Raw genomic sequence first — 56,220 nt, 5'->3', positions numbered from 1 at the left:
TAGCCGTTTCCGGTGTTGATGCTCCAGTTGCCACCACTTTCGCACTGTGCGACGCCGTCCCAGTTGTGGGTGGCTGCGCTGGCGGTTCCGGCAGAGAGGCCGAGGGGGATTGCTACGGCGGCACCTGCGATGGCGGCCAATCCGAGTGCACGCTTGCCGAAATTGTTCTGTGTGGTCATTCGGGGTGAATCCTCTCCGCGCTCGACTGGCGCGACTGGCCTGCAATCGTTTCGCCGGCTTTATGGCGAGAATGACCAGGCACTTCGTATCGTCGCGGCTCTGCCCCCGTACGTCTTGGGGACCACACCCGCGGGGCAGAGCGAAGGGAGCGGCGGGGTGGTGCAGGCCCAGCGGTTTAGGGCCGTCCGTGAAGGTAGTCGAGGATTCACTCAGCGTCACGGAGCGAAAATGGGACGACGCATGACCACATGGTGGGACGGGTGGGGGTCTTTTACCAGCTCAGCTGGGCTCGTGGCGCTAATGTTTCCCCTTCGTAACCCGACTGTTATGTGACGTGAAACACGCATGAAAAGAGACGCGGAGCACTATTTTCTATGCGCTTCGACGTGATAAACGCGGAGAAGGACTGCCTCGAGTGCATGCGTCCGGCGGGCGTGGAGGCACGCGATCGTCACGTGATTTGCATTGGCCGTACGCGCGGGAGTAACTTCGTAGATGCATCGCGGGGTGGAGCAGCTCGGTAGCTCGCTGGGCTCATAACCCAGAGGTCGCAGGTTCAAATCCTGTCCCCGCTACCACTACGAAAGAGGCCCGAGACTATTGTCTCGGGCCTCTTTCGTGTTCTCATCGACGCATGATTCTCCCGGCCGTCAGAGATCCACGGCTGATCACGGTGCACCGCGGCGGCTTGTTGTCCGACGCCGACCATCGAAGTCTCGCGCTGTGGGCCGCCGAGTGTGCGGAACACGTGCTCGGATTGTTCGAGGGGGCCGAGCCGTCCGATTCGCGGCCGCGTGAGGCAATCGAGGGCATTCGGGCGTGGACACGCGGTGAACTCGCGATGATGGCGACCCGCGCCCTCGGCGGCCACAGCATGGGTGCGGCACGGCCCCAGAGCGGCGCTGCACGCTTCGCCGCCTACGCCGCCGGCCAGGCCGCGTGTGTGGCACACGTACCCGAACACGACCTCGGAGCGGCTGCGTACGCGATCAAGGCGGCCAGGGCCGCCGCACCTACCGGCAGGGAGACAGTTGCCGGGCGAGAGGAACTCCGGTGGCAGCGGGATCGACTGCCGGAGAGCGTGCGTGATTTGGTGCTGGAAGACCAGAAGAAGAGAAACAGTATCTGCTGGTCCGTATTCGACGATTGATCGGTCTTCAGGGGTCAGCGGCGACGCGGGGATCAGAGTCGCGACGGTCGACATGCCGCAGCGGGCATGTCCTTCGGCCACATCGAGGGTTCAGTCCGAGACTTGCTCGCGCCCATCGTCACTGGTGACCGTCTCGGACTCGTCGGTGTCATCGGCGGTGAGGTCTACCGTGTCCACACCCTCGAGTGCCGTCAGTTCTTGCTCTGCCTCTGCGATGAGGCCCTTCGCGTTCTCTTCGATCTTCTTGACCCACTCGGCCATGACGGTCACACCCTTCGCTCGATCGTGTACCACCGGTCTACCAGACTTCTTCCCCTTAGGATCCACGGTGTGCGAACACGAACCTCGCGTCTCGATCTCGACGAGCCGGTCGTCACGGATCTCGATGCGCTGTACGCGATCTGCAGCGATCCGCAGTCGTGGACCCACTTTCCCAGCCTGCGGCACACCGATCTCAGCGCGACCGAACGAATGTTGCTGGGCTGGGTGGACCAGTGGCGGCGGGATGGATTGGCCACGTGGATCATTCGTGAGCGCGGCAGCTGCACGATCAGTGGCTACGGCGGGTGCTCGAAGCGGCAGAACGCGTTCTGGAATCTCGGCTATCGCCTCCATCCCGACGCGCAGGGAAACGGGTACGCCGCGGAGATGTGTGAGATCGCAGTCGAGCGCGCGCACCGAACCGAGCCCGAATTGCCGATCGTGGCGTACCTCCTCGAACACAACGTCGCGTCGGCCCGAGTGGCCCAGCGCGCGGGCCTGGAGTTGATCACCCGTGGACCCGACGTCGGCAATCCCGATGCCGACGCAGTTCGCCTGGTGTACGCCGATCGGCCGTTGAGCTCGATTCAGGTCGATTCTGTTCTGTCTGCCTGAGCGATGCCGTTCACGTCGGCCAAGCGACGCTGGAGCAGTCGCTTCTCCGGTGCTGTTCGTGCACGGTCCAGAGCCTGTCGATACTGCTCTGCCGCCTCGTCGAGCCGGCCGAGTCGGTGCAGCAGATCGGCTTTCGCCATCGGGTACGGGTGGTAGCGGCGCAGCGACGGTTCGTCGGCAAGCAGGTCCAGCTCGCGCAGGCCGGCGGCGGGACCGTCGCGCATGGCAAGAGCAACTGCTCGGTTCAATGCGACGATCGCATTCGGGCCCCGATCCATCAATATGTCGTAGAGGGCAACGATTTGGGTCCAGTCGGTACAGTCGGTGTTCGGCGACTCGTCGTGCAGCGCGGCGATCGCTGCCTGCACCGCATAGGGTCCGCTCGGGCCGCCGCGGAGTGCGTCGACCACGAGTTCCGTCCCTTCCCTGACGAACTCGGCGTTCCACGATCGCCGGTCCTGATCGGCCAGCAGCACAATATCGCCGTGCGCGTCGATTCGTGCGCGGCGTCTGGCGTCGGTCAGCAACATCAACGCCAGCAGGCCGGTCACCTCGGACTCTGTCGGCAGTGCTGCGTGCAACAGGCGTCCCATGCCGATCGCCTCGGTGGTGAGGTCGATGCGCCCCACTCGGTCGCCCGACGTCGCCGAGTAGCCCTCGGTGAAGATCGAATAGACGACTTCGAGCACCATCGGCACTCTGCCGGCCAACTCGTCCGAGCCCGGAACTCGAAAGGGTATGCGGACGACGCGAATCTTGTTCTTGGCTCGCACTATTCGTTGTGCTGCCGTGGCCGGAGGGATGAGTAGTGCACGCGCGACCTCGGCGGTGGTGAGACCGGCCAGACACCGAAGGGTCAACGCGAGGCGGTCGCCGGCCGCAAGCGTCGGATGCGCGCAGGTGAAGAACAACTGCAGTCGGTCGTCGGGTAGATCTTCGTCGAGCGGACCCGGCGGATGCGGTTCGCTGCGATCCGAATCGGCCTGCAGCACTCCGATCTTCGCAGCGAGCGTCTGATCGCGTCGCAGGCGATCGACCGCCTTTCGGCGGGCAGCGGTGAGCAACCAGGCTCCGGGCTTGGACGGTATGCCATCGATCGGCCAATGCTTCAGAGCCGCCTCGATGGCATCCGACGTCACCTCCTCGGCGAGATCGAGATCACGGTAGCGCTGAACCAACGACGCGAGCAGCATCGAGCGCTCGGCACGGAAGACCGAGTCGAGCGCTCGATGAACCTCGGACTCGCTCACCGAACGACCCCGTGGGTCAGAATTCTGCAAGTGGACGAACGATGACGGTGCCGCCGTCTTTCGAACCGGGGCATCGCGTCGCCCATTCGAGTGCGGAATCGAGGTCAGGAACGTCGATGACGTCGTAGCCGCCCAGTACTTCGTGTGACTCGGCGTACGGCCCGTCGGTGACGGTGCGTTCTCCGGTGGTGGCATCGACGCGCACCGCCGTGGCGGTGGTGAGGTCCGCCATCGCATGACCGGAGACGTAGACGCCCGCCTCCTTCATTTCCTTCTCGTAGGTCATCCAGTCCTCCACGCTGCTGCAACCCGGAGCTGCTCCCGGTGCGGTGTTTGCGTTGATCAAGAGGATGTACTTCATGGTGCGCTCCTGGGTTCGATACCTCGGTGTCGCGGCGTGAGTCGCCGTACACGAAGACGACGCTCGAGAAGACACGATATCGACACCGGCGTCCGAAATTTTCTGCAGTGCACGAAAAAGCGGCATCGGACCGATGGTCCGATGCCGCTTTCGTCACCGTGTGGCTCGACGACGAGCCGGATATGTCACTTCAGTTCTGCCGACGACTTTCCGAGTACGCGTCGGGCAACGATGAGTTGCTGGATCTGCTGCGTGCCCTCGAAGATGTCGAGAATCTTGGAGTCGCGGCTCCACTTCTCGAGCAGCGGGCGTTCGGAGTAGCCGTAGGTACCGGCCAACTCGACCGCCTTCAGGGTGATGTCGACTGCCGAGCGGCCGGCCTTGGCCTTGGACATCGAGGCCTGCAAGGAGTTGGGCTCCTTGTTGTCGGCCATCCACGCTGCGCGCAGTGCGAGCAGGTGGGCAGCTTCCCAGTCCGCTTCGAGCCGCAGGAATTCCGCGGCAGCCGCGTGCTGGTTGTAGGCGGGGGTCTCGTAGGAGATCTCCACTCCGGCATCGACGAGGATGGACCGCAGCTCTTCGAGTGCTGCGCGGGCGACGCCGATTGCCATACCTGCGACCAGGGGACGCGTGTTGTCGAACGTCTGCATGACGCCGGCGAAGCCCTTTTCGACGTTCACCTCGGCGGTACCGAGCAGGTTGTCCTTCGGAATGCGGCAGTCCTCGAGCAGCAGCGCCGCGGTATCGGACGCCTTGATGCCCAGCTTGTGCTCGAGGCGAGCGACCGACAGGCCCGGAGCGTCACGCGGGACGACGAACGACTTGATCGCTGCACGACCGAGCGACTTGTCGACCGTTGCCCACACCACGATGTGGGTGGATCGTTCACCGGCGGTCACGTAGATCTTCTCGCCGTTGAGTACCCACTCGTCGCCATCGAGAACAGCGGTGGTGGTGACTGCTGCGGAGTCCGAACCGAAGCCGGGCTCGGTGATGGCCATCGAGGCCCATACCTTGCCGAAGCGCTCGAGCTGCTCGTCGGTGGACACCGCGGCGATCGCCGAGTTGCCGAGTCCCTGGTAGGGGATCGACAGGGTGAGGCCGACGTCGCCCCAGCACGTCTCGATCACATTGACCAGGGCAGACATGTTGCCGCCGTTGGAGTTCGCGGTCTTGCTGGGCTTGGGAGCGGACTCGCTGTCCTTCTCGCGGCCACCGGCAGCGCCGCCGATTTCGCCACCGGCGTCGGACATGCCTTCGACCATCGACGCCATCGTGTCGAGTTCCACCGGATACTCGTGCTCGGCGAGGTCGTATTTGCGGGAAATCGGGCGGAAGATCTCGGCAGCGACCTGGTGAGCCTGATTCGCCTGCGCCCGAAGCTTCTTGGGAAGTTCAAGATTGATCATCGTGTATGTCCTTGGGTGAGTGCCATGGAATTCGGGGCGGCGAGCTAGATGAGAACGATGCCCTCGGCGACGCCGACGGACCGCAGATCGCGGTACCAGCGCTCCACCGGGTGCTCCTTGGTGAAGCCGTGACCGCCGAGCAGCTGCACGCCGTCGGAACCGATCTGCATGCCCTTCTCGGAAGCGAGTCGACGAGCCAGCGCAGACTCACGAGTGAACGACAGTCCCTGCTCGGCGCGAGACGCACCACGCAGCGTGACCAACCGCATGCCGTCGAGCTCGATGGCGATGTTGGCGACCATGAAGGCCACGGCCTGACGGTTGCTGATCGGCTCACCGAAGGCGACACGGTCGTTGACGTACGGAACGACGTAGTCGAGTACGGCCTGGCTGGTACCGACGGCCAGTGATGCCCAGCCGAGTCGCGCGAGGCCGATGGCAGCGCTGTACTCGGCGGCCCGCTGATCTGCGTCACCGTCGCCGAGCAGAGCCGATTCGGGCACTGCGACGTCGGTCAGGATCAGACGGCCCAGACCTGCTGCGCGCAGACCCATGCTCGGGTCGGCTTCGACGACCAGGCCCTTGGAGTCGGACTCGACGATGAAGAATGCCGGGCGGCCCTCGAGCTCTGCGGCGATGACGAACAGCTCGGAGCTTCCAGCAGCAGGCACGAGACTCTTGACGCCGTTGAGCTTGTAGCCGCTGGGGGAGCGGACGGCCTTGGTCTGCAGCGCGTACGGGTCGAACAGGGCGCGGGGCTCGTTGACGACCACCGCGGCGTTCGGCACCTTCTCGCCGACGAATGCGGGAAGGTACGTCTTCTGCTGGGCGTCGGTGCCCCACTGGGTGAGAGCGACGGCGACACCGCTGGGCGCGAGGATGGGCAGTGCCAGGCCCATGTCGCCGTGGGCGAGTGCCTCGGCGACGAGAGAATTGGTGACGGCTCCGCGCTCGCTGGCGGCACCGTCGAGTTCCTCGGGGACGTTGATCAGCGTGATGCCGAGTTCGGCGGATCGGCGAACCAGATCCTCCGGTGAGGAGGCGTTGTGATCTGCGTCGAAGGCGGCCGGCCGGAGGATTTCCTCGGCGAACTCCTTGACCGTCTCGACGATCATGCGCTGTTCGTCGTCGGGCGTCAGGTCGAAGTAGCTCAGGTTCTTGGCTGCGCCGTCGTCGAGACGCTTGGGCTTGCCGCTGCCGGTGACCTTGGCGAACGTGCGATTGGCCGCGCCGAGTGTCTTGAACCCGGTCTTGGTGCTCTCGTACGTCACCCGGTCGATCGTCTGGCGGAGGTTGTACTTCTCCGCCAGTTCAGATCCGGTGATGGCGGTCAGAACGCGCATCGCGGTTCCGATCGCATCTCTCTTGAACGGGTTGAGGCCAACCGCAGAAGTATCGCGGGGCACCTTCGGGCGCTTCGCGTCGACCACACTGTCTTGCTTGCTCATGATCACCAGTTCCTCGGCGTCGGTCACGGACTTCACAGATCTTACTCCCGAGTAAGTTAGCTGTCTACCGTCGAGTAAGTACCGGTGGCCCACGACACCCCAACAGCAGTTCGTATCGTGCGTCGTATCAATGTGACAGGCTGTTTCCGTGCATCTCACCGCTCAGATCTTCGCCGCCCTCGCCGCAGCCCTTCACGTCGTCATCTTCGTGATGGAAAGTGTGGTGTGGACCAAGCCTGCTGTGTGGTCCCGCTTCGGAGTCGCGAGCCAGCACGACGCCGACGTCGTGAAGCCGATGGCCTTCAATCAGGGCTTCTACAACCTGTTTCTCGCCGTCGGAATCGTGGTCGGCCTCCTCGTCGGTGGATCGGCGGGCGACGCGATCGTCTACTTCGCGTGCGCGAGCATCGTCGGAGCCGCTCTGGTTCTGGCCACCGGTGGTGCCAAGTACTTCCGGGCCGCATTCGTCCAGGGGATCACGCCGCTGATTGCGCTGGTTCTCGCTGCGGTTCTGTAGTCGTAATTCAGGCGTCGGGGGACAATCGCTCGAGTACCTCGCTCTGCAGTAGGCCATTGGTGGCCACCGCGCTGCCGCCGTGCGGGCCTTCGGTGCCGTCCAGTGCGGTGAAGTCGCCGCCGGCCTCGCGCACGAGGACATCGAGCGCAGCCAGGTCCCACAGCGAGACCTCGGGTTCGGCCGCGATATCGACCGCGCCCTCTGCGACCAGGCAGTACGAGAAGAAGTCGCCGTAGCCGCGCACCCGCCAGACGGCATCGGTGAGATCGAGGAATCGGTCTCTGATACCGAGATCGGACCAGCCTGAGAGGCTGGAGAAGCTCAGACTCGACGACGCCAACGAATCGACCTTCGAGACCGTGATGTTGCGCGGAGTGCCCCCGTCCGATGCCGTCCAGGCGCCCTGATCGTGTGCGGCCCACCATCGCCTGTTCAATGCAGGGGCGCTGACGACTCCTACTCGCGGTACGCCGTCGTCCAGCAGAGCGATCAACGTTGCCCACACGGGCACGCCGCGCACGAAATTCTTGGTGCCGTCGATGGGATCCACCACCCACTGGCGACCGCTGAAGGTCGCGGTGCCGCCGAACTCCTCGCCCAGCAAGGCATCGCCGGAACGCTCCGAACCGAGCTCGCCGCGAATCATCGTCTCGACGGCCAGGTCTGCGTCGCTCACCGGTGTGAGATCCGGCTTCGAGTCCACCGAGAGATCCATGGCCAGAAATCGTCGACGAGTGATGGCGTCGGCCTCGTCGGCGAGCCTGAGGGCAAGGGCAAGATCGGCGGAGTAGTCGGTCACCGGAGAAGACTATCGCCGCGCACGGGCTTGCTCGTACGCGGCGATATGGGTGGCGGGGTCTATCCGGTGACTTCGTTCAGCTTCCCGGTTGCGACATCGAAGACGAAGCCTCGAATGGATTCGTGCTTCGTGACGAACGGGCTCTGCTCGATGCGGGCGAGCGACTGGCGAACATCGCGGTCCAGTTCGGTGAACGACTCGGCAGCCCAGTTCGGCTTGATGCCCGTCTCGTCCTGCAGATCTTTCTTGAACTCGTCATCGGTGAAGGTGAGCATGCCGCAGTCGGTGTGATGGATCAGGATGATCTCCTTGGTGCCGAGCAGACGCTGACTGATGGCCAGCGACCTGATCTCGTCGTCGGTGATCACACCGCCGGCATTGCGAATCACGTGGGCTTCGCCGTCGGCAAGACCGAGAATGCGGTAGACGTCGAGTCGGGCGTCCATGCACGCGACCACTGCCACGTGCTTCGACGGTGGCAGAGGCAGGGGACCGTCGAACTGGGCGGCGTAGGCCTGGTTGTTGTCGAGGTACTGATCGGTGACGGTCATACGACGCTCCTGTGTACTGCAGGTGTGGCCGACACCGGGCGGTGACAGGCATGTCGACATGCGAATATGTCGATGAGCCGAAAACTAGCAGTCACCCGATGGCCTGACGAGAGTTGAAATCAGCACGGTTCGAACTCTCGACGACGGTGCCCATTCGCCAGGGCGGTCCCGTCCGGGTTCGGGGGCGGTCGGGCGAGGGTTCGGGTGCCGGTAACCTTGACTCTCGTGCATCCCGACGTTTCTGCAGACCTGGCCGAGCTCGACACCACTCTGTCCACTGTCGAGTCGGTACTCGACGTCGAGGAACTGCGGCGACGCATCGACGAGCTGGAACACCAGGCCGCATCACCGGACCTGTGGAACGACCAGGAACACGCGCAGCAGGTGACCAGTCAGCTGTCCCACGCGCAGGCAGAACTGCGCCGCGTGGAGGAGCTTCGTCAGCGCCTGGAGGACATGCCTGTTCTGTACGAGCTCGCCGAGGGCGAAGAAGGTGAAGCGGCCGCGTCGGCCACCGCCGATGCCGACGCCGAACGGGCATCCCTGCGTGAGGACATCGCAGCCATGGAAGTGCGGACCCTGTTGTCCGGGGAATACGACGCGCGTGACGCGTTGGTCAACATCCGTTCCGGTGCCGGCGGAATCGATGCCGCCGACTGGGCGGAGATGCTCATGCGTATGTACATCCGCTGGGCCGAGAAGCACGGCTACGGGGTCGAGGTCTACGACACGTCCTACGCCGAAGAGGCCGGAATCAAGAGTGCGACCTTCGCCGTCAAGGCTCCGTACACGTACGGGACGTTGTCGGTGGAGCAAGGTACGCACCGGCTCGTGCGGATCAGCCCGTTCGACAACCAGGGTCGACGCCAGACCTCGTTCGCCGAGGTCGAGGTACTCCCGGTCGTCGAGACCACCGACCACATCGAGATCCCCGAGAACGACATTCGCGTGGACGTCTACCGCTCGTCCGGACCGGGTGGTCAGTCGGTCAACACCACCGACTCCGCCGTCCGGTTGACGCACATTCCGACGGGGATCGTCGTGACGTGTCAGAACGAGAAGTCGCAGTTGCAGAACAAGGTCTCTGCCATGCGAGTGCTGCAGGCCAAGCTGCTCGAGGTCAAGCGCAAGGAAGAGCGCGCCGAGATGGATGCGCTCAAGGGCGACGGCGGCAGCTCGTGGGGTAACCAGATGCGCTCGTACGTGCTGCACCCGTATCAGATGGTCAAAGATTTGCGTACCGAGTACGAGGTCAACAATCCGTCTACTGTTCTCGACGGAGACATCGATGGATTCCTGGAGTCGGGAATTCGCTGGCGAATGCGAGGGGAGCAGTAGATCTGATGGCAGGCTGGTTGAACCCGACGCTCGACCTGAAGCTGAACGCCCTCGGAATCGTTCTGTACATCCTCGGCGGGCTGCTGGCCGCGCGGTTCGTCACCTGGACCGGATCTCGAATCACTGCCCGCATCGATCAGAACTATCAGCACAGCGACGCACTCGTGCGGTCCGAGGCCGCCAAACACCGTCATGCCCTGGCTCAGGTCATCACGTGGGTGCTGGTCACGCTCATCTACATCCTCGTCACCATCGAAGTGTTGCGTCGCTTCGGATTCGGCGTCGGTGGTCTCGTGGCACCCGCGACGGTCATCGGTGCAGCCCTCGGCTTCGGTGCTCAGCGCGTAGTGCAGGACATTCTGGCCGGGTTCTTCATCATCACCGAACGGCAGTACGGCTTCGGTGACGTCGTCCAGATCGCCGTCAACGGATCGGCCGAGGACGCCGAGGGCACCGTCGAGGACGTGACGCTCCGAGTGACTCGGGTGCGTAGCGTCGACGGCGAGGTCATCACTGTCCCGAACGGGCAGATCGTCAAGGCGATCAATCTGTCGAAGGATTGGGCGCGCGCAGTCGTCGACGTCCCGGTCCCCAGCACCGCAGATCTCACCCAGGTGAACGCGTTGCTCCGTGCAGTCGGCCGTGACGCATTCGCCGACACGCGCTTGCGTCCGCTCCTGCTCGACGAACCGACCGTGATGGGAGTGGAGAGCATCGAGGTGGGGCAGGTCAACGTGCGCTTGGTCGCGCGGACGCTGCCGGGCAAGCAGTTCCAGGTGGGGCGAGAGCTTCGAGTGCGAGTGGCCGCCGCTCTGCAGCCCGAGGGCATCAACGTTGCGCCAGACGTCAGTACGGCCGGGGTCGCACCGGAATCGTCGGGACGAGATCGGACGGAAGACCAGTGAGTTCACCTGATACCGGAACCGAACGCTCGCAACGAAATTGGCGACAGTGGCGCATTCCGGCCAAGATCTACGGCCGCGTCCGCACGTCCACCGTGGCGTTCGGCATCTGCTTCGTGCTTACGGGCCTGCTCTACGGCCAGGTCAGTGCCGACATCGCAGCGCGAGACGCCGAACCCGTGCAAGGTCCGATCGCCGTCGACCCGGATGCATCTACCTCGTACAACCAGCCCCAGACCTCCGAGCAGCGATACTCGACAACCACGGTCTCGCCGACTCCGTCGGCCACCGTCGATCCGGAGCAGTCGGGAACCGTCGAGGAATCCGGACAGCAGGCCACCACGACGACAGTTTCGCCGACGACGACCGCGCCGTTCGGCGTGCCGATTCCGCCGGCGATTCAGTCGCTGATTCCCACCCAGCCTGCACCGACGTCATCGCGCTGACGCTGCCTTTACCGTCTCTCGGGACTCGCCGTGGTACCCGCACGGTTCCGACGGCTACCGGCGGGTAAGGACTACACTGGCGACCCGTGATCAGCACCTCGAATGTGTCCAAGTCCTACAAGACCTCCACCAGGCCCGCCCTGGACAAAGTGACGGTCTCCATCGACAAGGGTGAGTTCGTGTTCCTGATCGGCCCGTCCGGTTCGGGTAAATCGACGTTCATGCGGCTGCTGCTCAAGGAGGAGACGCCCACCTCCGGTGACATTCACGTTGCCGACTTCCACGTGAACCGGCTGGCGGCCCGTCGCGTCCCGCGACTGCGGCAGAGCATGGGCTGCGTCTTCCAGGACTTTCGTCTCTTGCAGCAGAAGACCGTGGTGGAGAACGTGGCATTTGCGCTCGAGGTGATCGGCAAGCCGCGTTCGATGATCAAACGCACCGTCCCCGAGGTTCTCGACCTGGTGGGACTCGGCGGCAAGTCCGATCGTCTGCCGAACGAGCTGTCCGGTGGTGAGCAGCAGCGTGTGGCGATTGCCCGAGCTTTCGTCAATCGCCCGCTGGTCCTGCTTGCGGACGAGCCGACCGGAAACCTGGATCCCGACACCAGCCAGGACATCATGTTGCTGCTCGAGCGCATCAACCGCACCGGAACCACTGTGCTGATGGCGACCCACGACAACCACATCGTCGACTCGATGCGCCGCCGCGTCGTCGAACTCGACAACGGACGAGTCGTTCGTGACGAGGCCCGCGGGGTCTACGGCGTCGGGCGCTGACGCCGCCCACCGGACAGGACCGCTCAGACTTCTCGACCGAACGAATCGAAGGGCTCGGATTCCGCGATGCGCGCAAGTTTCATCTTCAGTGAGGTCCTCACCGGACTTCGCCGCAACATCACCATGACGATCGCCATGATCTTGACGACAGCCATATCCCTCGGCCTTTTCGGCGGCGGATTGCTCGTGGTGCAGATGGCGGGAAAGACCCAGCAGATCTTCCTCGACAGAGTGGAAGTCCAGATCTTTCTCACGGACGACATCTCCGCAACGGATGCCGACTGCGCACAGGAGACCTGCGCCACCCTGCGATCGGATCTGGAGAACACCCCATCGGTGGTCTCTGTGCAGTACCTCAATCGTGAGGATGCGGTGAAGGACGCCACCGAGCGAGTGTTCAAGGATCAGCCCGAGCTGGCCGAACTGGTCAGTGCCGACAGCTTTCCCGCGTCGTTCAAGGTTCGCCTGAGTGATCCCGAGCGGTTCGGGGTGATCAACGACAATTTCGAGAATCGACCGGGCGTGCAGAGCGTGCTCAATCAACGTGATCTGGTCGAGCGATTGTTCAGCGTGCTCAACGGTGTGCGGAACGCTGCCTTCGCGATCGCCACGGTGCAGGCGATCGCCGCAATTCTCCTGATCGCCAACATGGTTCAGATCGCTGCGTTCACCAGACGAACCGAAGTCGGCATCATGCGGTTGGTCGGTGCCACTCGCTGGTACACCCAGTTGCCGTTCCTGCTCGAGGCGGTGGTGGCGGCCCTGATCGGATCCGCGCTCGCCATCGCCGGCCTGTTCACTGCGAAGAACATGTTCATCGACGATGTTCTGTCCGACGTGTATCAGGCCAATATTCTGGCCCGGATTTCGAACAGTGACGTCCTCCTCGTCTCGCCGTTCCTCGCGCTGGTGGGAGTCGGCATGGCAGCGGTGACGGCATACATCACGCTGCGCCTGTACGTGCGCGAATAAATTCGCTTGTCGTTCGGTTCTATGCTGGAGCGGTTGCCCGTGGAACCGCTCCACGCGGCGAATGCTCGAGAAAGGGCCCTGCAGTGAGAGAGAAGGGCCGCAAGGCCATCGCGACCAATCGCAAGGCGCGGCACAACTACTCCATACTCGACGTCCTCGAGGCCGGAGTTGCCCTCGTCGGAACCGAGGTCAAGAGTCTGCGCGACGGCAAGGCCTCCCTGGTCGACGCCTTCGCGACCGTCGACGACGGTGAAATCTGGCTGCGCGGACTGCACATCGCGGAGTACACGCTCGGTAGCTGGACCAACCATGCGCCGCGGCGAAACCGCAAACTGCTTCTTCACCGTCGCGAGATCGACCGCCTTGCAAGCAAGGTCAAAGAGGGCAACCTCACGCTGGTGCCGTTGTCGATGTATTTCTCCGACGGCAAGGTCAAGGTCGAACTTGCCTTGGCCAAGGGCAAGCAGGACTACGACAAGAGACAGTCGTTGGCCAAGCGCACCGCCGAACGCGAGGTCACTCGTGAGCTGGGGCGTCGTGTGAAGGGCATGCGCTGACCGCTGTTCTGCTCGCTCTGGTAGCTGCTGTGGGCTATGGGGTGAGCGATTTCGTCGGCGGTGTCGCATCCCGCCGGGTAGCGGCACTGCGCGTGGTCATCGTCTCGTACCCGCTGTCGCTGGTGATCGTTCTGCTCGTGGCTCCGTTCGTCGGCGGCACGATCGAACTGTCGGCGATGTTGTGGGGGCTGGCCTCGGGTGTCGCAGGCGGCGTTGCGGTGTGGTGGTTCTATCTGGCGCTCGCCGCCGGTCCGATGGCCGTGGTCTCGCCTGTCACCGCGGTACTGGTCGCCGGTATCCCGGTGCTGGTCGGGCTGTCGATGGGCGAGCGTCCCGGCATCATCGCTTTCGTCGGCATCGCAGTCGCCCTGGTGGCCGTGGTGCTGGTCAGCAAGGAATCTCCGGACGAGGTGACCGGTGAAGTGGCTGGCGGTCGGGAGATGAAGTTCACCCGAACCGTGGCCTGGTTGACGGTCGGTTCGGGCGTGACGTTCGCTTTCGCGTTCATTTTTCTGCATCGGATCGGCGACGGCAGTGGACTGTGGCCGCTCGCGGCGTCGCGTGCGTCGGCAACCGCGGTGGTCTGGGTGGTAGCTCTGGCTTCCGGGCACTTCTCGCCCCCGCACGGCAGCGTGCTCAAACTTGCGGCATTCGTCAGTGTGCTCGACGTGGTTGCCAATGCCGCCCTGATCTACGCCTATCAGGACGGTCTTCTGTCGTTGGTGAGCGTCATTGCCTCGCTCTATCCGGCAGCAACGGTCTTGCTCGCCATGGTGATGCTCGGCGAAAGAGTCGGAACTCTGCAGAAGATCGGAATGGCGTTGGCGCTCGGCGCGATCGCGATGATTGCCCTCGCAGGTTGAACTGGACCGCTCGGGGGTAATGACCTCGTTTATGACAGCTTCCGATTCGCCGTCCGACATCCCCGTGGTTCAGGACGACGGACGCCCACCCCGCGTGCTGGTGACCGGTGCAACGGGATACCTGGGCGGGCGTCTGGCACCGCGTCTGCTCGACGAGGGGTACCGGGTCCGAGTGCTTGCTCGCACCCCCGGCAAGCTCGACAACGTGCCGTGGGCGACGAATGTCGAGATCGTCCGCGGTGATCTGAGCGACCGGGAATCGCTGAAGGAGGCGCTGACCGGAGTCGACATCATGTACTACCTGGTGCATTCCATGGGCACCGCAGGCCATTCCGATTTCGCCGATACCGAACGCGACAGCGCCGAGAACGTCGCGGCCGTTGCTGCCGAGTGCGGCGTCGGTCGCATCGTGTATCTCGGTGGACTGCACCCGCCCACCGGTGAGTTGTCGCCCCACCTGAAGTCTCGTGCCGAGGTCGGACGCATTCTGATCGAGTCGGGCGTTCCCACCGTGGTGCTGCAGGCGGGCGTCGTGATCGGATCGGGTTCGGCGTCGTTCGAGATGATTCGCCACCTGACCAACCGACTTCCGGTGATGACCACGCCGCGGTGGGTACACAACCGAATCCAGCCGATCGCTGTCCGCGACGTGCTGCACTACCTGATCGGGGCCGCGAGCGCACCGATCGCCGAATCCCGGACCTTCGACATCGGCGGACCGGACGTCATGCAGTACGGCGAGATGATGAACATCTACGCCGACGTCGCGGGACTGCGGCAGCGTCGCATCATCGTGCTTCCGGTGCTGACTCCGCGATTGGCCGGCCACTGGATCGGGTTGGTCACACCCATTCCGCGCGGGCTGGCGATGCCGCTCATCGAATCGCTGCAGTACGACGCCGTCGGTCACGAGATGGACATCGACGCCGTCGTGCCCCGCCCGGACAACGGTCTGACGGGCTACCGCGATTCGGTTCGGCTGGCACTGCGCAAGATCGACGACGGCGAGGTCGAGACGAGGTGGACCGACGCCACCGGTACCGCGGCACCGTCGGATCCACTTCCGTCGGACCCGGATTGGGCCGGGGAAGTGGTGTACACCGACACTCGGGTCGCCAGAAGTACGGCGGAGTCGAGTGCGATCCGGCCTGCATTGGAACGATTGGCCGACGCAGACGTGCTCACCGGCTGGCGTCGCGACGCCACCGGACCCGACGCGTCGGCGTCGGGCATCGAACACACCACCCGGCTCAAGTCCTCGACCCGGCTGCCCGGCGAGGCGTGGCTGGACCTCACGGTCGGGGGAACCGCGAAGCAGCCGACGATCGAGCAGCGGTTGGTGTTCTTCCCGCGTGGACTGGCCGGTCGCGCAGTCTGGTACGCCTCACTGCCGGCACGGTTGGTCGTGGCGCGCCGAATGCTGCGCACAGTGGTGCATCGTGTGGACGCGGATGCCGCATCGCACGCCACGGATCGCCGTGCGAGAAGTTAATGGGATGAATGTGTCCATGCGAGGCGTTACACTGAACAGCCCGGACACAGTGTTCGGGAACATACGGGGCTGAACGGTTTCGACTTTGTATGTTGAGTCAGGGGAAGCGTGTCGGTGCAGGCGAGAGACCACCGTAAGCGTCATCGCAACCTTATAAGCGCCGATTCCAATCAGCGCGACTACGCACTCGCTGCCTAAGTAGCGACTGCGTGTCTGTCAGTCCGGGCTTGCCCTCGGCCCGGGTACTGGCATCAGCTAGAGGGCTCACCGATTCATCCGGCCGCGGGATGATGAGGAACATCAAACAGTGGCTGGGATCGTCATCCTGACTTGTTCGCGAGATCGGGAGATCCAAGTAGAGACATAGCGGACTGCACACGGAGAAGCCCTGGCAATGCAGCAGAGGACCCGGGTTCGATTCCCGGCAGCTCCACCGCAGAAGACCGGGCCGAGAGACACACTCTCGGCCCGGTCTTCTTCGTTGTGTCTGACAGGTCACAATCGCCCCGTCCGAACCGACCCCACCCGAAGCGGCCTCGGTGCCGAATAACCGGCATGAGCAACGAGCCGACTCCAGTACTGCGCACCGGCAGGCGGGTGTCCGACCCTGCACTGGTTCTGTTGGTCCTCGGCGGCGGCAAGGACGTGAGCCGGGCGCGCAGTCGGCCCTGGCATCTGGCCGGCCTGCGAATGTGGCCGTTCACCTGGATGCTTCGGCGCGTGGGACGCGAACGCGGCATTTCGGTGCAGCAATTGCAGTACCGGTTCCGCGGCTGGAACGCCCCCGAACGGTCTCCGGTCGAGGACGCCCGCTGGGCGCTGAACCGAATCCGCGCCGAGCATCCTGACGTTCACGTGGTGGTCGTCGGCCATTCGATGGGTGGTCGCACCGCCGCTGCCCTGGTCGACGATCCTTCTGTCGTGGGTGTGGTGGCCCTGGCCCCGTGGTGGCCGGAGGGTGTGGAAGCCGACGCATTCGGCGCGCACCAGGCGTTACTCGTCGTACACGGCACTGCCGACAAGTGGACCGATCCGAGAACCTCGCGCCGTGCGACCGAGAGAGCAGCATCCAGAGGGGCGACTGCTCGCTACCTTTCCGTTCCGGGTGGGCATTTCATGCTCCGTAATCCGCGGGTCTGGTCGAGGGCCACGCGTGACTTCGTCCTCGGCATTGCCGCCGATACCAAGGCCGACTGCATGGGCAGGCAGTCGTGACGCGCCGTCGTATTGCGGTGGTCGGGAGCGGCATCGCCGGCCTGACGGCCGCATACGCACTGTCGAAGAACTCGTCGGTGACGTTGTACGAGGCAGAATCCCGCCTCGGCGGTCACGCGGACACGCACTATGTCGACGGCCCCGACGGTCCGGTAGGCGTCGACACAGGGTTCATCGTGCACAACGACCGCACGTATCCGACGCTGCTTCGGCTGTTCGCCGAACTCGACGTACCCACCCAGGATTCGGACATGAGCATGTCCGTGCGCTGCGACGGGTGCGGGCTCGAGTACTCGGGCGGCCAGGGCATGCGCGGAATCCTGGCGCAACGTAGGGCGGTGTTCAAACCACGATTCGTGTCGATGTTGCTCGATGTCAAGCGTTTTCATCGGCTGGCGACCGAACTTCTGGACAGCCCGGACTCGGCGGATTCCGAGATCACACTCGGTACATTTCTCGAAGACCATTCTTTCTCGGCATACTTCGAATCCCACTTCATGACACCGTTGGTGTCGGCGGTGTGGTCGTGTGATCCGGACACAGCGCTCGCTTACCCGGCTCGCTACCTGTTCTCCTTTCTTCAGCACCACGGAATGCTCACCGTCACAGGATCTCCCACCTGGCGTACCGTCACGGGCGGGTCCATCGAATACGTTCGCCGGGTTGCATCGCACATCGATGAGGTGTTGCTCGATACTCCGGTACGCGCGGTCTACAGGTCCACGGACTCGGTGCAGATCCGGGACTGTCGCGACGACCTCCGCACGTTCGACGCCGCCGTGATCGCGGTCCATCCCGGTGCCGCGCTGAAGATGCTCGCAGAACCGACCGCGCTCGAGCACAGCATTCTCGGTGCGATGCCGTACTCAGTCAATGACACTGCACTGCACACGGACTCGTCGGTGTTGCCGAAGAACACCAGGGCGCGGGCCTCGTGGAACTACCATCTCCCGTCCTGTAGCGCCAGGCCCGATCGAGTTCTGGTCAGCTACGACCTGACGAGGTTGCAGCGGTTGGACGACACCGATCGAAGGATGCTGGTCACCCTCGGTGGAGCGGATCGCATCGACCCGAACTCGGTACTCGCGGACATGACCTACGAGCACCCGCAGTACACCCCCGAATCCGTGGCAGCGCAGCGTCGGCTGCCCGAATTGGACACCGATACGGTGGCGTTCGCCGGGGCGTACCACGGCTGGGGATTCCACGAGGACGGCGCGTTGTCCGGAGCGCGCGCTGCGCAACGGGTGGGGGCCACGTGGCTCTGACGTCCGTTCTGCCGACCACCCGCGCACACGGAGCGGCGCTGTATCTCACTCGGATCGATCACGTGCGACGCGCGCCGACTCGAAACGCGTTCTCGTACAAGAGTTACAGCTGGTTCGTCGACCTCGACGCGCTCCCCGAGTTGCCGCGGATGTTGCGACCGCTGGCATCGTTCGACTCACGTGATCACCTGGGCGACCCCGACGCCACCATTCGTCAGAACGTCGATGCGTTCCTGGCGGAGAACGGTATCGATCTAGGCGGCGGACGGATCACGATGTTGGCCAGCGCCCGGGTGTTCGGACACACGTTCAACCCGCTGAGTGTGTACTGGTGTCACGACCGCGACGGAGACCTCCGCTGCGTGGTGGCCGAGGTGCACAACACCTACGGCGAGCGATACCGGTATCTGCTGCACACCGATCGCCGCGGCGCGGCACGGACGACCAAGGAGTTCTACGTCTCGCCGTTCAACGAGGTCGACGGTGAGTACTCCATGCAGCTGCCCGAGCCGGACGCCGCGCTCCGGCTGTCGATCGTCCTCGAACGTCCCGGTCAGCCTCCGTTCGTCGCGACCGTCGACGGCCGTCGACGCGAGGTGACGACGCGGTCGATTCTGCGCACCGCACTGGAGATCCCGATTGCGCCCTTGCGAGTGGTGATACAGATCCGCTGGCAAGGCATTCGGCTCTGGGCGCGGGGTCTGAAGATCGTGCAGAAACCTGCCCCTCCGGGGGAACGAAGAATTCAGAAGGAAGGGGCCCACAGATGACAACTGTGTCGAAATCCAATTCTGTGTCGAACCCGTACGGTTCCGCTGCCGGTCCGCGCCCGTCGGTCGATCCGCGGGTCTGGCCTCAGATCGCCCATGTTCCCGATGGTATGAAGGTTGCTGCCGCCGCGCCCGTCGCCGACTTCCTCTTCCGTCGTGCGGTCGCGGGATTGCAGGTCCGGGTTGCGATGCCCGACGGCGAAGTGATCGGGGCCGGGTCGGCCGACGCACCGTTGATGACCGTCTATCGGCCACACGACTTCGCCGCACGGGTCGGAGACAGTGGACTCATCGGATTCGGTGAGGCATACATGGCCGGAGACTGGGACGCTGAGGACCTCACTGCCGTGCTCGAGGTATTCGCCCGGCGAATGGCGTCGCTGATTCCCAAGTCCTTGCAGCGCCTCCGAGGGCTCTATATCCCCAAACCTCCACGAAGCGAGCGGAATACGACCAAGAACACGCGATCCAACATCTCACGGCACTACGACTTGTCGAACGATCTCTTCGAACTCTTCCTCGACGAGACGATGACCTACTCGAGTGCGTTGTTCGCCGGAGCGGGAAGCGGCAACGACAGTGAGGAGCTCGCCGACGCTCAGCGCCGAAAGATCGACCGACTTCTCGACCGCGCGGGCGTCGGCGATGGAAGCCGGGTTCTCGAGATCGGCACCGGATGGGGCGAGTTGGCTATCCGTGCGGCCGCTCGTGGTGCGACGGTACGGTCGGTGACATTGTCGACCGAACAGCAGGAACTAGCCCGGAAGCGTTGTGCCGCTGCGGGTTACGGAGATCGAATTCAGATCGATCTCCTCGACTATCGTCTGGTCGACGGCGAGTACGACGCGATCGTGTCGGTCGAGATGATCGAGGCCGTCGGGCATCAGTACTGGGGAACGTACTTCGAGACGATCGACGCGCTGCTCGCGCCGGGTGGGCGGGTTGCCCTCCAGGCCATCACGATGCCGCACGATCGAATGCTGGCTACCCGAAACACGTACACCTGGGTACACAAGTACATCTTTCCCGGCGGGTTCCTGCCGTCGGTGCGGGCCATCGAGGAGGTGACCGAGCAGCACACCTCACTTCGGGTTCGCGAGCGTTTGTCCATGGGCGACCACTACGCGCGAACCCTCGCTCTGTGGGACAGTCGATTCCGTGAATACCGCAGCGAGGCATCCGATCTCGGCTTCGACGAGGTGTTCGCGCGAATGTGGCACTTCTACCTGTGCTACTCGGAGGCCGGATTTCGATCCGGGTACCTCGATGTTCAGCAGATCGTGCTCGACCGAAGGGACAACCGATGACCACCTCGACACTTTCCGTGGACCGGACCCATCGCAGTGGCGGTGTCGCGCATCGGATTGCCGAGTTGATAGAACCCCTGGTGGGTGGCCCGCTTCCCGTTCGGCTGCAGGCGTGGGACGGATCCGTCGCAGGCGATGACTCGGCACCGAGAGTGCTGTTGCGGAGCCCCAGCGCCCTTCGTCGATTGCTGTGGAGCCCTGGCGAACTCGGTGCTGCGCAGGCGTACGTCACCGGGGAGTTGGACGTCGACGGGGATCTTGCCGCGGCTCTCGATCACGTCTGGGGCGTGGTGCGTGAGCGCCGACTCTCGGCCGTCCGACCGGGGCCGGCGTCGCTGCTGCGGTTGGCAAGGCTGGCAAAGGATCTCGGAGTGTTCGGCCGCCCACTACCGCCGCCCGTGTCGCAGGCCTCGGTGAAGGGGCGGCTGCACTCGATGCTCCGTGACCGCGCTGCGATCAGCCACCATTACGACCTGTCCAACGACTTCTACGAGCTGGTCCTCGATTCGCACATGGCGTACTCGTCGGCGTACTGGACCTCGGATGCGCCGGACTACACCCTCGATGACGCGCAGCGCGACAAACTCGACCTCGTGTGTCGAAAGATCGGGCTCGACAAGCGCGCAGGGCAACGCTTTCTCGACGTCGGCTGCGGCTGGGGATCCCTGAGCCTGCATGCGGCTCAGGAGTACGGAGCGCAGGTCGTCGGAGTGACCATCTCGCGCGAACAGAAGGCCTTCATCGACAAGCGAATCGCCGACCGGGGACTGCAGGGCAACGTCGAGATCCGAATCCAGGACTACCGGGAGATTCCGGACGGTCCGTTCGACGCGGTGGCGTCGATCGAGATGGGCGAGCATGTGGGGGAGGCGAACTACCCGACCTACACCGCCGCACTGCATGCCAACGTCAAGCCCGGCGGCCGCGTGCTGATCCAGCAGATGTCGCGGAGGGAAGGCGACAACCCCGGCGGCGGAGCATTCATCGAATCGTTCATCGCGCCGGACATGTACATGCGCCCGGTCGGGCGGACCGTCGCAATGATCGAGGAGGCCGGCCTCGAGGTTCGCGACATCCACGCGCTTCGGGAGCATTACGTGCGAACCGTCGACGTCTGGACCGAGCGCTTCGAGGCGCGCTTCGACGATGTGGTGGCGATGGTCGGGGAAGAGGTCGCCCGCGTGTGGCGGCTGTATCTCATCGGCGGCGGAATGGCATTCCGCGACAACAGAATGGGCGTCGACCAGATCCTGGCGGTCAGGTCCGAGAACGGACCATCGGACATGGAACCGGTGCGGCCGACCTGGACGACCACCGGATGAACTGGTCGGACTTCCTGACCGTATCGCTGGCGAGCCTCGGCGGTACCGCTGTCCTGATGATCGTCACCGCCCTCATCGGCGCGCGTATCGGACGGCACAACGTCGTGGACGTGACGTGGGGCGGCGGCTTCGTTCTGATCGCGCTGATTTCGGCTGCGACCGGAACAGGTGAACTGTGGCGTCGATTGCTTCTGCTCGCGCTCGTCGGCGTATGGGGACTTCGTCTTGCACTGCATGTCTTTCAGCGCTCACGCGGCCACGGTGAGGATCCGCGCTACACCGAACTGCTCTCCAAGGCCACCGGAAACGAAACCTTGTATGCCCTGCGCAAGATCTATCTGACGCAGGCAATTGCATTGTGGTTCGTGTCCCTGCCGTTGCAGGTATCCGCTGTCGCACACGGATCGGTCCCCACCGTCGTCGTACTCGGCGTACTGGTCTGGATGCTCGGATGGACGTTCGAGGCAGTGGGCGATGCGCAGTTGAAAGCCTTCAAGGCCGACGCGTCGAACAAGGGCAAGATCATGGATCGTGGTCTCTGGTCCTGGACGCGGCACCCCAACTACTTCGGGGACTCGGCAGTCTGGTGGGGGCTGTTCCTCGTCTCGGCATCGGCGTGGCCCGGAGTGTTCACACTGCTGTCGCCGATCGCGATGACGTACTTCCTGGTGTTCGCCACCGGTGCACGGCTGCTGGAGCGCAGCATGGAGAAACGTCCGGGGTACCGCGAATACCAGCAGCGGACCAGCTATTTCCTCCCACGGCCGCCGAAAGGACCCAGCAAGTAGCTCGCGGGTGGGGCAGCGGCGCTAGGGTTGTCGAGGAGTTCGATTCATCGATCGAGTTCGGTTCGACCACAACGAGGAGGCGCATCGTGGCGCACGAGAGAGCTGGAACCACTGCACTGCCGGAGGATCTGGTTGATCTTTCGCAACTCGTGACGGCGTACTACTCGCGGGTTCCGGATGTGTCGGACCCGAGTCAGCAGGTGGTCTTCGGTACGTCCGGACACCGAGGGTCGAGCCTCGATTCGGCGTTCAACGAGGCCCACATCGTGGCGACGACGCAGGCGATCGTGGAGTACCGCGCTGCGCAAGGCATCACCGGGCCCCTGTTCATCGGCCGGGACACCCACGCGTTGTCGGAACCGGCCTGGACGACGGCTCTGGAAGTGTTGGCCGCCAACGACGTCGACGTACTGGTCGATTCGGGGGACCGGTACACGCCCACCCCTGCCGTCAGTCATGCCATCCTTCGCTACAACGAGTCGGGCCCGGCGGCGAAGGCCGACGGCATCGTGGTGACTCCGTCCCACAATCCGCCACGGGACGGCGGCTTCAAGTACAACCCTCCGCACGGCGGGCCGGCCGACAGCGACGCGACGTCGGTCATCGCAGCCCGCGCGAACGATCTTCTGCGCGAGGGTATCTCGGGCATCAAGCGCGTAACACTGGCGCAGGCCTTCGCGGGGAGCGTCTCGCGGTACGACTTCCTCGGCACCTACGTGGACGACCTGCCGAACGTCGTCGATCTCGATGCGATCCGCGCGGCCGGTGTTCGGATCGGTGCCGATCCGCTCGGCGGAGCCAGTGTCGACTACTGGGACGCCATCGCCGAGCGACACAACCTCGATCTGACCGTCGTCAATCCGTTGGTGGACGGCACGTTCCGCTTCATGACGCTCGACACCGACGGCAAGATCAGGATGGACTGCTCGTCGCCGAACGCGATGGCGTCGCTCATCGCTGCACGCGATCGATTCGACATTTCCACCGGCAACGATGCCGATTCCGATCGGCACGGCATCGTCACCCCCGACGGTGGCCTGATGAATCCCAATCACTACCTCGCCGTTGCCATCGACTACCTGTTCACTCATCGGCCCGGGTGGTCGCCCACGGCGGCGGTGGGCAAGACCCTCGTGAGCTCGTCGATGATCGACCGCGTGGTGGCCGGCCTCGGCCGCCGTCTGCTCGAGGTGCCGGTCGGATTCAAATGGTTCGTACCCGGCCTACTCGCCGGCGATCTCGGATTCGGCGGGGAAGAAAGCGCCGGGGCGTCGTTCCTCCGACACGACGGTCGCGTCTGGACCACCGACAAGGACGGCATCATCCTCGCGCTGCTGGCGTCGGAGATCACCGCAGTCACCGGATCCACGCCGTCCCAGCGTTACGGGGAGTTCACCGCGAAGTTCGGCGATCCCTCGTACGCCCGCGTCGACGCACTGGCCACGCGCGAGCAGAAGGCCGTTCTCGCCAAGCTCTCGCCCGACCAGATCACCGCAACCGAATTGGCAGGCGAACCGATCACGGCAACGCTGACCGAGGCTCCGGGCAACGGAGCTGCACTCGGTGGCCTGAAAGTGACGACGGAGAGCGCCTGGTTCGCTGCGCGCCCGTCCGGTACCGAGGACGTGTACAAGATCTACGCGGAGTCGTTCCATGGCAAGGAGCACCTCGCCGAGGTCCAAGATGCAGCACGTGAATTGGTGTCGTCCGCTCTCGAGAGCTCGTGACCGACTCGACCCAACCCGACCACGACAGCTCGGCCTCCGAGCCGGCATTCCAACCCGGAAGCAAACTCCCACCGGAGATCTGGGTACTGGTATCGGCGGCGTTCGTCATCGCCCTCGGATTCGGCATCGTTGCGCCTGCCCTGCCACAGTTCGCCCGAGAATTCGGTGTCGGATATACGGCCGCGTCGGCAGTGATCAGTGCTTTCGCTCTCATGCGGTTGCTGTTCGCACCGGCCAGTGGCGCTCTGGTTCAGCGGCTCGGCGAACGACCCGTGTACCTGATCGGACTGCTGATCGTCGCGGTGTCCACCGGCGCGTGCGCTCTGGCCCAGACGTACTGGCAGCTGCTGGTGTTTCGCGGACTCGGCGGAATCGGGTCGACGATGTTCTCGGTGTCGGCTCTCGGACTGCTGATCAGAATCAGTCCACCGACCAGTAGGGGCCGCATCTCCGGGCTGTATGCGACCGCATTCTTGTTGGGAACCATCTGTGGTCCACTCGTCGGCGGCGCGCTCGTCGGTTTCGGTCTGCGGGTGCCGTTCGTCATCTATGCCGTGGCTCTCGTGATCGCTGCCGCCGTCGTGTATTTCACCCTCGGCAACTCCGAGCTCGTCAAACCGGAGAAGGGCTCGGCACCGCCGACGATGTCGCTGCTCGCTGCTCTCCGAATCCCGTCTTATCGGGCCGCGTTGGCGTCGAATTTCGCCAACGGTTGGGCAGTGTTCGGTGTCCGGGTGGCGTTGGTGCCGTTGTTCGTCGTCGAGGCGATGCAGCGATCCGAGGTGTTCGTCGGTATTGCTCTGACCGTGTTCGCAGTGGGAAACGCTCTGGTTCTCACCAGTGCCGGTCGCCTGTCCGACGTACGCGGACGCAAACCCTTCATGCTGGCCGGGTTGGCGGTGTGCGGCCTGGGCACCGTCGTGATGGGGTATGTGCACGATCCGGTGTTGTTCCTCGTGGTGTCGTTGATCGCCGGAATCGGATCGGGCCTGATGAGTCCTGCCCAGCAGGCATCGGTCGCGGACGTGATCGGCTCGAAGGCGCGCGGAGGACCCGTACTGGCTGCCTTCCAGATGGCGTCCGACGTGGGTGCGGTGATCGGCCCGATCGTGGCCGGGATGATCGTGGAGCGGGTCTCGTTCGGCCCGGCTTTCGCCGTGACCGGTGCGCTGCTTCTGGTGGCCGGACTCTGGTGGTCTCGCGTACCCGACACCCTCGAGCGCGAGCGCACCTGACACGCACATCCGTAGTATTCGCTCTGTGAGCCAGAAGAAGACATCGAGTACGAAACACACGCCACAGGCGACGTCCAACACAGTGACCTATGTATTGGGCGGTATCGCATTCTTGGTGGTGGTGATAGTCGTCGTGGTTGCGATCATGTGGCAGAGCGGAAGCGACGCCCCACGCAACGACGGCTACGGAACCGTGAAGAATCCCGAGGTCGAATTGTCGTTGCCAGGTGACGGCGTGGTGCAGCTGGCGCGTCCGGGAGCGCAGCGTGTGATCGATGTCTACGAGGATCCGATGTGCCCGTTCTGCGGCGATCTCGAAGAGAAGCACGGCCAGGAGTTGGCTCAGAAAATCGACGATGGCGTTGTCTCGGTGAATTACCACCTGGTCAATTTTCTCGATCCGTCGTCGGCCTCGGGTGACTATTCGACGCGTGCCGTCGCGGCGTCCCACTGTGTGGCAGCGACGGAGAACGCCCGGGTCTACTCCGCTTTTCACGGCGGGTTGTTCGACTCCGAATTCCGCCCGGTCGAAGGCGCGGACTCGGACAGAACCGATGCGGAACTAGCGGAGCTCGCTCGTTCCTCCGGAGCGAGCGAGCTGGCAACGGAGTGCATTGCCAGCGGAACCGAACGAGATGCCGCGGTGGCGGACGCTAACACCGGACGCGACGCTCTGGCGGCGTCGGGAGCGCGCGGGACGCCGGGGGTACTGGTCGACGGACAGGTTGTCGACGCGCTCGGTGACTCGGAATGGCTGGCCTCGATCAACTGATCCACTCCCGTGGGTGCGGCCGGTGGTCGAGTTCTCGGTACCGGCCGGACCAGGTGATTTGTTGCTGTTGCGACCGATGGTGTAACTTCGTTCGAGCAACCGCATGAGCGGTCGCACGCAGTAACTCGGGGCTATGGCGCAGCTGGTAGCGCACCACACTGGCAGTGTGGGGGTCAGGGGTTCGAGTCCCCTTAGCTCCACCGAGATAGTCTGTTCAGGAAACGAAAAAGCGCCGCTCTAGAGCGGCGCTTTTTCTTGTTTCGGTGCTGTAGGTCAGCGGTGACTAGTGGGCTGCGTCGAAGGCCTGCTCGACCTCGGCGGGAATTCTGCCTCGCGCGGAGATATTGTGGCCGTTCGCCTTGGCCCATTCTCGGATGGCTTTGGTCTGATTGGCGTCGCGCTTCGCACCGGTTGCAGAGGCACTCGACTTCTTCGTCCGCTTTCCACCGACCTTGGTGGAGTGTTCGATGTAATAGTCGAGCTTGCGATGAAATTCCTTGGCGTTCTTGTCACTCAGGTCGATTTCGTAGCTGACCCCGTTGACCGAATAGGTTATGTGTTCGCCACCGGATTCGATCGGTTTTTCGTCGATGTCGTCGACCAATTGCACATAGACTTTTCTGGCCATGCTGAAGCTCTCCAATGGTGCAGGGGATGATGCGGGGATGTCCAGATCGAACTGAGACGACTATACGGCCGAACAATGTGCTTATCCACGCGGGCCGGGGAATTGTTACGCGATTCGCAGAATTGTCGGGAATCGGATCGGGCGGTCGCCGAAACGCAGAGGTATATGCGAGAACATTGTCCCGATACGACGTCGGTCCTTATCGAAATCAAAGACAGACTGGCCGGTTCGTAGGCGCTTTTCCATCCCCGAGTCGGTTCGTGGTGGTTCGAGTGGGGGAGCCGCCGTATCGATGTACGACGTGGCGACGCGTTCGCAACGGATCGATTACGGAACGCACTCATTTCACTAACGAAAGATCATCCGAGGCGCGTCGATGACGACATCTGGTTCACTTGAGGCGCAAGTGTCTGCTGTTTCGTGTGTGTCCCGTGGTGTCGGCGACTCGCTCCGATCAGCGCAACCGAGGGGCCGAGAGGGGAGTAGCGCCACCAGTCACTCCGGTGCGCTCGAGAGCATATGAAATCTGCACGAATCACCAGGTCGGCAACAGCGGCTCTGATATGCGCGGGAATGCTCGGTGCGGGTGTGATCGTCGCCGCTCCTGCCATGGCTGCCCCGTCCACCCCGTCACCGTCGACTACCGGTAGCGAGTTGTCGGGTAAGACGGTTTTCCTCGACCCGGGTCACCAGGGCACGGCACATTCGGAGAACCTGCAGCGTCAGGTGGACGACGGACGCGGCGGGACGAAGGATTGCCAGACCACCGGAATGACCACCGTGGACGGCGTGCCCGAACACACGATCAACTGGAAAGTCAGCGAACTCGTTCGGTCCAGTCTGGAGAGCCTGGGTGCCACGGTGAAGACGAGCCGTGCCGACGACTCGGGGTGGGGCGGATGCGTCGACGACAGGGCGCGTGCAGCGAGCGAGTCCGGAGCCGACGTCGCGGTGAGTATTCACGCGGACTCCACGAGCACGGCAACCGATACCGGTAAGCACGGATTTCATCTGATAGTGCCCACGTTGCCGATTCCGAACGCAGCGGCCGACGCAGCCCAGTCCGAAGGAGGACGTTCGGCGTCGAAGCTGATGCGAGACTCGTACGTTCGGGCCGGCTTCGCCCCGGCGAACTACGCAGGCGTGGACGAGGGAATCCAGGAGCGCTCGGATGTGGCCGGGCCGGCATTGACCACTGTCCCTCTGGTGTTCGTCGAAATGGGCAACGGATCCAACCCCGACGACGCGGCCCTTCTCGAGAGCTCGGACGGTCAGTTGAAGCACGCGATCGCAATTTCGACCGGAGTGATCGACTATTTGCTCGGTGCCGAGACTCCGTCCACCCCGGCCGCGGAGAATGCGACCGCCCCGACGACGACTGCAGCCGCCCCTGCTGCGAAGACGACCGACACCGCTGCGCCCAGCACGTCCTCGACCACCGGAACGAAGACCGCTGTGGAGGGCCGTAGCGCGCTCTCGCGATTGCTCGAAAGCGTCTCGCCGTACATCGAGACGTTCGGAGTGGACGGTTTGAAGGGGCTCGCGACCCCGGAGAACGTCGGCAGTGTGTCCACTTTCGCGCAAGGCCTGCTGAAACAGATTCTCGCTGCCCGGTAGTCTCGGACGCCGTGACGCGTCGAAAAATTCCGGTGGTGATAGTCGCGGGCTTCCTCGGCGCGGGCAAGACGACTCTGCTCAATCACCTGTTGCGTAACGATGCGGGGATCCGAATCGGCGTCGTGGTCAACGATTTCGGAGCGATCAACGTCGACTCCATGCTCGTGGCGGGACAGGTCGACTCGATGGTCTCCCTCGGCAACGGATGCATCTGTTGCGCGGTGGACATCAGCGACATGGACGCGATGTTCGACGCCCTCGCGCATCGCCGTTCGGCGATCGATGTCATCGTGGTGGAAGCCAGTGGCCTCGCCGAACCTCGCAATCTGATCCGAATGGTCCGAGGCAGCGAGAACGAGTTCATCGTCTACGGCGGGCTCGTAGGGGTGGTCGACGCGGTGGAATTTCCGCAGACCCGCGTACTGCATCCCGAGATCGACCAGCATCTGCAGTTGGCAGATCTGGTGGTGTTGAACAAGTCGGATGCGGTCTCGGAGTCCGGCCGCTCCGCGGTCGTGTCCACCGTGCGGTCCATCGTGGGGGACGTCCCCGTCGTCCCTGTCGCGTTCGGTCGAGTGGATCCGCTGCTGCTGTTCGACCGTCGGGACGACCTTTCCGTCGAATCGGCGATCCCCGTTCAGTTGTCGTTCGACGAGCTCCTACGGGAGAACCACAGCGACGACGACCACAGTGGCGACGATCATGAGCATCACCTGCATGCCCAGTACTCGCACACCGAGTTCGTCAGCACCGAACCCATCGAACCGCGACGAATGGTCGAGTTTCTGGAGAATCCCACCGGAAACCTCTACCGCATCAAAGGTGTCGTGCATTTCGCCGTACCGGGCTATTCGCAGAAGTTCGTCGTGCACACCGTTGGTCGGCACATTCGGTTCGAGGCGACGTCGTGGGCGCGCGGTGAGGCCGAACAGACATCATTGGTGCTGATCGGCACCGACCTCGATGCAGCGGCCGTCGAGAAACGACTACGCGCGTGCGTGCGTGCGCCCAACGAGCACTGCGATGCGTCGTCGATGCTCCTCGTCCACCGCTACCTGGACGCCGGGTAGAACTCCTACAGTCCGACCCACTCGGTGCGTCCGCCCTCGAATCCCTGCCGCTTCCAGATCGGAACCTCGGCCTTGATGCGTTCGACCAATCGCGCGCAGGCCTCGAACGCTTCCGCGCGATGGGCCGATCCGACGGCTGCCACGAGCGCGAGGTCTCCGACGCGCAAGTCTCCGACGCGATGTACCGCAGCGACCTCGAGGCCGGTCTCGGCGGAGACCTCGGAGCAGCATCGGTTCAAGAAACGTTCGGCGTCGGGATGGGCGCGGTATTCGAGAGTTTCCACTGCCTGGCCACCATCGTGGTCGCGAACTATCCCGCTGAACAGAACGACTGCACCGTGGCGTGAATCCTGTACGGCTGCCTCCACTTCGGCGGTGCTCAACGGTTCACTGGAAATTCGTGCGACGAGTTCACTCATCGTGGGGTCCTCCTCCGGCGATCTGGGCCAAGACGTGGTCGAGTAGTGGATCGAGAACCGCGAGACCGTCCTTGACGCCCCCCGGCGAGCCCGGCAGATTGACTGTCAGCGTGCGGCCGATGAGCCCCGAAACGCCTCGGCTGAGCACCGCGTGTGGCGTCGCGGACGTTCCGCGGGTGCGGATCGCGTCGGCGATCCCCGGCATGTCGATGTCCAGCAGAGCTGCCGTTGCCTCGGGAGTCGCATCGGTGGGGGATACGCCGGTGCCTCCGGTGCTGACGATCAACGACGGTTCGCCGCGCAACGCGTCCTGCAGGCCCGCTGCTATGTCGGCGTCGGCGTACACCAGCGGACCGCGCACGGTGAAGCCTCGATCGGTCAACCAGGACGCGATGGTGGGGCCGGTGGTGTCCGGTCGAGTACCGTTCGCGCCGCCGGTGGAGGCCACCAGCACCACTGCGGATCGCGTCGTGTCGAGCGTCGGGGCGGCCTCGGTGGCGGGAGTGACCGGTTCCCCGTCTCGCTGCCAATAGCCATGCTTGCCACCGTCTTTGGTGATCAGTCGGACGCCGTTCATCGTGGCACCCGGGTCGACGGCCTTGACCATGTCGTGCAGCGTCAATCCGGCGACCGCGACCGCAGTCAGGGCCTCCATCTCCACCCCGGTGCGTCCGGTGGTGCGCGCCGTGGCCTCGACCGTGATGGACGAGTCGGTGAAACCGAACGAGATCTTCACCGACGAGAGTGCGAGCTGATGGCACAGCGGGATCAACTCCGACGTCCGCTTCGCCGCCGAGATGCCCGCGATGCGCGCAGTGGCGAGTACATCGGCCTTGGGCATGTCGTCCGCGCGCACGAGCGCGATGACCTCGGCAGTGGTGACGAACTCACCGGCGGCGACGGCCGTGCGCGAGGTCTCCTTCTTGTGTGCCACATCGACCATGCGAGCGCGGCCCTGATCGTCGAGATGAGACAGGTGGGTGTGCGGGGCGTCGGTGGTCACAGCGGCCATACCTCCACGTGGGATCCTTCGGCGAGTTCGGTTGTCTCGGAGTCGATGTCGATCAGAACGTCGGCCCATGCCAGCGCCGCGACCAGATGGGAGCCCGGGCCTGCCACGAGCTGTACCCGGCCGTCGTCACGCAATCGGCCACGGAGAAGCTGTCGACGGCCCGGCGGTGACACGATGGATTCGTGCAAGATCGCTGTGCTCGCAAGCACCGGTGGAAGACCGGCTGCTCGCCGAACTATGTTGCGCGCGAACATGATGTACGACACAACTGTGCTGACGGGGTTGCCGGGGAAGCTGAGCACAGGAATACCGTCGAACAAGGTCATGCCCTGCGGCCCGCCCGGCTGCATGCGGACCGACCCGAAGGTGCCGCCGAGCGGCCGGAGGACGTCCTTGACCACCTCGAAGTCGCCCATCGAGACGCCGCCGGACGTGATGACCAGTTCCGCCGATCGTGTTGCCTCGTCGAGGACCTCGCGAAATCGCCCCGGGTCGTCGGAGCTACGCGTAACCGCAATCACTTCCGCGCCACTGGCCCGCAGATGCGCCGCGAGAGTGATGCCGTTCGAGTCGTAGATCTGGCCGGGAGTGAGAGTCGACCCGGCATCGACCAGTTCCGCACCGGTGGTCACGACGGCGACGCGAGGGCGCGAACGCACGGCGACCTCGGCAAAACCGACAGCTGCGAGAACGGAGATGTGTCGGGGTTCGAGTACTCGCCCGGCCTCGACCAGAACTGTTCCGACGCGTACGTCGCTTCCCTGTTCACGAACGAATTCGCCTGCGCCGCGGCCTCGTTCGATCGTCACCGAACCTTCCGACGGTATCGTGGTGTCTTCGACGGGGACGATGGTGTCGGCCCCGTCGGGAATGGGTGCGCCGGTCATGATCTTCGCCGCGCTACCTGCAGCGAGAACTGCCAGTTCCGTAGGTCCTGCGGCGATGATCGTCGAGACCTCCAGCGTCACCGGGGTCGTGGTGACGGAACGAGAATCGACTGCGTAGCCGTCCATCTGCGAATTTCGGAACAGCGGTAGGTCGACCGGCGACCGCACATCCTCGAACGAGACTCGTCCCAGGGCCTCGGCCAGGGGGATTCGCTGCGCCGTTCTGGTGCCCAGCGCCGCGAGAAGAGTCTCGACCGCGGCGGCGTGCTCCTCGACGGATACGGCGCTCACTGCGCTGGTCCGGTGATCGCGCGCTTGTGCTCAGCAGTCATGGGTGCCAATCCTAAGCACGCCGACAACGCCGGCGAGTGTGGGCTGCGGCATACTGGGTAGACACGTCTGCGACAGGCATGATCGAGATCGACGAAGGTGAGGTACGAGGTGACGGTGGACAGTGTCACCTCGCTGGGCATTCCGGTGTTCGGCGGTGCTGCTCCGACCGATCGGTCGGAGCAGGTGAATTCCGTGGCGGATCGGCCGGATGTACCCCATCTGATCGACCGCTTCGGCCGAGTCGCGCGCGACTTGCGTATCTCCATCACCGAGAAGTGCTCGTTGCGGTGCACCTACTGCATGCCGGAGGAAGGGCTTCCGGCCATTCCTGCCGCGAACCTGCTCACGCCGGCCGAGATCGCGCGCGTGGTATCGGTGTCCGTTCGGCTGCTGGGTATACGCGACGTGCGGTTCACCGGTGGCGAGCCCCTCATGCGCCGCGACCTCGACGAGATTCTGCGACTGTGCTCCGATGCCGCGGCAGGTGTTCCTCTGTCGATGACCACCAACGCTGTGGGCCTGGAGCATCGGGCCGCGGCATTGGCCGATGCCGGGCTCACCCGGGTCAACGTGTCCCTGGATTCGGTCGACCGCGAAGATTTCGCGCGGCTGACCCGGCGCGACCGACTGCCCTCGGTGCTGGCCGGCATCCGAGCGGCGAAGCGAGCGGGCATCGGTCCGGTGAAGATCAATGCAGTTCTGATGCGTGACACGCTGTCCGGCGCGGTCGATCTACTGCGCTGGTGTCTCGACGAGGGGGTGGCCCTCCGCTTCATCGAGCAGATGCCTCTCGATGCCGACCACGAGTGGGCTCGCGCGAACATGATCGACGCCCAGACCTTGCTCGACGAGCTGTCCACCGAGTTCGACCTGCGTGAGGTGGGGCGCGCCGATCCGTCGGCACCGGCGGAGGAATGGAGCGTCGACGGCACCGACGCCACCGTCGGAATCATCGCGTCGGTGACGCGCTCGTTCTGCGGGGATTGCGACCGCACGAGAGTGACCGCCGAAGGAACCATTCGGTCCTGCCTGTTCAGCGACGACGAGACCGATCTGCGCGCGGCGCTGCGGGGCGGTGCTACCGACGACGAGTTGGCCGCCGTGTGGCGTGGCGCGATGTGGAACAAATGGGCCGGACACGGTATCGACGCCGAGGGTTTCGTGCCGCCGACCCGCAGTATGGGAGCGATCGGTGGTTGACGTGCAGTCGAACGGGGACACGGGGACCTCGACCGAAGTCGAAGTGCGGTACTTCGCCGCAGCGGTCGACGCGTCGGGGTGCGACTCGGAGTACGTCACCGTGCCCGTCGGAGCCACTCTCGCAGACCTGCGAGAGGTGATCCGGTCCCGGCACGGCGCACCGATGGACCCGATCCTGCGAGTGTCGGCCTATCTCGTCGGAGACGATCTCACGCGCGATCTGGGCCGTGCGATCGGCAGCAGGGTCGACGTGCTGCCGCCGTTCGCGGGCGGCTGATCGTCGGGTTCGGCTCGGCGTCCGATCGCCCGGCTCAGTGGGAGCTCCTCCACCAGTCGTCGAACGGCGTCACCGGCACCGCACGCTTGTGACGGGTCGCCATGAACATCTTCTCCAGCTTGTCGGCGACGTCGTCGGTCACGTCCTTGCCCTCGAGATAGTCGTCGATCTGCTCGTACGTCAGGCCGAGTGCCTCCTCGTCCGGCAGTGCAGGACGATCGTCCTCGAGGTCTGCAGTGGGGACTTTTCGCCACGTGCTCTCCGGTGCACCGAGTTCACGGAGCAGAGCGGCACCCTGACGCTTGCTCAGGCCTGTGAGCGGAGTCAGGTCGACACCGCCGTCACCGAATTTGGTGAAGAACCCGGTGACGGCCTCGGCAGCGTGGTCGGTACCGACCACGACGTAGCCGAGTTCTCCGGCGATGGCGTACTGCGCGACCATGCGCTGGCGAGCTTTGATGTTGCCCCGAACGAAATCGCGGACCTCGGTGGTGCCCAATGCTTCTGCCGTGGCGGCCGCCGACGCGTCGGCAGCAGCCTTGATGTTGACCGTCACGGTTCGATCGGGGTCGATGAACCGCAGCGCGATCGACGCATCGTCCTCGTCGGCCTGTACGCCGTAGGGGAGTCGAACGGCGACGAACTCGGCCTCGTGGCCGTCGGCTCGCAGCTCCGTCACGGCTTGTTGGGCGAGCTTGCCGGTGAGTGTGCTGTCCTGTCCGCCACTGATACCGAGCACGAAGCCCGTTGCAGGGGTCGACGACAGGTAATCCTTGAGGAAATCCACCCTCCGGCGAACCTCCGTGACCGGATCGATGGTCGATTGCACTGCCAGCTCACGCGTGATGCTCGTGCGCACTTCCGAGTTGATGAATCCCATCAGCTCATACTAATGACGTCGGCAGGGCTGCGGCCGTGCGCACACGCCGTGCGTAGGGTCGATCTTCGTGAGTGGACCCTCCGATACGTTCGTCAAACGAAACCCCCAGGCGCATCCCGACTTCTTTGCCGCCGAGGCAACCGGGCTCCACTGGCTCGGCGAGGCGGGCTCGCCCGTTGTCCGAGTCCTCGGGCACGGGCCGACGCACATCGAACTCGAGCGCCTGATCGCGGCGCGTCCCACGCTGCCTGCGGCAAGAAGATTCGGTCGAGTGTTGGCGCGAATGCACAACGGTGGAGCTGCCGGATTCGGGGCACCGCCGGTCGGCTCCGACGGTGCGCCGTTCCCCGGCCGATTGTTCATCGGGGCTCGGCCCATGAGCAATGCGGTGCACCGAGCGTGGGGTGAGTTCTACGCAGGCGAACGGGTACTGCCGTTTCTCCGAATCGCCGTCGACGCGGGCAACGTGACGCCTACCGAGGCTGCCACCGTCGAATCGGCATGCCGACGCGTTGCGAGCGGCGATTTCGACGATGCGGAGCCGCCGAGCCGAATTCACGGAGATCTGTGGAGCGGCAACGTGTTCTGGACCGAGGCGGGCGTGGTGATGATCGACCCGGCTGCGCACGGCGGGCACCGTGAGACCGATCTGGCGATGTTGGCGCTCTTCGGGTGCCCGTTCCTGGATGGCGTCGTAGACGGGTACGAGACGGTACATCCGCTGCGGGCAGGGTGGCGAGAGCGGATTCCACTTCACCAATTGCACCCACTCGCCGTCCATGCAGCGGGGCACGGCCGCTCCTACGGTGTGGCGTTGCACACCGCGGCCGTGGCGGTCGAGAACATCTGAGTCGGGCGAGCTACCGAGGGCGAGTTGCTCTGCGTACCAAGTCTTCCCAGCCGTCGGCCAACCGGTCCATCGGCATTCCGAGATCGCGGTACTGGTGTAGTACCAGAGTGGCTTCGAGTGGTGTGAGCAGCCAGTGCGTCAGCAGTGGGAGATCCCCGTCCACACCGGCTGCGCGGAGCAGCGAGAGGACGTGAGTGAAGTTGACCATGTGCGCCGGAGCGGAGTAACGCGCGTCTGCCGATGTCTCGGCAGCGCGCAACACCTCGCCCTGAACGTTGACGAATTCGAGCCGAGCCCGGCCGAAGGCGACGAGTCGGTCGATCGGATCGGCACCTGGACCGAGTGGTGGATCGCCGAACATGAACGAGCGTTGCAACTTCTGCTCGGTGTGATCGAGAAGGGCTCGCATCAGCCCAGCGCGGTTGCCGAAACGGCGGAACACGGTGCCTTTGCCCACTCCGGCCTTGGTCGCCACCGCGTCCATGGTGATGGCGTCGGCTCCGATGGTCGCCACCAGATCCGCCGCGGCGTCGAGCAACAGCCGACGGTTGCGTGCTGCGTCGCATCGTTCGGAGTCCTCACCCGCAATGGGCAGCATCGGGCCGGTCACGGGGTTCAGCCTACCCTGCCGGGGAACATAAGTGGACCATGGTCCGTTTGGATGGTATGAATTGACGTGACGATCACGTCATCCGAACTTTCGAAGGAAGATCTCATGTCAGACGCTCACGTACTCGTTCTCGTCGGAAGCCTGCGCGCCGAATCGGTGAACAAGCAGATTGCCGAGACCGCTGTCACCGTGGCACCCGCCGGTGCCGAGATCGTGGTCTACGACGGACTCGGAGATGTCCCCTTCTACAACGAGGATATCGACGTCGAAGGTTCCGTGCCTGCTGCCGCGCTCGCTCTGCGGGCTGCTGCCGAGAAGGCGTCGGCCCTGCTGCTGGTCACGCCCGAATACAACGGCACCATTCCTGCCGTGCTGAAGAACGCCATCGACTGGCTCTCGCGTCCCTACGGTGCGGGTGCCATGGTCGGCAAGCCGGTCGTCGTGATCAGCGCATCGCCCAGTGGCAACGGTGCCAAATGGGCGCACGAGGACACGAGCAAGGCCGTTCGCATCGCCGGTGGGTCGGTGCTCGAGGATGTCCAACTCTCCATCGGCGGCACCATGGACAAGTTCGGCTCGGCTCACCCGAGCGAGAACGCCGAGGTGTCCGGAGAGATCGGACACGTCGTGGCCGAGTTGGTCAAGGCCTCGAACGACCTCGTGAGCGCTTGATCCCTTTATGGTATCGGTAATCGTTTTCATGTAGAGTGGGCTCATGAAAGTGAGAAACTCTCTGAAATCGCTCAAGAACAAGCCCGGTGCGCAGGTGGTCCGCCGCCATGGGGTGGTGTTCGTGATCAACAAGAAAGAACCGCGATTCAAGGCGCGTCAACGCTGACGGTCGCGCATACGACGACAACGGCTCCCCGGATCTGTTCCGAGGGGCCGTTCTCGTGTGTAAGGGGAGCGGTCGCCGTAGGGGGACGTCACTGTCGGTGCGACGGCGGGTAGTGACCGATGACACCCGCGATATGTGACCTGCGACACGCCGAGGTGACGCGCCGATCATCCGCCGGCAACGCCGTGACCAGCGAATACCAAGCATGTTGTTCGCAACATCTCGTGTTGTAGTCAGATGTCGGACACTAGGTGTAGTGTTTGTCCGACCGAGAGGCCACAACTCGAAGAACCAGCGAAAGCGGGTTCGAGCAGGTCGAAGTCGCCCTGAGCGGGAGATGTTCTCGGTGCCGTACGCAGAGCACATCGGTCGCCATCGGTGCACCCGATGGCGACAACGGAAAGAGGGACACCATGAGCATCACCGTTTACACCAAGCCCGCCTGCGTTCAGTGCAATGCCACCTACCGCGCTCTCGACAAAGCCGGCATCGAGTACTCGGTCGTCGACATCTCGCAGGACCCGGAGGCGCGTGATTACGTCATGGCTCTCGGCTACCTGCAGGCTCCTGTCGTCGTCGCCGGTGACGATCACTGGTCCGGCTTCCGTCCGGATCGCATCAAGACCCTCGCAGTGAACGCTGCTTGAACAGAACGAGAAAGTGAGTGAGCGGTGAGTTCGCAACCGCAGTCTTCCCACTCACTGGTGTATTTCTCCAGCGCATCCGAGAACACGCATCGCTTCGTCTCGAAGCTGGACATCCCCGCAACGCGCATTCCGCTCCGTGATCCCGACGGGACGTTTCGAGTCCATTCCCCCTACGTTCTCGTCGTTCCGACGTACGGGGGAGGGACCACCTACGCCGGGCGAGATACCAACTATGTCCCCAAGCGTGTGATCAAGTTCCTCAACGACGAGCACAACCGATCGTTGATACGAGCGGTCATCGCTGCCGGAAACACCAATTTCGGTGATTCGTTCTGCTTTGCCGGAGATGTCATTTCGCAGAAATGTGCGGTTCCGTATCTGTACCGATTCGAGTTGATGGGCACCCCCGAGGACGTAGTGCGAGTCCGCGAGGGACTGGAGGACTTCTGGGAACGTGAAGTCCGCCGCGCCGCCCACACGCACTAGAGCACCACCCACCACATACCAGTAGGAGCATCGCCGTGGCACCGACCATCACCGACGCAGCACCCGCGCCCGCAACCATTCGCGGCGACGGCGACATGGACTACCACGCCCTCAACGCGATGCTCAATCTCTACGGCCCCAACGGCGAGATCCAGTTCGAGAAGGACCGCGAGGCTGCCAATCAGTACTTCCTGCAGCACGTCAACCAGAACACCGTGTTCTTCCACGACCTGGACGAGAAGCTGGACTACCTGGTCGAGGAGAACTACTACGAGCCCGAGGTTCTCGATCAGTACTCACGTGAGTTCGTCAAGTTCCTGATCAATCACGCGTACTCGAAGAAGTTCCGATTCCCCACGTTCCTCGGTGCGTTCAAGTACTACACCTCGTACACGCTCAAGACGTTCGACGGCAAGCGCTACCTCGAACGCTTCGAGGACCGCGTGTGCATGGTGGCGCTGACGCTCGCAGCCGGTGACGAAGCCCTGGCCACCGATCTCGTGGACGAGATCATCGCCGGCCGTTTCCAGCCCGCGACGCCCACCTTCCTCAACTCCGGCAAGAAGCAGCGCGGTGAGCCCGTCTCGTGCTTCCTGCTACGCATCGAAGACAACATGGAGTCCATCGGCCGCTCCATCAACTCTGCTCTGCAGCTGTCCAAGCGCGGCGGCGGAGTTGCCTTGCTGCTGAGCAACATTCGCGAGGCCGGCGCGCCGATCAAGCGCATCGAGAACCAGTCCTCGGGTGTCATCCCGATCATGAAGCTGCTCGAGGACTCGTTCTCGTACGCCAACCAGCTCGGTGCCCGCCAGGGCGCGGGCGCGGTGTACTTGCACGCGCATCATCCCGACGTCTACAAGTTCCTCGACACCAAGCGTGAGAACGCGGACGAGAAGATCCGCATCAAGACGCTGTCCCTCGGAATCGTCATCCCCGACATCACGTTCGAGCTGGCGAAGAAGAACGAGGACATGTACCTGTTCTCGCCGTACGACGTGGAGCGCATCTACGGAGTGCCGTTCGCCGACATCGACGTCTCCGAGAAGTACTACGAGATGGTCGACGACAAGAGGATTCGTAAGACCAAGATCAAGTCGCGTGAGTTCTTCCAGACTCTCGCCGAGCTGCAGTTCGAGTCCGGCTACCCGTACATCATGTACGAGGACACCGTCAATCGCGCGAACCCGGTCAAGGGCAAGATCACTCACTCCAACCTGTGCTCGGAGATTCTCCAGGTCTCGACGCCGTCGACGTTCAACGACGACCTCTCGTACAGCCATGTCGGCAAGGACATCTCGTGCAACCTGGGCTCGCTGAACATCGCGAAGACGATGGATTCACCCGATTTCGGTAAGACCATCGCCGTCGCCATCCGCGGTCTGACTGCGGTCTCGGACCAGACGCACATCTTCTCCGTGCCGTCGATCGAGCAGGGCAACAACGATTCTCACGCGATCGGCCTCGGGCAGATGAATCTGCACGGCTACCTCGCCCGTGAGCGCATCCACTACGGCTCCACCGAGGGAATCGATTTCACCAACATCTACTTCTACACCGTGCTGTTCCACGCGATTCAGGCGTCGAACCAGCTGGCGAAGGCGCGTGGCCAGTACTTCAAGGGCTTCCCGGATTCCAAGTACGCGTCGGGTGAGTTCTTCGACAAGTACACCGACCAGGTCTGGGAACCCGCTACGCCCAAGGTCGCGAAGTTGTTCGCCGACTCCGACGTCACCATTCCGACGCAGGCCGACTGGTCCGCGCTGAAGGCGTCGGTGCAGGAGTACGGAATCTACAACCAGAACCTGCAGGCCGTTCCGCCGACCGGATCCATCTCGTACATCAACAACTCCACCTCGTCGATTCACCCGGTGGCGTCGAAGATCGAGATTCGCAAGGAAGGCAAGATCGGCCGCGTCTACTACCCGGCACCGTACCTCGACAACGACAACCTGGATTACTACCAGGATGCGTACGAGATCGGGTACGAGAAGATCATCGACACCTACGCTGCCGCAACACAACACGTCGATCAGGGCCTGTCGTTGACGCTGTTCTTCAAGGACACCGCCACCACTCGCGACATCAACCGCGCGCAGATCTACGCATGGCGCAAGGGCATCAAGACGCTGTACTACATCCGTCTACGTCAGATGGCCCTCGAGGGCACCGAGGTCGAGGGTTGCGTCTCCTGCATGCTGTAGGGCTTTGCCCTCGTGCGCGTTTTGCGTAGCTGGAGCTACGCAAAACGCGCACGAGCAGAAGTGTCGTACCTGCTGGGCATGATGACCGTCCATGGAACATGGTCGGGGGGACGGTCGAGAACTACAGGTTCTGATCGACACGCAGTGGGGGCTGTTCACACAGTCGCAGGTCACGGAGTTGGGATACAGCCGAAATCGCGTTCGCGCACTGGTGGACAGTGGAGCGTGGATCGCTGTTCTCAGAGGCGTCTACTCGATCTTCACCGGGCCGTTGACGCGGGAGCGGACCCTGATGGCAGCGCTTCTCTACGGAGGTGGACACGCAATGCTCAGCCACCGATCCGCTGCCGAGGAGTGGGGTTTCTGCGAACCGGACCCCGCCGCGGCGGTCCATGTCACCGTGCCGTACGGCAAGTCCGCGTGCAATCAACGGCCGACCGTACGCTCGGTCCCCACGGTCGGGACGAGGCTGGTGGCGGGAATCGGGTCGTCCTTGCATCCCGGAGTGGTGGTGCATCGTTCTCGCGCCCACCGGCACATCGGAGTACCGGGGGACATGCCGCGGACGACCTTGGTGGACACCGCACTCGATCTCGCGGTCTCGGAGCCTACGCCCGAGCGGGCTTTTCACAGCTTGGTGTCCTCGGTGACCCAACGACGAATTCGACTCACCGACGTTCGGGAGCAGATCGCCGTCCGACGGCCGTACAGATATCTCTCGACGCTGACGGAAGCCATCGACCTGCTCGCGAACGGAGTTCAATCGATCCTCGAACTCGAATACGCGACGAACGTCGAAGCAGCCCACGGGCTTCCGACTGCGGAGCGGCAGAGCGCAATACAGGTCGATGGGCGGACACTCTACGAGGACGTCGTGCATCGGGTCGGATCTCGCACGGTGACCGTGCGCCTCGACGGACGCCGCTTCCATTCGATGCGCGAGGTCGCATTTCGGGATCGGCGACGGGACAACGCGGCGGAGCTCGCTGGGCGAGCACGGCTGGTCTTCGGATACGAGGAAGTGAGCAGTGACCCCTGCGGTGTGGCGAGAGACGTCGCTCGGGTGCTGCAGCGTGAGGGCTGGGATGGCGAACCGACGTCGTGCGCGCTTTGCGTAGCTGAAGCTACGCAAAACACGCACGACACAGATCTTGTGTTAGCGATTGATGTCCGACACAACGGGTAGTGTTCGTGTCAGCGACTTTTCACGTAGCTTCGTCCCCACTTCTCGCTCATCGACCTGTAGGTAGGCACCCATGGTAAAGCTCATCGATCGTGTCTCCGCGATCAACTGGAATCGGGTCCAGGACGACAAGGACTCCGAAGTCTGGGAGCGTCTCACCAGTAATTTCTGGCTGCCCGAGAAGGTGCCGGTGTCCAACGATATCCCGTCGTGGGCAACTCTGACCGCCGTCGAGAAGCAGTTGACGATGCGCGTGTTCACCGGATTGACGCTGCTGGACACCATCCAGGGCACCGTCGGTGCCGTCAGTCTCATTCCCGACGCGATCACTCCCCACGAGGAGGCGGTGTACACCAACATCGCGTTCATGGAGTCGGTGCACGCGAAGAGCTACAGCTCCATCTTCTCGACCCTCAGCTCCACCCGCGACATCGACGATGCGTTCCGCTGGTCCGAGGAGAACGTCAATCTTCAGCGCAAGGCCGAGATCGTGCTGAACTTTTACCACGGTGACGATCCGCTCAAGCGGAAAGTAGCCTCGACACTGCTCGAGTCGTTCCTGTTCTACTCCGGGTTCTACCTGCCGATGTACTGGTCCTCGCGGGCCAAGCTCACCAACACCGCGGACCTGATCCGGCTGATCATCCGTGACGAGGCCGTGCACGGGTACTACATCGGATACAAGTACCAGAAGGGCCTCGAGAAGGTCAGCGAGGCTCAGCGCGAGGAGCTCAAGAACTACACGTTCGAGTTGCTGTTCGAGTTGTACGACAACGAGGTCGAGTACACCCAGGACCTCTACGACGAGATCGGTCTGACCGAGGACGTCAAGAAGTTCCTGCGCTACAACGCCAACAAGGCACTGAACAACCTCGGCTACGAGGGTCTGTTCCCCAAGGACGAGACGGATGTGAACCCGGCGATTCTGTCGGCACTGTCCCCGAACGCCGACGAGAACCACGACTTCTTCTCGGGTTCGGGCTCCTCGTACGTCATCGGCAAGGCCGTCAACACCGAAGACGAGGACTGGGACTTCTAGAGGCCCCTTCGCGCGCCGCGCCGCTCACTCTTTCGGTGGGCGGCCCGGCGCGCGAATGTCTTTGGCTTCCTTGGGCATTCGACCCTGATCGCGCAGTGCCCTTCGTAATAGGAACTCGATCTGAGCGTTGGTGCTCCGGAGTTCGTCGGAAGCCCAGCGGGCGAGGGCGTCGTGTACCGCCGGGTCCAGCCGAAGCAGTATTTTCTTACGCTCGACGGTCATGGCTCACTGGTACAGCGATCCGGTATTGACGACGGGTTGCGTGTCGCGGTCGCTGCACAGCACGACGAGCAGATTCGACACCATGGTCGCCTTCCGCTCCTCGTCGAGTTCGACCACGTGCTTCTCCTCGAGCTTCGACAGCGCCATCTCCACCATGCCGACCGCGCCTTCGACGATCTGCTGACGCGCCGCGATGACCGCTCCCGCCTGCTGTCGCCGCAGCATGGCCTGCGCGATCTCCGGGGCATAGGCAAGACGGTTGATTCGGGTCTCGATCACCTCCACGCCTGCCGACCGCACCCGCGCGTGCACCTCCTCCGACATCGCAGCGGTGATTTCGTCGGCGTTCTCTCGCAACGACATTCGGCCTTCGGCGTCGTACGGGTAGCTGCCGGCGATGTGACGGACGGCCGATTCGGTCTGGACGGCGACGAACTCCTCGTAGTCGTCGACCTGGAACGATGCCAGGGCCGTATCGGCAACTTGCCAGACCACGATGGCGGAGATCTCGATCGGATTGCCGTCGGCGTCGTTGACCTTCGACTGGCCCGTCTCGTGGTTGCGGATTCGCGTCGAGATGGCCCTGCGGTACGTCAACGGATTGGTCCAGCGCAGCCCGGGTGTTCGCAGGGTGCCGCTGTACGAACTGCCGAGCAGCTGAAGGACGCGAGCCTGATTGGGTTGCACCAGAGTCAGTCCCATGAGCGCAGGCAGAGAGAGCATGAACAGTACGACCCCGGCCACGATGAGTCCGACGACCGTGAACACGAGTCCGAGTACGAACGCGGCGATTCCGCCGAGAAACAGCGCGAGACCGATGCCGAGCATCGACCAGCCGGGCAGATCCCAACCGGTGCGCTCGGCGATGGTCGTGGTCGGTGTACCCGTCGGCTTCTCGGCGACGGTAGCGGGTGCGGACATGAGAACCTCCCTCTCGATGTTGATACTAAAGTGATATCACATTATCGATCGAAAGGGCACGGTTCGGTGGAGCTGTTGTCTTCGGTGCGGTGTCCTCGGTGCGGTGGGGGAGTCAGCGCCTGAACCACGCCGACGGGTCGTCGGCGATTGCTTTCTCGATTCGCAATCGTGAAGTGGCCGTGAGGTTGTCGGGTAGCCCGTCGAGCGCGAACCAGGCGACGTCGAGATTCTCGTCGTCGGCGACATGTGGGGTGCCTCCGATGTAGCGGGCGAGGAACGTGATGTCCAGGTACTGCGCGACGTCGCCGTTGGGGTAGGTGATCGGCTCCGTCACGTCGACACTCGTCAGTCGCACGATCGTGGCTTCCACGCCGGTCTCCTCGCGGATCTCCCGAAGCGCAGCCGGTGCAGGTTCTTCGCCGGGCTCGAGGATTCCGGAGACCACGGCCCAGGTGTTGTTGTCTGCTCGCAGAGTCAGCAGCACTCGACGGTCGTCGTCGAGAACGACCGCACTGACACCGGACAACCACAGCGGTGACGTACCGACGACGCTGCGGAGCGCTTGCACGAATTCCGGAATGGGCATTGCGTCAGGACACGTAAGCGTTCAGGGAAGCGGACAGATCGGCCAGGATGGCGCGCGCCGCCACAACTCCACTGCCGGACCAGACCGTGTCGTTCACCGCGAACACTCGCCCGTCGGTGACCGAGCCGAGAGCGTGCCATGCGTCGCTGTCCATTACCTCGCGGCCGAAGGTCTCGCCATCGGGGCCGGCGAATCGCACGTAGACGATGTCGCCTTCGATCGAATCGAGGTTGTCCGACGCCACGGAGAAATCGGCATCGCGCTGGCTTTGCGGTCGCGCGACACCCACCTCGGCGAGCACCTGGCCGGCAAAGGAGTTCGGACCGTCCACCTCGATGGTGTCCGCGCCGAACCGGATGACCGACGCCTGCGTCTGAGTGGAGTCGATTTCACGGCCGACCCGCTCGGCATCCGCTGAGAACGATGCGAGCTGATCGAAACCGGCCTGCCCCCGACCCAATGCTGCCGCGGCCTGCAGAAACGTGTCCTTCCAGCCCTGACCGGTCCCGGTGAACACGGTCGGCGCGATGGCGTTCAGGGAGTCGTAGGTTTCGGCACCGAGAGAATCGGCACCGAGGATGAGATCGGGGTCGAGCGCGGCGATCGCTCCGAGGTCGGGAGCTCCGACCGGGCCGACCGACGGAACGGACGCCAAGCCCGTACCCAGGTACAACGGTTGGTCTCCGTCTCCCCGGAAGTCGGGGTCGAGTGTCGCCGCGCCGACGACGCGTTCCCAGATCCCGACCGCGCAGCTGGCGTCGACGCCTGCCGCGTCGAGAACGACGATGCGCTGTGGGTCCGCAGGGATGGCGCTGATTCCCTCGGCGTGCCCGACGGGGCGGGTATCGCCTTCGACTCCGGTCCGGTCCAGTGGGGCCAGTGCCGGACACAGTCCTACGGTGTCCCGGTTGTTACCGACCACCCCCGCTCCGGCGATGTTCGTCGTACTGCGAACGATGGTGGAGGCGTCGTCCTGTGCCTCGGAATCGGAACAGCCGACCAACGTCACAGCCGCGGCAAGGCATGCCGCAACGACAGCGCCGGTCCTGCGCGGTGCACACGAACGGGGGACTCGCAGATGGAGTGGCAACGCGGAACTTCCTTCGACGGGTCGGGTGGTCTCACACAGTATCGGAAGGCCGTTCTGTCAGAACACTCGAACGGGCACCGGCGAGGCCACGGAATCGACCGCGTTCGCACCACGTCCGCTGCGGCGGAAAGGCCCCCAGCGCAGGCAGATCGCTCGATCCGGGCGATGTCGAATCAGCCCAATACGACACACGGTAGGACCGGTTCGGCAAGTGCCGGTCCGACGGTCTACGATTCGAGGAGCGCACGACTAGATGACGTCGCCTCGTGGTTCGGGGTCGGACGCGCAATCAGGAGGATCTGTGACTGCCCTAGCGCCTAGGCCCGCTCCCGCGGTGGATGCCGCTCGGCCGTTCCCGCCGAGGATGGGACCGAAGGGTTCGTTCCTGCACAAAGCGGTGACGACGACCGATCCCAAGGTCTTGGGGATCATGTACATCGCGACCTCGTTCGCGTTCTTCCTCGTCGGTGGACTGATGGCGCTGCTGATGCGCGCCGAGTTGGCCGTGCCGGGAATGCAGTTCCTGTCCAACGAGCAGTACAACCAGCTGTTCACCATGCACGGCACCATCATGCTGCTGCTGTACGCGACGCCCATCGTGTTCGGGTTCGCCAACTACATCCTCCCGCTGCAGATCGGTGCACCCGACGTCGCGTTCCCGCGGTTGAACGCGTTCTCGTACTGGCTGTACCTGTTCGGTGCCTTGATCACCACAGCTGGATTCATCACTCCCGGTGGCGCAGCCGACTTCGGTTGGACCGCGTACACCCCACTCACCTCGGCTCTGCACTCGCCGGGCGTCGGCGCGGACCTGTGGATCATGGGCCTGGCCGTCGCCGGTCTCGGCACCATCCTCGGTGGCGTCAACATGATCACCACGGTGATCTGCCTGCGCGCCCCCGGTATGACGATGTTCCGCATGCCGATCTTCACCTGGAACATCCTGGTGACGTCGATCCTGATCCTGCTGGCCTTCCCGCTGCTGACGGCGGCGCTGCTCGGCCTGGCGGCCGACCGCCACCTGGGCGCTCACCTGTTCGATCCGGCAACCGGAGGAGTGCTGCTGTGGCAGCACCTGTTCTGGTTCTTCGGTCACCCCGAGGTGTACATCATCGCGCTGCCGTTCTTCGGAATCGTCTCCGAGGTGTTCCCGGTCTTCTCCCGCAAGCCGATCTTCGGCTACTCGGGTCTGATCTACGCGACCATTGCCATCGCCGCCCTGTCGATTGCGGTGTGGGCGCACCACATGTACGCCACCGGCGCAGTGCTGCTTCCGTTCTTCTCGTTCATGACGTTCCTGATCGCGGTGCCCACGGGCGTGAAGATCTTCAACTGGGTCGGCACCATGTGGCGTGGCCAGGTGACGTTGGAAACACCGATGTTGTTCTCCATCGGCTTCTTGATCACGTTCGTCTTCGGCGGACTGACCGGCGTTCTGCTGGCGTCGCCGCCGATCGACTTCCAGGTCACCGACACCTACTTCGTGGTCGCGCACTTCCACTACGTCGTGTTCGGCACCGTGGTGTTCGCGACGTACGCCGGCATCTACTTCTGGTTCCCCAAGATGACGGGCCGGATGATGGACGAGGCCCTCGGCAAGTGGCACTTCTGGCTGACATTCTTCGGCTTCCACGCCACGTTCCTCGTCCAGCACTGGCTCGGAAACGAGGGAATGCCGCGTCGCTACGCCGACTACCTGCCTTCCGACGGGTTCACCGAACTGAACATCATCTCCACCATCGGTGCATTCATCCTCGGTGCCTCGACCTTGCCGTTCGTCTGGAACGTCTTCAAGTCCTACCGCTACGGCGAGGTCGTCACGGTCGACGATCCGTGGGGCTACGGCAACTCGCTGGAATGGGCTACCTCGTGCCCGCCGCCGCGGCACAACTTCACCGAGCTGCCTCGTATCCGGTCCGAGCGCCCGGCATTCGAGCTGCACTACCCGCACATGGTCGAGCGAATGCGCGCGGAAGCTCACGTGGGCCCGGGTGCGCACGGCGGTAAAACGACTGCTGTCCTCGAGCAGGCCCGCCGGGCTCCGATCGCCACCAGCGATCACGAAGGGTCCGGAGACCCCGACCCCAGGTAGTCACAGCACAGCGAGAGCCCCTCCCGGCTACCGGGTGGGGCTCTTCGCTTGCGACAATCTCGTGGCGCGTTCGGGTTCGCCCGTTCATCGCGAGGTGACAACAAGACGTATCCGGCCGCTGGCCGAGTGAAAGGGAGATCCGGTGAAGTCGAACGACACCGCAGTACTGGTGACGGTGACGGGACCCGACAAGCCGGGCGTGACCTCGGTGCTCTTCGCGGCATTGTCTCGGCACGATGTGAGCCTTCTCGACGTGGAGCAGGTGGTCATTCGCGGCAGGCTGACCCTCGGTGTTCTGTTGACCTGTCCACGCGATCCCGAAGCGCTGCAGGAGGAGCTCGAGGACGCCATGGCCACGGTCGGGGTCCATGTGGACGTCGAGATCGGTGCCGCGCAGAGTGGTGGTCGGAGTTTGGGCACCCATGTCGTCGTCGTTCTCGGGCGACCCGTGACCGCGCGAGCGTTCAGCACCATCTCGCGCGAGTTGGCCCGCCAGGGCGCGAACATCGACTCCATTCGCGGAGTTGCCGACTACCCCGTGACGGGCCTCGAACTGCAGGTGACTGCAACCGACACGTCGCCGGACGCCGATGTCGCACTCCGCACCGGTCTTGCGGCGATCGCAGCGGGAATCGGTGTGGACGTCGCAGTGGAAAGGGCCGGCATCGCGCGTCGATCGAAGCGGCTCATCGTGTTCGACGTCGACTCCACGCTGGTCCAGGGCGAGGTCATCGAGATGTTGGCTGCACGTGCCGGCCGCGAGGACGAGGTCAGAGCTGTCACCGAAGCGGCGATGCGCGGCGAGATCGACTTCACGGAGTCGCTCGAACAGCGGGTGGCCGTACTGGCCGGTCTCGATGAATCTGTGATCGACGAGGTGGGAGAGAGCCTGGAGCTGACGGCGGGGGCACGGACCACCATTCGGACTCTTCGGCGTCTCGGGTTCGCGTGTGGAGTCGTCTCCGGAGGTTTCCGGCAGGTCATCGAAGGTCTGGCACACGAGCTCGAACTGGATTACGTCAAGGCGAACACTCTCGAGATCGTCGACGGCAAACTCACCGGCCGGGTGATCGGTGAAGTGGTCGACCGAGCGGCGAAGGCGACCGCACTACGCGAATTCGCAGCTCAATCGGGAGTGCCGATGGAGCAGACGGTGGCGGTCGGCGACGGAGCCAACGACATCGACATGCTCACTGCGGCCGGCCTCGGCGTCGCCTTCAACGCCAAGCCTGCCTTGCGCGAAATTGCTGACACCGCCATTTCGCATCCGTACCTGGACGCGGTGCTGTTCATCCTCGGCGTCACTCGCAACGAGATCGAAGCTGCGGATGCTGTCGACGGGGGAGTCCGTCGCGTCCCGATCCCATGATCGGCGCGCACCCGGCCGGCAATTCCGAAGTCGGTGATCCCGAAGTCGGCAATCCCGAATTCGAGGATGCGACAGGTGAGGTGACCGGCGAGAACGATGCCGAAGAGTTCTCGGCCGAGAACTCGTTCGACTCGCGTCACGCCGAACTCGCCCGTGGGTACGGGGGAGCCGAGGATCCATCGGACCCGGCGGACGTACTGGCCATGCCGTTGGTCCTGCACATCCCGAAGACGGATCCGCCGTTGCGCAGCGAGTTGCTCGAGGCAGCCGCCCGGGCCACGGTGATGCTGTGCCTCGACCCGCGTGTGGGTTCAGGCGCCTCGTGGCACGATGCCTTCACAGAATGGACGTCGGCTCGAATTCGCAAAGTTGCCCGTCGGGCACGGGGTGCGCAATGGACTGCCGCACAGGACGTCCCGGGGGTCACGGTCGACGTGGGCGGTGCATCGGCACGGGCATTGGTTCCCGGTCGCGTCGGGGACCTCGATCCGAGGATAAAACGCCTGCAGATCGGTGGCACCGACGTTCCATCCGACGAAGCACCGCCGCCGGCGGCGGGCCCGGTGCTGTGGGTCGATGCTTCGTTGTCCATGACGGTGGGCAAGGCTGCCGCTCAGGTGGGGCATGCCTCGATGTTGCTGGCCGGAGCGATGAGCGTGGAGGAGTGCCGAGAGTGGGCGTCGGCAGGCTACCCGTGCTCGGTGCGTCCGGCCGATCCGCAGCAGTGGGCCCGTGCACTGGACGAGGTTCGGGGCGGGCGTGCCGTCGCGGTGCGGGATGCGGGTTTCACCGAAGTGGCCCCTGGCTCGACGACGGTGATCGCCGTTCGCTGAGTCGGCGTGTTTCAGTTGGGGGTCCACTGTCGTAGAACTGGCTATCCATAACGTATCCAGTACTGCCGGAGACTGGGAGCATGTTCACCTCACCACTTCGCGCAGTCGTCGGCCGTCGTCTCCCGTCCAGGTTGGCTGCCCTCTACGTCGGGCTGTGGCTGTACGGGGCGTCCATGTCGTTAATGATCGCCGGTGGTCTCGGTGTCAATCCCTGGGATGTGTTTCATCAGGGCCTCGAAAGCCACGTCTCGCTCAGCTTCGGAACCATCACCGCGATCACCGGAGTGGCCGTATTGCTGATGTGGATTCCGCTCCGGCAACGTCCGGGTCTCGGGACCGTGAGCAACGTCGTGGTGATCGCAGTGGCCGTGGATGCGACGTCGGCACTGTTGCCGCATCTCGACGGACTCGTGATTCGATCGCTGGCCATGGTGTCGGGAATCGTGGTGAACGCCTTCGCCACGGCCCTGTACATCGGTGCCGGAATGGGTCCGGGCCCACGTGACGGTTTGATGACCGGTCTGGTGGCCAGAACCGGGTGGTCGATCCGGCTCACCCGTACCGGAATCGAGTTGACCGTCGTACTCACCGGTTGGCTGCTCGGCGGCACGCTGGGTCTGGGAACGGTGCTCTACGCTCTCGGGGTCGGTCCGCTCGTGCAGCTGTTCATGACCTACCTGCCCGCGCTGCGGAACACCAGCACCGTGGAGCCGGTCACCGATATCGTCGAACCTGCCTCCAGCGCAGCCGTATTCGGCGGCACTCCGTCCGGGAGCGAGGAATCGAGTACCGGGACGAACCGGGACGTCGACCAACTCGGGCAGGCAAGGGTGATCTCAGCGGGTCCGCCCGAGTGGAGGATCAAGAGCGAACTCGCATCGTCGACCTGCCCGCCGTCCGAGTCGTAGGAGCGGACGTCGGAACCGTCGACCCACGCCGTGATCGTGCGTACCGAGTCGTCGTTCCACCGATCCGTATCGAATTCCCTACCGGCAGAGTCGAACCACACCAGGTCGGGTCGACCGGTCGGAGTGGCACGGCCGGTGAAGAATTCCTGCTGTCGCAGCGTCGGAGCGCTCGCACGGACACGGAGCAACCGACCGACGAATCGAATCATGTCCTGATCGGCGCTGTTCCAGTCGATCACCCAGGAGTCCTCGATCGGTGAATCCTGGGGAACGCAGTACGCGTTGTTGTTGCCGGACTGCGTGTGGCCCAGTTCGTCGCCGGCAAGCAGCATCGGCGTGCCGGTCGAGAGGGTCAACGTGGCCAGGAGAGCGCGCACGTGGCGACCACGCGCGTCGAGTACGGACGGATCGTCGGTCTCGCCCTCGACACCGTGGTTGACCGAGGAGTTGTTGTCGGTTCCGTCTCGGTTCTCTTCGCCGTTGGCTCCGTTGTGCTTTCGTTCGTACGACACCAGATCGCGGGCGGTGAATCCGTCGTGTGCGGTGACGAAGTTGATCGACGCCCACGGCAGTCGGCGACTACCCGCGAACAGATCCTCGGAACCGGCCAGGCGGGAGGCCAGTTCACGCACGCCGTGCTGGCCCGCCCAGAAGCCCCGAACCGTGTCGCGGTAGCGATCGTTCCATTCCGACCACGCCACTCCGAAGTTACCGACCTGGTAGCCGGCACCGGTGGCATCCCACGGCTCGGCAATCAGCTTGACCTGGGCCAGAAGGGGATCCACGGCTATCGCGGTCAGTAGCGGTGCGCGAGGATCGAATCGCCAACCACCGGGCCGGCCGAGAGTACTCGCGAGGTCGAACCGGAACCCGTCGACGCCCATCTCGTCGACCCAGTAGCGCAAGCTGTCGCACACCATGCGCACGACCGCGGGCGACGCCGAGTCGAGAGTGTTGCCGCAGCCGGTCAGGTCGACGTCCGATCCGCGTCCGTCGAGAAGGTAGTAGCCGGGAGCGTCGAGGCCGCGCCAACTGATCGACGGCCCGTCGACCGAGGATTCGCACGTGTGGTTGTAGACGACGTCGAGGATCACCTCTATCCCCGCGCCGTGCAACGCGTCGACCATGGTGCGGAACTCGTCGACCTCGTCGCCGGGAACGGCGGCGAACCGTGGATCCGGCGCGAAGTACGCCCCCGTCGAGTAACCCCAGTGGTTCCGCATTCCGCGGGCGCGCACACCGGGCTCGGTGAAGGTGGTGTGGACCGGCAGCAGTTCGACGGACGTGATGCCGATACGCGCGAGATGTTCGAGCACCGCGGGTTGGGCGAGCCCCAGGTAGGTGCCGCGAAGATGTTGGGGGACAGCAGGATTGCGGGCAGTGAACGATCCCACGTGCAGCTCGTAGAGAACGGTGCGGTCCCAGGGCACGGACGGGCGCGCCGGTCGACCGGCGCGAGCGAGAGGTGCGCGAACCACGGCGAGGGGGAGGTGCCCGAGCGAATCACGAGTGCTCGGCACCCCGAACGGATCGTCTTCGTAGGCCAACAGAGCCGACGGGTCCCCGAATTCTCCGCTGACCTGACGGGCGGAGGGGTCGAGCAGAATCTTCGCACCGTTGAATCGACGCCCCGCGTGCGGATCCCACCGGCCGTGCGCTCGGAAGCCGTATCGGTCACCGGGTCGAACGCCCGGAACGAAGCCGTGTCGAACTCCGAACGTGCTGGTCGTCAGTTCTACTCGCCGTTCGCCGCCGTCGGGATCGATCAGGCACACCTCGACGCCGTCGGCCTCGGGCGCGTGGACTGCAAATTGAGTGCCAGTCGACATCACCGTGGCACCGAGGGGGAACGGCGATCCAGGTGGATTGGAGCCAGTTTCCTGGTCCTCTGTTCGATGGGCGCTGGCGGGCAGATCGTGATTGGGCGACACGCGTGCACATCCTGCCGTGAATGCAGGGTCGATGTGCGGGAAGATAGGCGTCGTGTCTGAACCGGATCCCGACCTGCTCGTAGATTTCACCGATGTCGTCGTCCGCCGTGGTGGTGTGACCTTGGTGGGGCCCGTCACCTGGAAGGTGGAACTGGACGAACGGTGGGTCGTCCTCGGGCCGAACGGTGCCGGAAAGACGTCGTTGCTGCGCATCGCGGCCGCCGAGATCCATCCGACATCGGGTGTCGCCCACGTTCTCGGCGAGGTCATGGGCAAAGCCGACGTCTCCGAACTCCGGCCACGGATCGGGTTGTCGTCGTCCTCGCTGGCCCACCGCATTCCGGCCGACGAGCTCGTGTCCGATCTGGTGGTCTCCGCCGGATACTCCGTGCTGGGACGCTGGCGCGAGAAATACGACGCAGTCGACACCGAGCGCGCTGTGGAGATGCTGGAAAGTCTCGGTGCCGAGCATCTCGCCACACGCACCTACGGCACCCTCTCGGAAGGCGAACGCAAGCGGGTTCTGATCGCGCGTGCGTTGATGACCGACCCCGAACTGCTGCTGCTCGACGAGCCTGCGGCGGGTCTCGACCTGGGCGGTCGCGAGGAACTGGTGTCACGTCTTGCCGATATCGCCGCCGACCCGGATTCCCCTGCCACCGTGCTGATCACCCATCACGTCGAGGAAATCCCCCCGGGTTTCAGCCACGCATTGCTGCTCAAGGAAGGCGGTGTGGTGGCCCAGGGGCTGGTGGACGATGTCATCACCGCGGAGAACCTCACCGAGGCGTTCAGCCAGTCGATCGCGCTCGACCGTGTCGATGGCCGCTTCTTCGCCCGTCGCACTCGGGCTGCCGGTGCGCACCGACGCTAGCGCTGGACCACCCCGATCTCGCGGAGCTGCTCAGCGGTACGTTGCCTTTCATGAGCTCGAACAGTGCTGCCGATCACGTACCTGCGCGTGACGCCTCGACAGTCATCCTGATCCGTGACGGACGCCTCCGTTCCGAGATAGAAGTATTTCTTCTCGAACGGGTCGGCGGAATGGCGTTCGCGGGCGGAATGACGGTATTTCCCGGAGGCGGTGTCGATCCATCGGACGCCGCGGCCGACGTGGGATGGGCAGGCCCACCGCCGACGTGGTGGGCCGAACGCCTCGGAACCGACGAGGGCAAGGCGCAAGCACTGGTGTGCGCCGCGGCGCGCGAGACGTTCGAGGAGTGCGGTGTGCTCCTGGCCGGGTCGGCACCGGATTCCATCGTTGCCGACACTGCTCCGTTCGCCGCGGAGCGAGGTCGACTCGAGCGCCGCGAACTCTCGTTCGCCGAATTTCTCACCGCACACGACCTGGTGTTGCGCTCGGACCTGCTTCGGCCGTGGTCGCACTGGATCACACCGGTGGGCGAAGCGCGACGGTACGACACCCGGTTCTTCGTCGCAGTGCTCCCGGAAGGCCAGAAGGCGGACGGGGAAACCAGCGAAGCAGCATCGGTGAGTTGGCGTTCGACCGGTGATGCTTTGGCGGACTGGCGAAAGGGAAACACCATCCTGCTCCCACCGACCTGGAGCCAGTTGGACGCACTGTCTCGGTTCGACACCGTCGCCGACGTTGTCGATCACGAACGTGACATCACCCCGATCCTGCCGATTCTCACCCGTGAGGACGGCGCGGTCCGGGTGATCTTCGACGGGGACGACGCGTACTACGCCGGAACGCGACATCCCTGGGCCGATCGCTGAACTGTCGCCGGGTAGCCTTTCGGCCCATGGCTGAGTTCGTGAATCTCGAAGTATCCGACGGTATCGGCACCATCCGCCTGGACCGACCGCCGATGAATGCACTCGATCGTCAGATGCAGGAAGAGATTCGTTCGGCGGCTCGGGAAGCGACCGTGAACACCGACGTCAAGGCTGTCGTCGTCTACGGCGGCGAGAAGGTGTTCGCGGCCGGTGCGGACATCAAGGAGATGGTGGCGCTGTCGGCGGCGGAAATGGCGGAGATCGCCGGAGACCTGCAGTCCGCTCTGGGCTCGCTGAGCACCATCCCCAAGCCGGTCGTCGCTGCCGTGACCGGATACGCGCTCGGCGGTGGACTCGAGGTCGCCCTCGGTGCCGATCGTCGAATTGCCGGAGACAACGCCAAGTTCGGTGTCCCCGAAGTGCTCCTCGGTGTCATTCCCGGCGGCGGTGGCACTCAACGACTCGCGCGGTTGATCGGCCCGAGTCGAGCAAAGGACATGGTCTTCACCGGCCGCTTCGTCGGAGCGGAGGAGGCCCTGCGGATCGGTCTGGTGGACGAGGTGGTGGCCCCCGACGAGGTGTACAACGCGGCGCGGGCGTGGGCCATGCAATTCACCACGGGAGCATCGCGGGCGCTCGCCGCCGCAAAAGCGTCGATCGACCAGGGGCTCGACGTCGATCTCACCAACGGCCTTCGGATCGAGGCCCAGCAATTCGCGGCGCTGTTCGCCACCGACGATCGCACGATCGGGATGGAGTCCTTCGTGGCCGACGGCCCGGGCAAAGCGACCTTCACCGGCCGGTGACGCAATCCCCGTCGACCGACGGAGTTGTTTCACAGCTACCGGATAGTAGGCTCGCCTGATGACTGCAAGCCCCCACGACGGTGTGAATCGATCGATCTCCAGTGTGACGGCCCCGGCCGAGGCCGACGACCGGACGGTCGATCCCGCCCCGAACCCGCACGCCACTGCCGAACAGGTCGAGGCCGCGCGATCGGACACCAAACTGGCGCAGGTGTTGTACCACGACTGGGAAGCCGAGACCTACGACGACAAATGGTCGATTTCCTACGACGAGCGCTGCATCGACTACGCCCGCGGAAGGTTCGATCAGGCTGTCTCCGGGGATGCCGACGCGCAGGCCGCTCTGCCGTACGGCCGCGCCTTGGAATTGGGCTGTGGAACCGGTTTCTTCCTGCTCAATCTGATGCAGGCGGGTATTGCCGACAAGGGGTCGGTCACCGACCTGTCACCGGGAATGGTGAAGGTTGCACTGCGTAACGCCGGGCACCTCGGTCTCGACGTGGACGGCCGAGTTGCCGATGCCGAGACCATTCCGTACGACGACAACACGTTCGATCTGGTGGTCGGACACGCTGTGCTGCATCACATCCCGGATGTCGAGCAGTCCTTGCGCGAGGTGTTGCGCGTGCTCAAGCCCGGCGGGCGATTCGTCTTCGCAGGCGAACCCACCACCGTCGGCAACTTCTACGCTCGCTGGCTCGGACGCATCACCTGGGAAACGACCACTCGCGTGACGAAGCTGCCGTTCCTGGCGAGTTGGCGCAAGCCGCAGGAAGAGCTCGACGAGTCTTCGCGAGCCGCTGCGCTCGAGGCCGTCGTCGACCTCCACACATTCGATCCCACCGACCTGGAGAACATCGCGCTGTCGGCCGGTGCCGAGCGCGTGCAGGCGAACACCGAAGAGTTCGCCGCCGCCCTGCTCGGGTGGCCGGTGCGGACCTTCGAGGCTGCCGTTCCGGCGGGCAAGCTGGGCTGGAACTGGGCGAAGTTCGCCTTCGGCGGTTGGAAGACACTGAGCTGGGTCGACGAGAACGTGCTGCAGCACGTGGTGCCGCGCGGGCTGTTCTACAACGTGATGATCACCGGCACCAAACCTGCTCCTCGAGCTTGATCGGCTCGGACCGCCGCAGACTCCGAGCTCGAGTCCGCTAGTGGGCTACGAGTTCACCGGCACCGACCTCGACTTCCTACGAAGCGAGGCCGGTGCCGGAGCTCTTGCTGCGGTCGACGCTCTCGAGCTGAACGCTCGAACCT

The 56,220-nt window shown here is 64.1% G+C and carries 59 protein-coding genes, 2 tRNA genes, 1 other RNA gene and 1 pseudogene (2 of these 63 only partly in view); 44 read left to right on the top strand and 19 right to left on the bottom strand.

Annotated elements, in window-relative coordinates:
• Positions 1–179: the 5' end (the start) of a transglycosylase family protein gene (locus tag BH93_RS16515; protein WP_037174134.1), read on the bottom strand. The gene continues 373 nt to the left of window position 1, outside the view; only the first 179 of its 552 coding nucleotides appear in the window; the start codon lies at positions 177–179; the stop codon falls past the left edge of the window.
• 502 nt (positions 180–681) lie between these two features.
• Here BH93_RS16515 and BH93_RS16510 point away from each other — a divergent pair.
• Positions 682–758: transfer RNA gene (locus BH93_RS16510), tRNA-Met, on the top strand.
• 56 nt (positions 759–814) lie between these two features.
• Positions 815–1,330: a putative immunity protein gene (locus BH93_RS16505; RefSeq protein WP_037174133.1), complete on the top strand. Its 516-nt coding sequence runs from the start codon at positions 815–817 to the stop codon at positions 1,328–1,330.
• Between the two features lie 90 nt (positions 1,331–1,420).
• On the opposite strand, the gene BH93_RS16500 is transcribed toward BH93_RS16505, so the two are convergent.
• On the bottom strand, positions 1,421–1,591 hold the full coding sequence (locus tag BH93_RS16500) for a hypothetical protein (RefSeq protein ID WP_165712728.1): 171 nt from the start codon (positions 1,589–1,591) through the stop codon (positions 1,421–1,423).
• A gap of 69 nt (positions 1,592–1,660) precedes the next feature.
• Here BH93_RS16500 and BH93_RS16495 point away from each other — a divergent pair, with 69 nt between their 5' ends.
• Positions 1,661–2,206 carry a GNAT family N-acetyltransferase gene (locus tag BH93_RS16495; protein WP_037174131.1) on the top strand — a complete coding sequence of 182 codons (546 nt, stop codon included), beginning with the start codon at positions 1,661–1,663 and terminating at the stop codon, positions 2,204–2,206.
• Here the strand turns inward: BH93_RS16495 and BH93_RS16490 are convergent.
• The 4 genes from BH93_RS16490 to BH93_RS16475 form a co-directional block, all read right to left on the bottom strand.
• Positions 2,179–3,399 (bottom strand): RNA polymerase sigma factor, encoded by a 1,221-nt coding sequence (locus BH93_RS16490; RefSeq protein ID WP_052065168.1) that lies wholly within the window; start codon positions 3,397–3,399, stop codon positions 2,179–2,181. The two genes, BH93_RS16495 and BH93_RS16490, sit on opposite strands and share 28 nt — an antisense overlap.
• Before the next feature lie 73 nt (positions 3,400–3,472).
• On the bottom strand, positions 3,473–3,817 hold the full coding sequence (locus BH93_RS16485) for a YciI family protein (protein WP_032376940.1): 345 nt from the start codon (positions 3,815–3,817) through the stop codon (positions 3,473–3,475).
• Positions 3,818–4,002: 185 nt separating this feature from the next.
• Positions 4,003–5,226 carry an acyl-CoA dehydrogenase family protein gene (locus BH93_RS16480; protein WP_032403106.1) on the bottom strand — a complete coding sequence of 408 codons (1,224 nt, stop codon included), beginning with the start codon at positions 5,224–5,226 and terminating at the stop codon, positions 4,003–4,005.
• A 44-nt stretch (positions 5,227–5,270) separates the two neighbouring features.
• Positions 5,271–6,680, bottom strand: coding sequence for an acyl-CoA dehydrogenase family protein (locus tag BH93_RS16475; protein ID WP_037174457.1), 1,410 nt, complete (start codon positions 6,678–6,680; stop codon positions 5,271–5,273).
• Between the two features lie 142 nt (positions 6,681–6,822).
• Between BH93_RS16475 and BH93_RS16470 the strand changes: the two genes are divergently transcribed.
• Complete coding sequence (locus tag BH93_RS16470; protein ID WP_032376942.1) at positions 6,823–7,191, top strand: DUF1304 domain-containing protein; 369 nt, start codon at positions 6,823–6,825, stop codon at positions 7,189–7,191.
• A gap of 7 nt (positions 7,192–7,198) precedes the next feature.
• Here the strand turns inward: BH93_RS16470 and BH93_RS16465 are convergent, their stop codons facing one another.
• Positions 7,199–7,990: an inositol monophosphatase family protein gene (locus BH93_RS16465; protein ID WP_037174129.1), complete on the bottom strand. Its 792-nt coding sequence runs from the start codon at positions 7,988–7,990 to the stop codon at positions 7,199–7,201.
• A 59-nt stretch (positions 7,991–8,049) separates the two neighbouring features.
• Positions 8,050–8,541, bottom strand: coding sequence for a beta-class carbonic anhydrase (locus BH93_RS16460; RefSeq protein WP_037174127.1), 492 nt, complete (start codon positions 8,539–8,541; stop codon positions 8,050–8,052).
• A 225-nt stretch (positions 8,542–8,766) separates the two neighbouring features.
• Here BH93_RS16460 and prfB point away from each other — a divergent pair, with 225 nt between their 5' ends.
• The 19 genes from prfB (at position 8,767) to BH93_RS16365 (ending at position 26,491) form a co-directional block, all read left to right on the top strand.
• Positions 8,767–9,879 (top strand): peptide chain release factor 2, encoded by a 1,113-nt coding sequence (prfB, locus tag BH93_RS16455; protein WP_027496571.1) that lies wholly within the window; start codon positions 8,767–8,769, stop codon positions 9,877–9,879.
• Between the two features lie 5 nt (positions 9,880–9,884).
• Complete coding sequence (locus BH93_RS16450; RefSeq protein ID WP_032376945.1) at positions 9,885–10,784, top strand: mechanosensitive ion channel family protein; 900 nt, start codon at positions 9,885–9,887, stop codon at positions 10,782–10,784.
• Complete coding sequence (locus BH93_RS16445) at positions 10,781–11,227, top strand: hypothetical protein (RefSeq protein WP_037174124.1); 447 nt, start codon at positions 10,781–10,783, stop codon at positions 11,225–11,227. Before BH93_RS16450 ends, BH93_RS16445 begins: the two co-directional genes overlap by 4 nt.
• 86 nt (positions 11,228–11,313) lie before the next feature.
• Positions 11,314–12,003 carry a cell division ATP-binding protein FtsE gene (gene ftsE, locus BH93_RS16440; protein ID WP_027496574.1) on the top strand — a complete coding sequence of 230 codons (690 nt, stop codon included), beginning with the start codon at positions 11,314–11,316 and terminating at the stop codon, positions 12,001–12,003.
• 66 nt (positions 12,004–12,069) lie between these two features.
• Positions 12,070–12,975, top strand: a complete 906-nt coding sequence (gene ftsX, locus BH93_RS16435; RefSeq protein ID WP_032376947.1) for a permease-like cell division protein FtsX — start codon at positions 12,070–12,072, stop codon at positions 12,973–12,975.
• An 83-nt stretch (positions 12,976–13,058) separates the two neighbouring features.
• Complete coding sequence (gene smpB / locus BH93_RS16430) at positions 13,059–13,532, top strand: SsrA-binding protein SmpB (RefSeq protein ID WP_032397704.1); 474 nt, start codon at positions 13,059–13,061, stop codon at positions 13,530–13,532.
• Positions 13,533–13,540: 8 nt separating this feature from the next.
• The gene (locus tag BH93_RS16425) at positions 13,541–14,395 is read left to right on the top strand and encodes a DMT family transporter (RefSeq protein WP_080730458.1); all 855 of its coding nucleotides are present in this window, start codon (positions 13,541–13,543) and stop codon (positions 14,393–14,395) included.
• A gap of 31 nt (positions 14,396–14,426) precedes the next feature.
• The gene (locus tag BH93_RS16420) at positions 14,427–15,887 is read left to right on the top strand and encodes an SDR family NAD(P)-dependent oxidoreductase (protein WP_052065125.1); all 1,461 of its coding nucleotides are present in this window, start codon (positions 14,427–14,429) and stop codon (positions 15,885–15,887) included.
• A 65-nt stretch (positions 15,888–15,952) separates the two neighbouring features.
• Positions 15,953–16,323: a transfer-messenger RNA gene (gene ssrA / locus BH93_RS16415) on the top strand.
• 119 nt (positions 16,324–16,442) lie between these two features.
• Positions 16,443–17,102 carry an alpha/beta hydrolase gene (locus BH93_RS16410; protein WP_052065124.1) on the top strand — a complete coding sequence of 220 codons (660 nt, stop codon included), beginning with the start codon at positions 16,443–16,445 and terminating at the stop codon, positions 17,100–17,102.
• Positions 17,081–18,370: an NAD(P)/FAD-dependent oxidoreductase gene (locus BH93_RS16405; RefSeq protein ID WP_371832105.1), complete on the top strand. Its 1,290-nt coding sequence runs from the start codon at positions 17,081–17,083 to the stop codon at positions 18,368–18,370. Before BH93_RS16410 ends, BH93_RS16405 begins: the two co-directional genes overlap by 22 nt.
• Positions 18,361–19,140: a DUF1365 domain-containing protein gene (locus BH93_RS16400; RefSeq protein WP_052065123.1), complete on the top strand. Its 780-nt coding sequence runs from the start codon at positions 18,361–18,363 to the stop codon at positions 19,138–19,140. Before BH93_RS16405 ends, BH93_RS16400 begins: the two co-directional genes overlap by 10 nt.
• The gene (locus BH93_RS16395; RefSeq protein ID WP_037174123.1) at positions 19,137–20,447 is read left to right on the top strand and encodes an SAM-dependent methyltransferase; all 1,311 of its coding nucleotides are present in this window, start codon (positions 19,137–19,139) and stop codon (positions 20,445–20,447) included. Before BH93_RS16400 ends, BH93_RS16395 begins: the two co-directional genes overlap by 4 nt.
• Positions 20,444–21,769: an SAM-dependent methyltransferase gene (locus BH93_RS16390; protein ID WP_052065122.1), complete on the top strand. Its 1,326-nt coding sequence runs from the start codon at positions 20,444–20,446 to the stop codon at positions 21,767–21,769. The genes BH93_RS16395 and BH93_RS16390 overlap by 4 nt, the downstream gene beginning before the upstream one ends.
• Positions 21,766–22,557, top strand: coding sequence for a DUF1295 domain-containing protein (locus tag BH93_RS16385; RefSeq protein ID WP_032376951.1), 792 nt, complete (start codon positions 21,766–21,768; stop codon positions 22,555–22,557). Before BH93_RS16390 ends, BH93_RS16385 begins: the two co-directional genes overlap by 4 nt.
• 86 nt (positions 22,558–22,643) lie before the next feature.
• Positions 22,644–24,284: a phosphoglucomutase (alpha-D-glucose-1,6-bisphosphate-dependent) gene (gene pgm / locus BH93_RS16380; protein ID WP_037174122.1), complete on the top strand. Its 1,641-nt coding sequence runs from the start codon at positions 22,644–22,646 to the stop codon at positions 24,282–24,284.
• A 77-nt stretch (positions 24,285–24,361) separates the two neighbouring features.
• Positions 24,362–25,519, top strand: a complete 1,158-nt coding sequence (locus tag BH93_RS16375) for an MFS transporter (RefSeq protein ID WP_052065166.1) — start codon at positions 24,362–24,364, stop codon at positions 25,517–25,519.
• Between the two features lie 25 nt (positions 25,520–25,544).
• Positions 25,545–26,291, top strand: a complete 747-nt coding sequence (locus tag BH93_RS16370) for a DsbA family protein (protein ID WP_032376954.1) — start codon at positions 25,545–25,547, stop codon at positions 26,289–26,291.
• A 127-nt stretch (positions 26,292–26,418) separates the two neighbouring features.
• Positions 26,419–26,491: transfer RNA gene (locus BH93_RS16365), tRNA-Ala, on the top strand.
• A gap of 83 nt (positions 26,492–26,574) precedes the next feature.
• On the opposite strand, the gene BH93_RS16360 is transcribed toward BH93_RS16365, so the two are convergent.
• A complete protein-coding gene (locus BH93_RS16360) occupies positions 26,575–26,919 on the bottom strand; it encodes a histone-like nucleoid-structuring protein Lsr2 (protein WP_037174447.1) in 345 nt (114 codons plus the stop codon).
• Positions 26,920–27,438: 519 nt separating this feature from the next.
• On the opposite strand from BH93_RS16360, the gene BH93_RS16355 reads away from it, so the two are divergent.
• Together BH93_RS16355 and BH93_RS16350 are read left to right on the top strand one after the other, a co-directional pair.
• Complete coding sequence (locus BH93_RS16355; protein ID WP_155290951.1) at positions 27,439–28,536, top strand: N-acetylmuramoyl-L-alanine amidase; 1,098 nt, start codon at positions 27,439–27,441, stop codon at positions 28,534–28,536.
• An 11-nt stretch (positions 28,537–28,547) separates the two neighbouring features.
• Positions 28,548–29,606 (top strand): CobW family GTP-binding protein, encoded by a 1,059-nt coding sequence (locus tag BH93_RS16350; protein WP_037174119.1) that lies wholly within the window; start codon positions 28,548–28,550, stop codon positions 29,604–29,606.
• Between the two features lie 5 nt (positions 29,607–29,611).
• Here BH93_RS16350 and BH93_RS16345 read toward each other — a convergent pair whose 3' ends face one another.
• Genes BH93_RS16345 through BH93_RS16335 form a run of 3 tightly spaced genes read right to left on the bottom strand, consistent with a single transcriptional unit; the run spans position 29,612 to position 32,215 of the window.
• Entirely contained in the window at positions 29,612–30,025 is a 414-nt protein-coding gene (locus BH93_RS16345; protein WP_032376956.1) for a molybdenum cofactor biosynthesis protein MoaE, read from the bottom strand.
• Positions 30,018–31,037, bottom strand: coding sequence for a bifunctional molybdenum cofactor biosynthesis protein MoaC/MoaB (gene moaCB, locus BH93_RS16340; protein ID WP_037174114.1), 1,020 nt, complete (start codon positions 31,035–31,037; stop codon positions 30,018–30,020). Before moaCB ends, BH93_RS16345 begins: the two co-directional genes overlap by 8 nt.
• On the bottom strand, positions 31,025–32,215 hold the full coding sequence (locus BH93_RS16335) for a molybdopterin molybdotransferase MoeA (protein WP_037174113.1): 1,191 nt from the start codon (positions 32,213–32,215) through the stop codon (positions 31,025–31,027). The genes moaCB and BH93_RS16335 overlap by 13 nt, the downstream gene beginning before the upstream one ends.
• Positions 32,216–32,395: 180 nt before the next feature.
• Here BH93_RS16335 and moaA point away from each other — a divergent pair, with 180 nt between their 5' ends.
• Positions 32,396–33,457 (top strand): GTP 3',8-cyclase MoaA, encoded by a 1,062-nt coding sequence (gene moaA, locus BH93_RS16330; RefSeq protein ID WP_052065165.1) that lies wholly within the window; start codon positions 32,396–32,398, stop codon positions 33,455–33,457.
• On the top strand, positions 33,450–33,734 hold the full coding sequence (locus BH93_RS16325) for a MoaD/ThiS family protein (RefSeq protein WP_080739051.1): 285 nt from the start codon (positions 33,450–33,452) through the stop codon (positions 33,732–33,734). Before moaA ends, BH93_RS16325 begins: the two co-directional genes overlap by 8 nt.
• A 34-nt stretch (positions 33,735–33,768) precedes the next feature.
• Here BH93_RS16325 and nadE read toward each other — a convergent pair whose 3' ends face one another.
• Positions 33,769–34,614: an ammonia-dependent NAD(+) synthetase gene (gene nadE, locus BH93_RS16320; RefSeq protein WP_037174112.1), complete on the bottom strand. Its 846-nt coding sequence runs from the start codon at positions 34,612–34,614 to the stop codon at positions 33,769–33,771.
• 61 nt (positions 34,615–34,675) lie between these two features.
• Here nadE and BH93_RS16315 point away from each other — a divergent pair, with 61 nt between their 5' ends.
• A complete protein-coding gene (locus tag BH93_RS16315; RefSeq protein WP_037174111.1) occupies positions 34,676–35,464 on the top strand; it encodes a fructosamine kinase family protein in 789 nt (262 codons plus the stop codon).
• 10 nt (positions 35,465–35,474) lie between these two features.
• Here BH93_RS16315 and BH93_RS16310 read toward each other — a convergent pair whose 3' ends face one another.
• On the bottom strand, positions 35,475–36,074 hold the full coding sequence (locus tag BH93_RS16310) for a TetR/AcrR family transcriptional regulator (protein WP_032376961.1): 600 nt from the start codon (positions 36,072–36,074) through the stop codon (positions 35,475–35,477).
• 105 nt (positions 36,075–36,179) lie between these two features.
• On the opposite strand from BH93_RS16310, the gene BH93_RS16305 reads away from it, so the two are divergent.
• From BH93_RS16305 to nrdF, 7 genes are all read left to right on the top strand, one after another.
• A complete protein-coding gene (locus BH93_RS16305) occupies positions 36,180–36,746 on the top strand; it encodes an NAD(P)H-dependent oxidoreductase (protein ID WP_032378164.1) in 567 nt (188 codons plus the stop codon).
• A 43-nt stretch (positions 36,747–36,789) separates the two neighbouring features.
• Positions 36,790–36,912, top strand: coding sequence for a type B 50S ribosomal protein L36 (ykgO, locus tag BH93_RS16300; RefSeq protein WP_027496600.1), 123 nt, complete (start codon positions 36,790–36,792; stop codon positions 36,910–36,912).
• Between the two features lie 413 nt (positions 36,913–37,325).
• The gene (locus BH93_RS16295) at positions 37,326–37,559 is read left to right on the top strand and encodes a redoxin NrdH (RefSeq protein ID WP_032376962.1); all 234 of its coding nucleotides are present in this window, start codon (positions 37,326–37,328) and stop codon (positions 37,557–37,559) included.
• Between the two features lie 24 nt (positions 37,560–37,583).
• Positions 37,584–38,045, top strand: coding sequence for a class Ib ribonucleoside-diphosphate reductase assembly flavoprotein NrdI (gene nrdI / locus BH93_RS16290; protein ID WP_032376963.1), 462 nt, complete (start codon positions 37,584–37,586; stop codon positions 38,043–38,045).
• Between the two features lie 35 nt (positions 38,046–38,080).
• Positions 38,081–40,246, top strand: a complete 2,166-nt coding sequence (gene nrdE, locus BH93_RS16285) for a class 1b ribonucleoside-diphosphate reductase subunit alpha (protein ID WP_032376964.1) — start codon at positions 38,081–38,083, stop codon at positions 40,244–40,246.
• 91 nt (positions 40,247–40,337) lie between these two features.
• On the top strand, positions 40,338–41,432 hold the full coding sequence (locus BH93_RS16280; protein WP_037174107.1) for a type IV toxin-antitoxin system AbiEi family antitoxin domain-containing protein: 1,095 nt from the start codon (positions 40,338–40,340) through the stop codon (positions 41,430–41,432).
• A gap of 70 nt (positions 41,433–41,502) precedes the next feature.
• Positions 41,503–42,468 carry a class 1b ribonucleoside-diphosphate reductase subunit beta gene (nrdF, locus tag BH93_RS16275; protein ID WP_008717549.1) on the top strand — a complete coding sequence of 322 codons (966 nt, stop codon included), beginning with the start codon at positions 41,503–41,505 and terminating at the stop codon, positions 42,466–42,468.
• A gap of 24 nt (positions 42,469–42,492) precedes the next feature.
• Here nrdF and BH93_RS16270 read toward each other — a convergent pair whose 3' ends face one another.
• The 4 genes from BH93_RS16270 to BH93_RS16255 all read right to left on the bottom strand — a co-directional run bounded on the left by BH93_RS16270 (position 42,493) and on the right by BH93_RS16255 (position 45,287).
• Positions 42,493–42,690 (bottom strand): hypothetical protein, encoded by a 198-nt coding sequence (locus BH93_RS16270; RefSeq protein WP_037174104.1) that lies wholly within the window; start codon positions 42,688–42,690, stop codon positions 42,493–42,495.
• Positions 42,691–42,693: 3 nt separating this feature from the next.
• Positions 42,694–43,611, bottom strand: coding sequence for an SPFH domain-containing protein (locus BH93_RS16265; RefSeq protein ID WP_037174099.1), 918 nt, complete (start codon positions 43,609–43,611; stop codon positions 42,694–42,696).
• 112 nt (positions 43,612–43,723) lie between these two features.
• Positions 43,724–44,197 (bottom strand): NUDIX hydrolase, encoded by a 474-nt coding sequence (locus BH93_RS16260; protein WP_032376968.1) that lies wholly within the window; start codon positions 44,195–44,197, stop codon positions 43,724–43,726.
• 4 nt (positions 44,198–44,201) lie between these two features.
• Complete coding sequence (locus BH93_RS16255) at positions 44,202–45,287, bottom strand: iron-siderophore ABC transporter substrate-binding protein (RefSeq protein ID WP_242458992.1); 1,086 nt, start codon at positions 45,285–45,287, stop codon at positions 44,202–44,204.
• 301 nt (positions 45,288–45,588) lie between these two features.
• On the opposite strand from BH93_RS16255, the gene ctaD reads away from it, so the two are divergent.
• The 4 genes and pseudogenes from ctaD to yczE all read left to right on the top strand — a co-directional run.
• A complete protein-coding gene (ctaD, locus tag BH93_RS16250) occupies positions 45,589–47,379 on the top strand; it encodes an aa3-type cytochrome oxidase subunit I (RefSeq protein ID WP_032376970.1) in 1,791 nt (596 codons plus the stop codon).
• A gap of 142 nt (positions 47,380–47,521) precedes the next feature.
• Positions 47,522–48,748, top strand: coding sequence for a phosphoserine phosphatase SerB (serB, locus tag BH93_RS16245; protein ID WP_032376971.1), 1,227 nt, complete (start codon positions 47,522–47,524; stop codon positions 48,746–48,748).
• Positions 48,745–49,581, top strand: a complete 837-nt coding sequence (locus tag BH93_RS16240; RefSeq protein ID WP_080739050.1) for a peptidyl-tRNA hydrolase — start codon at positions 48,745–48,747, stop codon at positions 49,579–49,581. Before serB ends, BH93_RS16240 begins: the two co-directional genes overlap by 4 nt.
• Before the next feature lie 80 nt (positions 49,582–49,661).
• A pseudogene (gene yczE, locus BH93_RS28370) lies at positions 49,662–50,195 on the top strand (membrane protein YczE); the annotation flags it as partial.
• A gap of 59 nt (positions 50,196–50,254) precedes the next feature.
• Here the strand turns inward: yczE and glgX are convergent.
• On the bottom strand, positions 50,255–52,318 hold the full coding sequence (gene glgX, locus BH93_RS16230) for a glycogen debranching protein GlgX (RefSeq protein WP_242459240.1): 2,064 nt from the start codon (positions 52,316–52,318) through the stop codon (positions 50,255–50,257).
• Positions 52,319–52,451: 133 nt separating this feature from the next.
• Here glgX and BH93_RS16225 point away from each other — a divergent pair, with 133 nt between their 5' ends.
• The 5 genes in view from BH93_RS16225 to BH93_RS16205 are tightly spaced (at most 58 nt apart) and all read left to right on the top strand, a layout consistent with a single transcriptional unit that may run on beyond the window.
• Complete coding sequence (locus BH93_RS16225; protein WP_032378168.1) at positions 52,452–53,294, top strand: ABC transporter ATP-binding protein; 843 nt, start codon at positions 52,452–52,454, stop codon at positions 53,292–53,294.
• Positions 53,295–53,344: 50 nt separating this feature from the next.
• Positions 53,345–54,160, top strand: coding sequence for an NUDIX hydrolase (locus tag BH93_RS16220; protein ID WP_037174098.1), 816 nt, complete (start codon positions 53,345–53,347; stop codon positions 54,158–54,160).
• Between the two features lie 26 nt (positions 54,161–54,186).
• On the top strand, positions 54,187–54,966 hold the full coding sequence (locus BH93_RS16215) for an enoyl-CoA hydratase/isomerase family protein (protein WP_032403128.1): 780 nt from the start codon (positions 54,187–54,189) through the stop codon (positions 54,964–54,966).
• A 58-nt stretch (positions 54,967–55,024) separates the two neighbouring features.
• The gene (locus BH93_RS16210; RefSeq protein WP_032403129.1) at positions 55,025–56,077 is read left to right on the top strand and encodes a class I SAM-dependent methyltransferase; all 1,053 of its coding nucleotides are present in this window, start codon (positions 55,025–55,027) and stop codon (positions 56,075–56,077) included.
• A gap of 40 nt (positions 56,078–56,117) precedes the next feature.
• Positions 56,118–56,220, top strand: the beginning of a protein-coding gene (locus tag BH93_RS16205; RefSeq protein WP_037174095.1) for a THUMP-like domain-containing protein. It continues 1,070 nt past the right edge of the window; the window shows 103 of its 1,173 coding nt (coding positions 1–103); it begins with the start codon at positions 56,118–56,120; its stop codon lies off the right edge, out of view.

Origin of the sequence: Rhodococcoides fascians A25f (assembly GCF_000760935.2) — a bacterium.
Taxonomy (GTDB): Bacteria; Actinomycetota; Actinomycetes; order Mycobacteriales; family Mycobacteriaceae; genus Rhodococcoides.
The sequence above is the reverse complement of the archived record's forward strand: the minus strand, read 5'-3'. Positions and strand labels throughout refer to the sequence as shown.

Excerpts from the sequence above, each read along its gene's own strand:
- BH93_RS16505 (WP_037174133.1), top strand. The coding sequence starts at position 815 with ATGATTCTCCCGGCCGTCAGAGATCCACGGCTGATCACGGTGCACCGC.
- BH93_RS16500 (WP_165712728.1), bottom strand. The coding sequence starts at position 1,591 with ATGGCCGAGTGGGTCAAGAAGATCGAAGAGAACGCGAAGGGCCTCATC.
- BH93_RS16490 (WP_052065168.1), bottom strand. The coding sequence starts at position 3,399 with ATGCTGCTCGCGTCGTTGGTTCAGCGCTACCGTGATCTCGATCTCGCC.
- BH93_RS16485 (WP_032376940.1), bottom strand. The coding sequence starts at position 3,817 with ATGAAGTACATCCTCTTGATCAACGCAAACACCGCACCGGGAGCAGCT.
- BH93_RS16480 (WP_032403106.1), bottom strand. The coding sequence starts at position 5,226 with ATGATCAATCTTGAACTTCCCAAGAAGCTTCGGGCGCAGGCGAATCAG.
- BH93_RS16460 (WP_037174127.1), bottom strand. The coding sequence starts at position 8,541 with ATGACCGTCACCGATCAGTACCTCGACAACAACCAGGCCTACGCCGCC.
- BH93_RS16450 (WP_032376945.1), top strand. The coding sequence starts at position 9,885 with ATGGCAGGCTGGTTGAACCCGACGCTCGACCTGAAGCTGAACGCCCTC.
- ftsX (WP_032376947.1), top strand. The coding sequence starts at position 12,070 with ATGCGCGCAAGTTTCATCTTCAGTGAGGTCCTCACCGGACTTCGCCGC.
- BH93_RS16420 (WP_052065125.1), top strand. The coding sequence starts at position 14,427 with ATGACAGCTTCCGATTCGCCGTCCGACATCCCCGTGGTTCAGGACGAC.
- BH93_RS16410 (WP_052065124.1), top strand. The coding sequence starts at position 16,443 with ATGAGCAACGAGCCGACTCCAGTACTGCGCACCGGCAGGCGGGTGTCC.
- BH93_RS16395 (WP_037174123.1), top strand. The coding sequence starts at position 19,137 with ATGACAACTGTGTCGAAATCCAATTCTGTGTCGAACCCGTACGGTTCC.
- BH93_RS16390 (WP_052065122.1), top strand. The coding sequence starts at position 20,444 with ATGACCACCTCGACACTTTCCGTGGACCGGACCCATCGCAGTGGCGGT.
- BH93_RS16385 (WP_032376951.1), top strand. The coding sequence starts at position 21,766 with ATGAACTGGTCGGACTTCCTGACCGTATCGCTGGCGAGCCTCGGCGGT.
- BH93_RS16360 (WP_037174447.1), bottom strand. The coding sequence starts at position 26,919 with ATGGCCAGAAAAGTCTATGTGCAATTGGTCGACGACATCGACGAAAAA.
- BH93_RS16355 (WP_155290951.1), top strand. The coding sequence starts at position 27,439 with ATGAAATCTGCACGAATCACCAGGTCGGCAACAGCGGCTCTGATATGC.
- BH93_RS16345 (WP_032376956.1), bottom strand. The coding sequence starts at position 30,025 with ATGAGTGAACTCGTCGCACGAATTTCCAGTGAACCGTTGAGCACCGCC.
- moaCB (WP_037174114.1), bottom strand. The coding sequence starts at position 31,037 with ATGGCCGCTGTGACCACCGACGCCCCGCACACCCACCTGTCTCATCTC.
- nadE (WP_037174112.1), bottom strand. The coding sequence starts at position 34,614 with ATGGGATTCATCAACTCGGAAGTGCGCACGAGCATCACGCGTGAGCTG.
- BH93_RS16305 (WP_032378164.1), top strand. The coding sequence starts at position 36,180 with ATGTCAGACGCTCACGTACTCGTTCTCGTCGGAAGCCTGCGCGCCGAA.
- ykgO (WP_027496600.1), top strand. The coding sequence starts at position 36,790 with ATGAAAGTGAGAAACTCTCTGAAATCGCTCAAGAACAAGCCCGGTGCG.
- BH93_RS16295 (WP_032376962.1), top strand. The coding sequence starts at position 37,326 with ATGAGCATCACCGTTTACACCAAGCCCGCCTGCGTTCAGTGCAATGCC.
- BH93_RS16280 (WP_037174107.1), top strand. The coding sequence starts at position 40,338 with ATGGAACATGGTCGGGGGGACGGTCGAGAACTACAGGTTCTGATCGAC.
- nrdF (WP_008717549.1), top strand. The coding sequence starts at position 41,503 with ATGGTAAAGCTCATCGATCGTGTCTCCGCGATCAACTGGAATCGGGTC.
- BH93_RS16270 (WP_037174104.1), bottom strand. The coding sequence starts at position 42,690 with ATGACCGTCGAGCGTAAGAAAATACTGCTTCGGCTGGACCCGGCGGTA.
- BH93_RS16265 (WP_037174099.1), bottom strand. The coding sequence starts at position 43,611 with ATGTCCGCACCCGCTACCGTCGCCGAGAAGCCGACGGGTACACCGACC.
- BH93_RS16260 (WP_032376968.1), bottom strand. The coding sequence starts at position 44,197 with ATGCCCATTCCGGAATTCGTGCAAGCGCTCCGCAGCGTCGTCGGTACG.
- BH93_RS16240 (WP_080739050.1), top strand. The coding sequence starts at position 48,745 with ATGATCGGCGCGCACCCGGCCGGCAATTCCGAAGTCGGTGATCCCGAA.
- glgX (WP_242459240.1), bottom strand. The coding sequence starts at position 52,318 with ATGTCGACTGGCACTCAATTTGCAGTCCACGCGCCCGAGGCCGACGGC.
- BH93_RS16225 (WP_032378168.1), top strand. The coding sequence starts at position 52,452 with ATGTGCGGGAAGATAGGCGTCGTGTCTGAACCGGATCCCGACCTGCTC.
- BH93_RS16220 (WP_037174098.1), top strand. The coding sequence starts at position 53,345 with ATGAGCTCGAACAGTGCTGCCGATCACGTACCTGCGCGTGACGCCTCG.
- BH93_RS16215 (WP_032403128.1), top strand. The coding sequence starts at position 54,187 with ATGGCTGAGTTCGTGAATCTCGAAGTATCCGACGGTATCGGCACCATC.
- BH93_RS16210 (WP_032403129.1), top strand. The coding sequence starts at position 55,025 with ATGACTGCAAGCCCCCACGACGGTGTGAATCGATCGATCTCCAGTGTG.